This is a genomic window from bacterium (assembly GCA_018814885.1).
Lineage (GTDB): Bacteria > Krumholzibacteriota > Krumholzibacteriia > LZORAL124-64-63 > LZORAL124-64-63 > JAHIYU01.
The window spans coordinates 1-52,189 of record JAHIYU010000152.1; the positions used below are offsets into that span (position 1 = coordinate 1).

The following is a 52,189-nucleotide window of genomic DNA, read 5'->3' on the forward strand; positions in this document are numbered from 1 at the left end:
AGCGCGGCCGCGGCCTCCAGCAGGGTCATGCGCCCCGGCCCGGTCATCGGCCGCCTCCCCGGCGCAGCGGCGGCACCAGGACGTACGTGCCGTCGGACGCGGCGGCGCCGGACAACGCGTCCCGCCTGGCCAGGGACGGACGCGGCCGATCCTCCCGCAGACGCCCCCCATTTCCGCCGGGCGTCGCTGCGGCCGGCGCGCATCCGTCGACGAAAGCCTCTAGCCTGTCCACGTACGCCACCATGTCGCGCAGGTCCCGCGACAGCGCCGCGCGCTCCGCCGGATCGCAGGTCAACCCGGCCAGCTCTTCGAGTCTGCGTATCAGATCGTCATCCACGGTCCCTGCGGCGTCCTTCGCTTGGGAGAGCTCCGGTTCTGGGCTATCATGACTGGAGGATACCCGATCGCCTCCCCCCCTGGAAGGGACGAGTCCTTGCGCAAACCAGCGGTGACAGCATCGCTCTGCCTGCTGGCCGCCCATGCCGCGGTCCAGGCCGCGTCGATTCCCTACCCGGAACCGGCGGCCTGGGAACATCCCCTGCCCGCCGCCTGGCTGCTGGACGACGCCGACGGGCGGCCGCGCGCCGACGACAGGGGATTCGACGTCGGCCACTACGACCTGGACCTGCGCATCGACCCCGAGGCGGAGACCGTGGCCGGCGCCGTGTCCGCCCGCGTCGCTTTCACCGGCGCCGCACCGCCGGACAGCGTGGTGCTGGACCTGGTCCCGTCGCTCGCGGTGGACGAGGTGCTGTGGGACGGCGCGAGCGCCGAATTCCTGCGCCGGGGCGAGGAGTTGCTGATCGTCACGCCGGAGACGGCCGCTGACACGGCCACGGTCCTCGTCCGTTATCACGGCTCGCCCCAGCCGCACGGCAACTACCGCGCGGGCATGCTCTTCCGCGTGCAGGGCGATTCGCCGGACGAACCCCTCGGCAGGACGGTCTTCACGATGAGCGAACCGTGGTCCGCCCACAGCTGGTGGCCGTGCAAGGATCATCCCGCCGACAAGGCGACCGTCACGGTCGCCGTCACCGCGCCGGACACCATGCGCGTGGTCGCCAACGGCGCGCTGATCGCGGAGAGCGGCGCCGGACCGGGCTGGCGCCGTTTCGTGTGGGACGCGCTGCATCCCATGTCCACCTACCTGGTCTGCGTGAACGTCTCGCGGTACGTGGAATGGGAGGAGAGCTGCGCGGCCGCCGCCGGGGCCTTGCCGCTGACCTTCCACGTCTATCCCGTCGACGAGGAGGCCGCCGCGCTCGATTTCGCGCCGGTCTGCGAGATGATCAACTTCGTCGAGGCGCTCTGCGGCCCCTACCCCTTCCCCGGCGAACGCTACGGGCAGGTCGCCATCAAGTGGGGCGGCGCCATGGAACACCAGACCTGCACCAGCCTCGGCCGTTTCCTCTTCACGGGCGACGGGCGATACGCCAACGTCCTCGTGCACGAGCTGTCCCACCAGTGGTTCGGCGATCTTATCACTCCCGCGGACTGGCCCGACATCTGGCTGAACGAGGGCTTCGCCACCTACTTCGAGGCCCTGTGGCTGGAGCAGAAGGCGGGGCGGGAGGCCTATCTCGAGAAGATGCGGGCCATCGGACCAGAGCGTCATCCCGACCTGTTCACCGGCGACGGCCCGCTGACCGACCCGGATCCCATCCTGCCCAACCTGCTGGTCTACCACAAGGGCGCCTGGGTGCTGCACATGCTGCGGGGATTCATCGGCGACGAGGTCTTCTTCCGCTTCCTGCGCGGCTACGTCACGGATCCGACGCGCGCCTACGGACAGGTCACGACCGCGGACCTGCTCGACGCCGCGTCGGCGGCCGCCGGGTACGACGTCTCGCCGCTGCTGCGCCCGTGGCTCGAGACCGCGGCGGCGCCGCAGCTCGACTGGTGGGTCGACAGCGTCCCGCTGTCCGGCGGCCTGCAGCGTCACACCCTGCACCTGGAGCAGGTACAGCCGACGATCTTCACCCTGGTGCTGCCGGTGCGCCTCGAGGGCGCGGCGGGCCGGCTCGAGGACCGGATCGTGCTCGACGCCGCGCGGACCGATTTCCACTGGGACCTGGCCGGCGACCTCGACGACCTCCGGCTGGATCCCGAGGGGTGGGTGCTCTTCGCCGCCGCACGGATCCCGCCCCCGGCCGTGACGCTCGATCCCCCGCGGCCCAACCCGGCGGACGGCGACGGCGCTCGGCTCACCTACCGCGTCAACCGCGGCGGACCGGTGAGGATCACCCTGCACGACGTCCGCGGGCGCGAACTCGGCGGCTGGGACCTGGGCGTGATGACGGCTCGCGACGAGCCCTACCGGTGGCACTGGCAGGGGCGGGACGGGCGAGGCCGCCCCGTAGCGTCCGGGACGTACTGGCTGGCGGTCTGGACGCAGGGGCAGCGGGCCAGCCGGAAGATCGCTATCATCCGCTAGAAACGTCTGCAAGAGTTAGTTGTTTGTCCATATTCTGTTAGTATCGAGCGGATATATGCCCCTCGCCCAGGTCATTCGAGAGGGGAAACGATGAAACTCTCTATAGTCATCGTCTTGCTAGCCGGTTCGCTGTCGATCGCCCTCGGCGGCCAATGGGACGACCGTTTCTTCATGACCGGGTTCGATGGTCCCGCGCGGGCTATCTGTGCCTACGCCGACGGCTACGTCCTGGGCGGCGACTTCGCCTATGCGGGCGATGTCCACGTGGATCATATCGCCTACTTCGACGGCCAGGAGTGGCACCCCCTGGGCGACGGGTTGAACGGCAGTGTCCGTGACATCGTGGTCTGGAATGGAGATCTCATCGCCGCCGGGGTATTCACCGCGTCTGGCGATACGGAGGTCGCTTACGTTGCACGATGGGACGGGACCGCCTGGGAACCCGTCGGCAACGGTCCCGGCTACGGCATCAACGCCGTATGCGTCTATGCAGGAACACTCCATGCCGGGAGTTCCCGCTGGAACGGCTCGGCATGGGTGCAGCACTTTCATGCCAACTCCCACGTGAACGATCTGATGGAGAGCCACGGTTCGTTGGTGGCGACCGGTTCGTTCTCCGTGGCCGGCGGCCAGCCGTCGCACGGGATTGCCGTCTGGGACGGCGAGACGTTCACCAATCCCGACCTGCCCTATATCGACACGCTCCTGGATGCGACCGTCGCCGATGGACAGGCCTACGTTCTCTACAGGACCGACGACGGCAGCAATGATGTCATCAGCTGGGACGGCGCGCAGTGGTTCCACGTCTGCACGGCTCCGGAGCTTTACAGAGGTGTTTACACGCACATCACGGCGGGCGCCGACTGGATCGCCGTGGCGGGCCTTACCGGCAGTTGGGAGGGCACCAATCTATCCGCGCTTTTCACGCGTTGGGATGGGACGACATGGACAGGTCTCGGCCTGGGCTCATTCCGCTGCCCCGAGGCGGCCATGTCGCTCGGAGACGATATCTGGTTCGGCGGGTGGGATTTCAGAGCCGTGGGCGTCGCGAGTCGCGGTGCCATACACTTCGATGCTGGCAATTGGCACGCGCCCACGAGAATCGGCCAGGGCATGGACGGCGTCGCCCGCACCTTCGAAAACTACGAGGGCCGCATGTTCGTGGGCGGCACGTTCTCTGTTACGGGTGGCGTACCCGCCCTGAAGTGCAGCTCCTGGGACGGGGCTTCCTGGAGACCGGAAGACGACTACAGGATGACTTTCTTCCCGATGAACGGAGACAGCTACGTCACGCATCTGCTCGTGCGCGATTATTTCGAGATCATCGGCGAGTACGGCGGGGGGAACGGCACTTTCGCCGGCTTCAGGGGCGATGACGAGTGGTGGTTCGTGATGATCGAAGGAGACCCCAGAGACGTCTACTCGCCGGACATCCCTCATGATCTGAGAATCGACAACACCGGGTCCGCTTACCGCGTGATGTCTTGGGCCGACCAGCAGTGGCACGACATCTCGGGGTTCGGCAGCGGGACAGGCAAAGCGATCGTTCGTTTCGGGGACGAGATCTACATCGGCGGAGATTTCGACACCCTTGGCGAGTTGCCGGTGGATAATATCGCCTTCTGGAACGGTTCGGCCTGGCAAAACCCGGGCGGCGGCCTGCCGGGCAGGGTCAGGGCCTTGTGTGCTTACAACGGGATGGTGATCGCCGGCGGCGAGTTCGGATCGGACATCCCGCTCACTCCCGCCTATATCGCAGCCTGGGACGGCACCGGCTGGCTGGATCTGGAGGCTGACCTGGATGGCCCCGTCACCTGCCTGCTCGCCGCAGAAGACAGATTATATGTCGGTGGCGAGTTCACGCAGGCCGGCGGCCAGCAGGCTGAACATATCACCAGCTATGACGGTCATTGGTCGTCGCTGGATGGCGGCCTGTCGGGCACGCCGGACGCGCTGCATTGGTACGACGGTGCGCTGTACATCTCGGGGGACTTCGATCGCGCGGGAGGCGTGCCTGCGGCCGGGATCGCGCGCTGGGCCGAAGAAGTCGTCGCCAATGAGTTGGTATCTTTCACCATCACGCGGCGCGGAGCTGCGGCCGAGCTGGCCTGGGAGTTTCCTGCGTCGTCGATCACACCGACGGTGAAGATCCATCGTGCCGTGGCACAAGCTCCCCCGCTGTGCCTCGCGGAAATATGCTGTCAAGCGACGGTGAACACCTGGACCGACATTTCTCCTCCTTGCCGAGCAGCAATCTACACGATCAGCGCGACCAGCATAGATGGTATCGATCGTTGCATCGCCACCGCATGGCTGGCGCCCCTCCCCAACACGACGACATCGGCAATCCTGTACCCGGTTCGACCCAATCCCAGCAATCCGATCGTCACGGTCGCTTTCGAGGTGCTCCGGGGTGGCAAAACATGGCTTACCGTGCATGATCTAAGGGGTCGCTTCGTCGCGACTCTGAGCGAAGGCGTCTTACATCCTGGCAGGCATACGGCGATCTGGGACGGCGCAGACGACCAGGGGAAAGACGCACCCTCCTGCATCTATGTCCTGAGATTGCGCAACGGGGACGAGGTCGCATCCAGGAAGCTGATGCTGGCCCGCTGATGTGCATATCCCGGCCGCAAGGTCGAACGGGAAGCCCATCCAGGGCTTCCCGTCCACGGAGTTCCCGACAGTGGGGCGGCTGTCACGGCACCGCGCAGGTCGCAGGTCGCAGGTCCCCAGGGGGGGCGCCGGGCTGCGTCCAGGATTCCTCCGCCGAGTAGACCACTCGGTTGCGGCCACCCTCCTTCGCCGTGTACAGGGCGTCGTCCGCCTTCCTGACCAGGTCCTCCTCCAACCTGATGCGCTCGGGATGATAATTCGCCAGGCCGACGCTGACGGTGACGCGGATGCTCCGGTCGCCGTCCTCGACCGCGCAGGCTTCCACCTCGCTGCGGATCCGTTCGCCGACGGCTTTCGCATCCGACGCGGTGGCGCCGGGCAACACCACCAGGAACTCCTCGCCGCCGTAGCGGATGATCACGTCGCTCTCGCGCAGCACGCCGCGCGCGGCTTTCGTCACGGCGACGAGCACGCGGTCGCCGGCCAGGTGACCATACGTGTCGTTGACCTTCTTGAAGTGGTCGATATCGAACATGGCCACGCCGAGCTTCGTCCCGTCGCGCTCCGCGCGCAGGAACTCGTCGCGCAGCCGTTGCATGCCCAGGCGACGGTTGTAGACGCCCGTCAGGGGATCCAGGGCGGCGATCTTCTGCAGCGTGGTGTGGGTGATGGCGTTGTTGAGCGCCAGCCCCATGCCCTTGGTGAAGAGATCGAGGATCCACATGGAATCCTTGCCGAACATGGTGTCCGACGCGAGCACCACCGCGCCCAGGGCTTTCATCTCGTAAGTGATGGGCTGGACGATGACCTGTCGCGGCTTGAAGTCGCCCACCACGGCGTCGATGGAGATGCTCTTGGGCACGCGCACCGTCTGCATCTGCCCCGTCTCCATGGTGCGGAGCACGCGGTCGTTGCCCAGGATGCTGTCCGTGTCGCTGAACCCGAAGTTGGCGAGGGTCCGCAGTTCGCCTTCGATCATAGCGACCAGGCAGCCCGAGCCCGCTTCCGTCTGCCGCAGCAGCAGATCGACCGCCACCGACGCCAGCTCCCCCAGTTCGAGCTTGCTGGAAAGGGTCTCCGTCTGCTGGGTCGAGGCTTCCTCCAGCTTGTGCGCATGGGTCAGCTGCTTGACCAGCTCGTTGAAGGTCTCGGCCATCTGGCCGATCTCGTCGTCCGAAGCGATCGTCAGCGAGCATGTCTCGGGCGTGCACATGGACCAGTCCTTGGTGAAGGACGCCTCGCGAACGTCTTCGCAGACTTCGCGCATGCGTGTCACCACGCCGTGCAACTCGGGTCGGATCAGGCGCGCGGCCAGGCGGTGGCCGGCGTAACCCGCGGCCGCCCCGGCCGCCACGGTGGCCAGGAAAGTGGTCCAGCGCAGGGCGTGAACGGCGGGCACCCCCATCGCCAGCATCAGGATGGGGAAGACGGTGCCCATGGACAGGCCGGCGATGATCATCCAGACGGCGAGATCCCCGAAGATCGATTCCTTGAAGCGGCGCATGGATCGTCTTTCCTTTGCAGGAAGCCTGATGTCGAACCGAACGTGGTCCCGGTATCGTCTCGGGGTTTTCCCCACTTGAGAGGGGATTACCGGAAAACGCCTTATTTTTACGGTTGGTGAAATCCGACAGTCGGGAATACCCTTCGCAACTATCGGTCCAGGGGGCGGATCCTGGCGAACCTGGCCAGGAAATGACGGCGCTCGCCGTCGGGGAAGTCGATGCTGAGCTTGAGGTTGTCACCACCGCCCTCCACCCGGACCACGGTGCCGACACCCAGCGTCGGGTGGGTGACAAGCTGACCCGGGTGGAAGATCACCACCTCCTGGGATGCCTCCTGGTTCCAGTCGACCGGTGTCGCGCCGGCCCACATCGCGGGATGGCGTACACGGGCCGCCCCGTCCGGCGCTTGCGCGCGGCCGCCGAAGAGTTCGGCCAGCGAGGTACCAGCGACGGGCTCCTCTCCCACGCGCTCGATCAACGCGTCGGGGATCTCGCCGAGAAAACGCGAGGGCAGGCAGAGTTCGCGCTGACCGAAGCGGCGCCGCATGCGCGTGTGCAGCAGGTGGATCCGGCGCTGCGCCCGTGTCAGCGCCACGTAGAAGAGGCGCCGCTCCTCCTCCAGGGCGTCCTCGTCGTCCAGGTTAGAGGCGTGGGGCATGAGGCGCTCCTCCACGCCGGCCACGATGACCACGGGAAACTCCAGCCCCTTGGCCGCGTGGACGGTCATCAGGCGCACCACGCCCTCGTCGTCCCTGATGGTGTCCGCATCGGCCACCAGGGCGGTCTGTGCGAGGAACTGGCCCAGGTCGCCGCCGTCGCTGGCCTCGTGGAAGGCGTAGGCGCCGTTGACGAGCTCGGCGACGTTCTCGTTGCGGGCGGACGCCGTGAGGGGATCGTCGCGCTCCAGGTGGCGCACGAAATCGACGTCCTCGATCACGCGCTCCACCAGCTCCGGGACGGAGAGACCCGCGAGCATCGCCCGCCAGCCGGTGACCATCTCGAAAAAGGCCCGGATGCGTTCGCAGGCGGGACGGTTGAGATCCTGCTCCAGCAGATGAGGCCGGGCCGCCGCCTCGCCCAGGGTGCATCCCTCGCGTTCGGCCAGGGCGAGCAGCCGGGCGGCCGAGGCGTCGCCGATGCGCCGCCTGGGCACGTTGAGCACCCTCAGGGCGGCGAGCGCGTCGTGGGGATTGTTGACCAGCTTCAGGTAGGCGAGCACGTCGCGCACTTCGCGACGTTCGTAGAAGGCCGTGGCACCGACTATCTGGTAGGGGACATTCGCCAGACGCAGCGAATCCTCCAGGGCGCGGCTCTGCGCGTTGGTCCGGTAGAGCACCGTCACATCGCCGCGACGCCGCCCGCGCCCGATCTCCTCCCGCACGATCTCCACCAGGCGCGCCGCCTCGTCCTCCTCGTCCCCGAGCAGTTCCTCGCGCAGCGGGTCGCCGGCCGCGCCTGCGGTCCAGAGGTTCTTGCCCTTGCGGCGCAGGTTGTGGGCGATGGCGGCGTTGGCGGCGTCGAGGATCATGCCGGTGCTGCGGTAGTTCTGTTCGAGACGCACCAGCCGCGTGCCCGGGAAGTACTGCTCGAAATCGAGCATGTTCTCGATGCGGGCCCCGCGCCACGAGTAGATCGACTGGTCGTCGTCGCCCACGGCGAAAATGTTGCCGTGCACCGAGGACAGGGCCTTGACGAGGATGAGCTGCAGGGAGTTGGTGTCCTGGAACTCGTCCACCAGCACGTGACGGAAGCGGGACGCGTACTTCTCGCGCACCGCGTCGTGCTCCTCCAGCAGATGCACCGTCTTGAGGATCAGGTCGTCGAAATCGCAGGCGTTGCTGTCCCGCAGCCCCTGCTCGTAGGCGGCGTACACGGACGCCGCCTTCTCCTCGCGGAAGTCGGCGGCTTCGCGGCCGGCGCTCTCGGGTGGAAGGTCCTCGTTCTTCCAGCGGCTGATCACCGTGCGCAGCATGTTCGGGGCATACTGCTTGACGTCCACGCCCGCAGCGGCGGCCACCTTGCGGATCAGCCGCGTGCTGTCGTCGGTGTCGTAGATCGAAAACGACGGATCCAGGCCTATCGCGGCGCCGTCGCTGCGCAGGATGCGCACGCCGGTCGCGTGGAAGGTGCCGATCCACCCGGGCGCGCGGCCTTCTCCCACCAGCCCGTCCACGCGCTCGCGCATCTCGCGGGCGGCCTTGTTCGTGAAGGTGAACGCCAGGATCTCCCAGGGATCGCAGCGCCGCTGCGCCAGCAGCCAGGCGATCCGGGTGGTGAGCACGCGCGTCTTGCCGGTGCCCGCGCCGGCGACCACGAGCAACGGTCCGTCCGGCGCCGTCACGGCCTCGCATTGACGTTCGTTGAGGGTGGTCAGGTCCATCCGGTGTTCGTCCAAACGCAGCTCAGAATTCCGGGCCTATGCTGAAGTGGAACTCGGTCCGTCCCGCGTCGCGCAGGTCGGTGCGGCGGCCCCAGTCGAATTTCAGGGGGATGAAGCCGAGGCGGGTTCTTATACCAATTCCGTAGGCTCCACGCAAGTCCCTCATGCCCCAGCGTCCCGTCGCGTCGTCGCCGAAGGGCCGGAAGCGGTCGGTCCAGGCCGCGCCGGCGTCGAAGAACAGCGTGGCGCCGATGGGGCCGAAGCCCCATCGCGTCGGCCAGCCGAAGATGAGCGCGTCCAGCAGGGGCAGACGGTACTCGAGGTTCATCAGGGCGATCTTCGGGCCCGCCAGATGCGAGATGTCCTGGTAATCGTAGAAGTCGTAGCCGCGCAGCGTGAACGGGCCACCCAGGACGAAGGCGCGCGCGTCGTCGCCGAAGCTGCCGGCGCCCATCAGGCGCAGGGCGAAGCTGTTGCGTCGCCAGGGCAGCCAGTAGTGCCGGTAGTCGAAGACGGCCGTCCGGCGCGAGAGCGTGTTCCCTCCCACCGGGAGCGAGGGCGCGAACTGCACCAGCAGGCGACCGCCGGTCACCGGCCCGTAATCGCCGTAGAAGGCGCTGTCGTGCACGAAGGTCAGCATGGGTTGCAGCAGGCGGTACGTCCGCTTGTCGGCCTCGGCCAGGTAGATCCCGGTGGGATCGAGGCGGTAGCTGGTCTGCTCGGAGGCGAGGGCCTGCAATTCCAGGCTGACGCGCCGGAAGGTGCTGAAGGGGTAAGCGGCGAAGGCGTAGAGGCCGTAATTGCGCTCGCTGAAGAAGGTATCGTGGGGCAGGACCTCGCCCACGCTGGTCAGCACCGTGTTGTAGTAGTTCTTGTAGTGGAACAGTCCGGCGCCCAGATCGATCCGGCGCTTGAGGAAGGCGTAGGACGCGGCGAGATCGCTGTCGCTGAACGAGCCGTAGACGTTCACCAGGAAGGACATGCGGTGGTCGCCGAGCAGGTCGCTGAGATGGATCTCGTTGGCCATGGCCAGCCCGGCCTGGGGCGAGAAGAAGACGGCTCCTCCCTGCAGCGCGCCGCTCATGTCCACCGAGAAGCGCGGATGGTACTCTCGCACTTCCCCCACCACGTCCGGATCGCGTGTGGGCGGCGGTCCGCCGACACGCCCGGCCGACGCCGGCGGAGAGAGCGGGATCGGTGCGGGCCGGCTGCCGCCGGGCTCCCGCTGCGACCACTCACCGTAGACGTCGGCACAGTAGATGTCCCAGCCGCCCCGGTGGAAGGCCCCGAAGACGAGTCGGTCGGCACCCGGGGCGTAGCTGGGCTGTGAAACGCCGCCGGCGACGTTGGTCAAAACGCGCACCGAGTCGACGTGGGCACCGGACGGCGAGAGTTGCAGGGCCGCCAGGTTGTCTATGCCGCGTTCGTCGGCCACCACGCAGAGGGAACGCCCGCCGGTCCAGACCGGGTCGCGCCAGGAGCCGGCACCGGGACGCAGGCTGCGGCGCTCGCCGCCGAAGGGATCCAGGAAAACCAGGTCGGAGGGTTGTTCGTGCCAAGCGGCGAGCGTGTCGTCATCCCCGCGGTAGCGGGCCCAGAGCAGCCGGCGCTCGCCGTCCGGATCTATCTCGAACTCGTAGATCACCTCCGCGCATGGATTGTGCGAGAAGGCGAGCAGGGCGCCGTCCGGCGACCAGGCCGGCGAAGCCTCGTCGCCGGCGTCGTCGGTGACGCGGATCAGGGCCGCCCCGCCGTCCAGTGCGCGCACGGCCAGGGGGCGCGTCACTCCCGGCGTCTCGCCGCGGCGGAGGTCCAGGAGGTAGAGGTCGGTGCGCCCGGCGATCGTGCCTACCAGCGCGATCCAGCGGCCGTCCGGCGACCAGGCCGGCGACGTGGCGCCGTCGAGCCCGAGACGCAGCGAGCGGGTCACCCGGCCCGAAGCCACGTCGATGGTGTGCAACGTCTCGGCGTTCCCGCTGCGGGCGACGAAGACCACCTCGCGGCCGTCGGGCGAGAAGCTGATGTCGCTCTGGAAGGCGCGCAGGCTCTCGAAACGATCCGCACGGTAGCCCTGGGCGAGGCGACGCAGCACCTTGCCGTCGAGTGCCGACATCAGGTAGAGGCTGACCAGCCCGTCGCGGTCGGAGAAGAAGGCGATGTGTTCCCCGTCCGGCGAGATGGCGGGCCGGTGATTGAAGCCGATCTTCTCCTCGACGTGATCGGTGAGTCGCCTCGCGGCCGTGTCGGGAGCCTCCAGATCGCCGTAGGCGGGCCAGTAGCGGCGGCGCATCTCGAGCTGGAACTCGCGGTCCAGATCCTCGCGGTCCAGGCCGAGAGAGTAGCTGACCGTCCGGTCCATGCTGCGCGAGCGCGCCAGGGTGCGCCACATCTCCACCAGCTTCTGCTCGTCGTACTGTTCCGAGATCATGCGCGCAGCAGCCTGGCCCTGCTTGTAGACCATGAATCCGCCGACCTGCGAGAGGGGCCAGAGGTAGTCGTTGGTCGTGGCGTCGCGGATGTACATGTCCGCCTCGGCGTCCCAGCCGCTGCTGTACCACTCGGCCACTCCTTCGGCGAACCACAGCGGTATGTTGAAGAAGGGCGAGCGTGGCATGGTGCGACGCGAACTGCCGAACACCATGTCGAACATGAAGACATGCACCATCTCGTGACGGATCACGTGCACGAAATCGGCGTGCGACCCCGCGTAGGGCAGCACCATGCGGTTGCGCACCGGTTCGGTGAAACCGCCGGTGCCCTCCCCCAGCATCTCGTCGGAGATGTTGGTCTGGGCGAAGGCGGTGTGAGAGGCGTAGAGGATGAACGGAATCCGGGTCTCCAGCTCGTGGTCCAGACGGTCCGCATATTCCCGGTAGGTCCGTTCGGCGACGATGCTGGCGCGGACCGCGAGCTCCTCGGCGTCCGAGGCGTGCGTGATCTCGAAGTGGGGCGTGACCAGCACCCGCCAGTCCACGTTCCGGGTCTGGACCTTGTTGCGCCCGAAGTAGTAGGCGTCGGCGGCACCTGGCGCCAGGCAGACGGCTGCGGCGAGCATCGTCGCCGCCAGGATCCTGCGTAGGCGGTGTCGTCGATTCATGGGTCCCCTCAGTACTCGAAGCGGTACTTCATGTCGATGCTGTAGGTGGTGTTGCCGAGCGCCTCGTCCAGCCGCCGGCTGATCTCCGACTGCAACAGCAGGTGGTTGGTGATCTGGTACTCGACCAGCACCTCGCGGTCCTGGTCCGTCACGGCCTGGGCGAACTTGACGTACAGGTCGCGCCCGATGTACTTGCCGACCCCGATCAGGGTCTGGGTCGTGCCGTCCTCGCGCACGCGCCCGCTCTCGATGTCGAAGGTGTCCACGAGATCGAGTTCGGCGGCCACCTCGCGCTCGAGCAGGTTGAAGCCGGCCGCCATGGTGCCCTGGCGGATGGCGGAGTTGGTCTGGGTGTCGGTGGCATGGGGGGACAGGCCCAGCAGCATGCGTTCGATGTTCGAGCGCGCATAGCCGCTCTCGGAGCTGAAGTCCACGACGGGGGTCATGGCCGAGCCGGTGACCTCGACCCAGATCTTCTCCAGGCGGCGCGTACCGCCGTCGCTCGCCGGCAGGCGGACGCTGGTCTCCGCGGTCATGTCTATCGTGGGGATCACCCCCACCTCCTGGCTGAAGTCCAGGTTTCCGCGGGTCACCTTGAAATCGTTGTTGAAGACGGGCAGGTGACCCCTGTCGATGGCCATGGTCCCGCGCAGGTACATGCCGTCCAGATCGCGGACCAGTCTCACGTCGCCGCCCAGGTCCAGCTCCATGGTGCGGTTGACGATCCGGCCGCTGCTGCGCGGTGCGCGCAGGTTGAGATCCGCCAGCCAATCGGGCGCCACGGTGCCGACGCGGGGATCGCTCAGGGACGGCTGCTCGGAAAAATCGCCCACGTAGCGGGCCTCGATCACCTCGAGGTTACCCGTGAACCTGGGCACGATGAGGCTGTCCGGACCGACCTTCACGCTGGTCAGCGCCACCTCGTCGCTGCGCACCAGGGCCCGCAATTCCGGGATCGACGCCACCAGGAAGCGGTCGGCGGAGAGCCGTACGTCGAATCCCTCTAGTTCGAGGCCGGCGAAGGTCATGGTGCCGCTGCCGGCCAGGACGCCGCGCTCGCCCTCGTGCCCGCGAATGTCCGTGAGGGTGAGGACGTCGCCCTGCCAGCTGCCGTCGCAGGATATGTCCCGGTAGACCTCGCTCAGGCCCCGTATGACGCACGAGGCGCCGCGCGCCTCGACGCTGCCTGAATAATAGGGATGCTCGGCCTTTCCCGAAACGACGAGATCCAGACCGCCCCGCCCCCCCGTCTCCACGAAGGCATTGCAGATGCGCGCCAGGTCCGTGAGGTCGGAGTCGCGCGGGATGCTCACACGCATGTAGAAGGGTCCGTCGAGGGGCGAGACCGGCTCGGTGTGCAGGTCCAGCTCCAGGGGGACCTCGATACGGCCGGTCAGGGCGAGGTTCCCCCGGTGGCCGCGCAGGCCGCCCAGGGTGAGCTGGCCATCGGCATAGCCCAACGACCCCCGCAGCTCGTCCAGATGCAGCCAGTGCACGTCGAACGGCGTGCTGGTGATCCCGCCCGCGATCACGGGCCGGTAGGTGGTGCCGCCGAGATCCAGGCTGCCGTCGAAGGTGCCCGCGATGCGGTCCAGGGACGGGATGCCGAACTGGTCGATGAACGCCCAGTCGCCGTCGGTGATGTCGAGATGCAGGACCAGTTCCGCCCCCGGCCAGAACTCCTCGGGGTCGACGCCGGAATGCGAGACGAGACCGGAGACCTCGACCCGGCCGAAGTCGCTGTGCAGATCGAGACTGCGGATGTCGAGGTTGTCGTCGTAGAAGAGGGCCGCGACGGTGAGGCTGTCGATCGTGGCCAGCGGCAGGACGCAGTCGTCGAGCCGGGCCTCGAGACCCAGGAGCGGCTCGTAGGGCGTGCCGCCGAGGGACAGGGTGGCGGTCAACTCGCCGTTCAGCGATGCGCCCGCGGTCAGGAAGGAGTTCACCAGGTCGAGATCGACATGGTCGAGGACGACCTCGCCGTCAAGGTTGTCGCCGGGCTCGTCCCAGACCGCGAAACCGTGCAGCGCCCCCCAGTCTGAGACCAGGGAAGCCTGCTCCAGCCTGAAGAAGCCGTCCCCCGTGCGGAAGCGGACGGCATCCGCCAGCTGCCAGCTGTTCCCCTCGAGCATGAACTCCAGCCGCGGCAGGTAATAGCTGGCGCCGTCGGGGCCGTACTCGACCTGGCCGCGGAAGCTGAGGGTCGTGTCTCCGTGCTGGGAGCGGAAGTGGTGCAGGACGGCAGCCTGCGAGGTCGCCACGCCTCCCGTCGTGAACGAGCCCAGCTCCACGCCCGCGCAGCGCAGCGAGCGCCCGGCCAGTTCCGCGGAGACCTCGGGCGCGCCCAGTATGTTCTCGACGGAGAGATCCGCGCGGACGTCGTCGATGCGCACGGGGCCGATCTCGCAGGACGCGATGGCGGCCACGCCCTCGAAGTCGTAGACGGGATCCTGGCCGGACAAGGTGCCCGAGACCTGCAGGGCGCCCTGCAACGTCGGTACGGGCCACGCGCGGGGCAGGGTGGCGAGATCGCCGGCCAGGATCTCCAGGCGCCCCAGGAACGCGCCGCTGGTGTCCGCGTACCCGGTGAGATGGGCCGTCTGTGCGGCGTGCCGGAGTTCGAGGCTGTGGAACGTCACGCCGGCTCCGTCCCCCTCCAAGGAGACGTGCACCGAGTCGAAGGGGACCCCGGCCAGGTGCCCCTCGCGCAGCCAGCCGCTGACGCGCGTCTGGTCGGTCCCGTCGCGACGCCACAGGTTCAGCCAACCCCAGCCGTCCGTCTCGGGCAGTGCCAGGTCCGGCACCAGGCCGCGGGCGAGATCCACGTCGGAAACGTCCCCGCGCAGCTGGAAGGAGACGTCCCGCGCGTCGTGCAGATCGAACGTGCCGGAGCCGCTGAACCAGGCGCCGTTGATGCGTCCCTCGAGGCGATCCCACGCCAGCACGTCGTCCGCGAGCAGGCAGGTGCCCTGCATCCCTTCCAGATCATAACCCTCGAACTCGCCCTGGAAGGAGATGTCCAGCCACAGGGAATCCGCCCGGGTGGACAGCTGCATCCGCGTGCCGCCGGCGGCGCTGAAGCCGAGGGTCGTGTCGATGAGTTCCTCGATCTCGTAGGTGGAGATGCCATCGGCGGCGATTCTCAACGAGAGATCGCCGTCATGGGTGCGGTGGCCGGAGGCCGTCACGGCGTGGTCGTTGAGCACGAACGAGATGTGCCGGGCGTCGATGCGGCGGCTGTCCACGGTCAACAGGCCGCGCAGGTCGCGGATCATGCTGTCCCGGCTCTCCCAGCGGAGATCGCCCCGCTGGCAGACCAGCGTCAGGGACGTATCCGCCTTGACGGTGCCTCGCCACCGGACTCCGTCCAAGGTCTCCTCGATGCGTCCTTGGGGTCCCGAAACCGTCATGGACGAGCCGTACACGTCGAGATCGTCGATGCGGAACCGCGGCAAGGTGAAGGGGCTTCCGGGCCTTATCTTCGCGGCGGGCTCGGGAGCGCCGCCACGTCGGGCCCGGCAGTCGGCACCGCTCACGACGACGCGGCGCAGGCGGAGCGGGCTCTGCAGGAGTTCGGAGAAACGGTAGTCCACCGACAGGGTGTCGATGCCGACATCGACGGCGGCCCCCCGCTCGCCCTGCAGGGAGAGGGTGACGTCGTAGAGCTGCAGCCCGGTGAGCACGTTGCCGGAGAAGCTGCCGATCCTGAGGTCGCCTTCGCTGTCCCGCAGGAGATGGCGTGTGGCCAGGCGGGCGAAGTAGGGCGTGAGCAGTTCGGGGTGGGCCGCGATCCAAAAGACCGCGCCGGTCACCAGCCCCAGGGCCAGCAGCAGCGTCCATCTCTTCCTGCTCATGCGCAGTCGCATCAGAACGGGAACCCCAGCGAAAAATGATAGATGGCCTTGTCCTCGATCTTGAAGTCCGATGCGTCATCGAACTCCGTGTTCGTGAGCCTCGCCCGTTTCAGGGGAAAGCCCACATCCAGGCGCACCGGCCCCACGGGTGTGTGGATGCGCACGCCGCAACCGACGCTGTATCGGTAGTCCCAGGTCCTGGTCGCGGAATCGTCGGCGGGATCGCGCGGGTGCGAGCGCCAGCGGAAACCGCGCAGCCGGATGTCCGACGCCCGCTCCCATACGTTGCCGCCGTCGACGAAGGCCACGCCGTCGACGCGCCACTGGCTGAATAGCGGCATGGGGAAGCGCCACTCCACGTTGGTAAGCAGCAGATAGTTTCCGCCGCGCGCCGGCTGATCGGACAGGGGGACGTCGCTGGCCAGCCGCAGGGAGTCGCGCACCGCCTGGTCCGTGATCTGGGGGCCCAGGCTGCGCTCCAGGTAGCCGCGCACGGTGGAGGCGCCCCCGGCGAAGAACCGCTCCTGGTAGGGCACGCCGTCGGCGCCCCGGTCCCGCGAACCGCCGTAGGGACGCACGGCGCCGGCGCTGACGCGCCAGGCCAGCACGCCGCCCAGCGGTGTCCCGTGGTAGGCGTGCAGGCCGGCGGCGATCTTCACGAAGGAATTGTCTCCGCCCAGGGGACCGCCGCCCACCTCCATCTGCATCGTGCGCAGAGTGCCGCGGTCCGGCCGCAGCGGGTTGTTGCGCCCCTCCTCGTAGAACGCCCAGCCGACCGACCGGGTGTCCGACGAGCGCAGTTCGCTGGCCTCGTAGGCTTCCCGCAGGGACTGCTTGGCGTCGGGGTGCAGGTTCGGATCGACTTCTTCCACACGCAGCTCGACGGTATTGATGACGTGGGGACCGCCCTGGAAACGCGTCCCGAACGAGAAGCCCTGCGACTCCAGATTGAGGCCCGATTCCCCGCGCGTCTCCTTGGCCAGGAACAGGTTCGTGTCGAGCAGGAATCTGCCGAACAGGCGTGGGTAGGTGTGCAGGATGTCGTACCTGTAGTTCAGTTCGGGGTCGACGCGGTTTGCGGACAGGCGCTGGACGTCCTCGTAGTTGAGATAGTTGCGCGTGCGCAGGCGCAGACGCTGGCCTGTCCCGAACAGGTTGTTGTGGCCCCAGGCGGCCAGCAGTCGGATCCGCTCCCGGCTGCCCACGCCCAGGCCGAACTCGAAGAACGCGGGGCTGCGTTCGACGACCTGCACGAGCAGATCCGCCGTGGCGGCCGTGGTATCGGTATTGGCCGGTATGAAGCTCACGTCGCGGAAGAGCGCGGTCTCGAGCAACTGGCGCTGCGACCGTTCCACCGCGCTCCAGCGGAAGATGTCGCCCTCGCGCACCCGCAGCTCCCTGGTGATCAACTCCAGGCGGCTACGTCTCTGCCCCTCGACGGTGATCTGGCCGATGGTGTAGGCCGATCCCGCGTCGATGCTGTAGACGAGCAGGGCGTCCCGGCGCTCCTGCGTCGCGGCGTCCCGGACGGTCAGCGACGGCAGGATGGACACGTCGAGGTGGCCATGCTCCCAGAAGCGGGTCCGCATGAGATAGATGTCCGCCCCCAGGGCGTTGAGATCCGCGGGCGCCGGCACGCCGGGCCTGTAGCGGAGCCCTTTGGCCAGCTCGCCGTGGGCGAGGGAGAAACCGCCCTCGAAACGGACGTCGCTCAGGTAGGTGCGCGGGCCCTCCACGATGGAGATGTGGATCACGTCGCCGCGCCCCTCGGGATCGACGCCTACGGAATCCAGCCCCACCGAGACCTGATGGAAACCCTGATGGCGGTAGTATCGCGAGAGCTGTTTCAGCTCCGCTTCGAGCAGGTGCGGCTGGTAGCGGGCCTTGCGGTCGGACAAGCCGATGATCATCAGCGGATGGAACCAGCGGGGCTCGCGGATCTTCATGAGGGCCTTGAGATCGTCGCCGGAGAAGGTCGTGTTGCCCCGTATGACGATCCTGTGGAGCAGGTGCTGCCCGAGGCCGTAGTCGAGTTCGCTGACGGCGCCGGCGGTGCGCGGCACCCCGCCGAGGCAGCAGAAAGCCGCGAGACCCACGAGGATCGCGCGTGCACCGAAGAGCTTCCGCTGTAGTTGTATCTTGTCCATCTCGCGACTAGAGTGTAGGAACTACTTGTGATCCGATCCGTTCCCTGCCTCGTTCCCGGCAGCATATCACGGAGAAGCAGATGTCCGTCAGCATGAAAACCCCGTTGCGTCGCACCCTGACCTTGACGGCCTGGCTCGTGCCCGCGCTCCTGCTCGTCGGCTGCCGTGATGCGCAGCACCCCCTGCGCCTGGCCGATCTCACGCCGGCGGAGGAAATGTACATCACGCGTTTCGTGACCCTGGAGCGGGCCAGAGCGGTCGCGCTCGTCGATCGTGAGGCGGGCGACGCCCTGCTGGACTCGCTGGCGGCGTCCTGGGGAGACAGCTCGCTGGTCGAGACCCGGGCGGCCCTGCCCGTCGACGCGAGCCGCCTGGAGAAGATCCACACGCTGCTGGCGACGATCCTGGACGCGGAGGAGGACTCCCTGCTCGCGGCGCCCGAGGCTCGGCGCCTGCACGTACCCGTGCCCGACCCGCCGCCCGCGGCGCTCCCTGCGGACGCGTCCGCAGGGGAGTGAGGATCGCACCCGGGTCAATGGCCCGGTATCACCTTCAGCACATCGACGACGATCACGAAGGTCATGAACAGCAGCAGCATGATCAGGCCCACCTGGGTGGCGATGGCCTGCACGCGTTCGTGCACCTGGCGACGGAAGACCATCTCGAGCAGGATGAAGACCGCGTGGCCCCCGTCGAGCACGGGGATGGGCAGCAGATTCAGCAGGAAGAGATTCACCGAGAAGAAGGCTATGAACTGCATCAGGTGGCCGAAGCTCCAGCGCAACATCTCCCCGGCCACCTGGCCGATGCGGATGGGGCCGCCCACGGCATCCAGGCCCAGGCGCCCCAGGAAGAAGTTGCCGAGCACGTTGACGGTCGACAGGATGGTGCCCGTGGTCGCCCGGTAGCCGATGCGCAGCCCCTCGGCAAAGCTCACGGAACGCGACCGGTAGAGCCTGTCGAAGAAGATGCGGCCGATGGTCGAATCGGGCAGGATCTCGGCCGGTTCCGGCACGACCGACGCCTCCTGTATCCGCCCGTCGCGCTCCCAGCGCACCTCGACCGTCTCGCCGGCCTTGCCGTTGATCACCCTGGCGATGGCGCCGAAGGAATGGACTTCCTGCCCGTCCAGCGCGAGGATGCGGTCGCCGCTGCGCAAGCCGATCCGCTCGGCCGGCCCGCCCTTCTGCACGAGCCCGACGATGTTGTCCATGGGTTCGAGGCCGAGGTACCAGCCGTTCTCCTCGCGGCGGGGCGTGAGGCTGAGTTCCAGGACGCGGCCCGCGCGCTCGACCGTGAACGGGACGCTGCGGGGATCGGGAGCGTCCGGCGTCCCGACAGCGGTCAGGCCCAGGGTCACGTCGCTCCAGATCTCGACGTCCCGGCCCGCGACGGTGAGGATCCTGTCGCCGAGCTGCAGGCCGGCGGCGGCGGCGGGAGACCCCTCCTCCACGCCGCCGATCGTGGTGACCGGTATGACCAGCATGCCGGAGGTCCAGACTATGGACGTGTAGATCAGGAAGGCCAGCAGCAGGTTGGCCACGGGACCGGCCATCACGACGGCCAGACGTTGCCAGGCCGGACGGCTGCGGAAATGCCTTTCGGGCGGGATGGGATCGTCGCGCAGGGCGGCGGCCCGGTCGCCCTCGGCGGTGCCGATGGGGTACTGGTGGCCCTCGCCCGTGCCCGTGTCCTGTATCTCCTCGAGCACCCCCTCGCCGGCCATCTTCACGTAGCCGCCGAAGGGGACCACCGACAGGGCGTATTCGGTCTCGCCGTAACGCTTGTGCAGGATCTTGGGTCCGAAGCCGATGGAGAAGGTCTTGACGTAGATGCCGGTCCACTTGCAGACGGAGAAATGTCCCAGCTCGTGGATGATGATCACGATGCCCAGGGTCAGCACGAAGGCGACGACAGTCGATATCACGTTTCTGCTCCGTCTGGATGAGGCCTGGTGTCAATCGCCGAAGAGATCGGCGATCAGCCGGACCGCCACGCGCCGGGCCGCCCGGTCCGCGGCGAGCACGCTCTCGAGATCGGCGACGGGACCCGCCGGCAAGGCTGCCAGGGCGCCCTCGATCACGCTGGCAATATCGGCATAGGCGAGCCGATCGTCCAGCAGGGCCGCCACGGCTTCCTCATTGGCGGCGTTGAGCGTGATGGTCGCGCTGCCCCCCGCTTCCCCCGCCTCGCGTGCCAGTCCGAGACACGGGAAGCGCGCCAGGTCCGGGGTGGCGAAATCCAAGCGCCCCAGTCCCGCCAGGTCGATGCGAGCGGTCTCGAGATCGAGGTGCCGCTCGCCGGCCAGGGCGTAGAGCAGGGGCACGCGCATGTCCGGCGCACCCAGCTGGGCCATGACCGCCCCATCCCGGAAGACCGCAAGCGAATGGACGATGGAACCGGGATGAACCAAGACATCGAGACGCGGATAAGGCAGACCGAAGAGCACGTGCGCCTCGATGACCTCCAGCCCCTTGTTCATCAGGGTGGCCGAATCCACCGTGATCTTGGGACCCATGGCCCAGGTCGGATGATTCAGGACCTGGTCGCGCGTCACGCGCGCCATGTCGTCGAGGGACATGTCGCGGAACGGGCCGCCCGAGGCGGTGAGGATCAGTTTCTCGATCTCCGCGGCCTCGCGGCCGACCAGGCACTGGGCCAGGGCCGAATGCTCCGAGTCGACCGGGACGATCTCCGCCCCGCCCGCCTCCGCGGCCTCGCGAACCAGCGGCCCGCCGACCACCAGGGATTCCTTGTTGGCCAGGGCGATGCGACGGCCCGCGCGCGCCGCCGCCAGGGTCGGTTCGAGCCCCACCGCGCCCACCAGGCCGTTCACCACGCAATGCGCGTCGGGCAACGTGGCGAGGACCTGCAACCCCTCCCCGCCGGGCGGCGCCAAGCGTCGGCCCAGAAGCGGATCGTCGCCGGCCAGACGGTGGGCCGCCTCGCCGGCGACCGCCACGACCGGTGCGGACGCAGCGCCCGCACGCTCCAGCCTCTCCACCAGGCGGCCCAGTTCCGCCACGCGTCCGCCGGCCGACAGACCGAGCACCCGGAACCTGTCGGGGTGACGTTCCACCAGTTCGACGACCTGGGTGCCGATGGAACCGGTGGCGCCGAGCAGCACGAGACCCACGGGTTCGGGCAATCGCCGCGGCACGCCTCCCAGGCGGTACAGGGGTTCGCAGGCCTGGACTGGACTGGTCACAGACGATCCTCCGGGGACTATCCTCGGTACTCGGTCAGACGAACGATCACGAAGTAGACGAAGGGAGCGGTGAAAAGCACAGAATCCATGCGGTCGAGCACGCCGCCGTGACCGGGCAGAAGCCCCGCCGTGTCCTTGATGCCCGCATCCCTCTTCAGCAGCGACTCCACGAGATCCCCGGCCTGGGCCAGCACCGACCCGGCCAGGCCGATGAGCGCCCCCTGCGCCAGGGAGATGAACGGCGCGAAGGTCGCTGAAGCCGTGACGCCCGCCGCGACGGCTCCCAGCACGCCTCCGAGGGCGCCCTCCAGGGATTTCCGGGGACTGACCCGCTCGAGCAGCGGGCGGGAACCCACGGCGACCCCCACCAGGTAGGCGAAGGTGTCGCATGCCCAGGTGATCGCGGCCATGAGCCCCAGGGCCCGCAAGCCCAGGTCGTAACCCGCTCCCGGGGGTGACGGCAATTCGCGCAGCTGCACGATGAAACTGCCCAGCCACCCCACATACAAAGCTCCGAGTATCGTATTCCCCGTTATTACAATAGGATGGCGAATTTCCCTACGAAACAACTCGACGATCATGACGAGCACGATCGCCACCGCCAGGACCAGCGGCAGATGGGAGCCGCTGCTCGCGCCGGCCCAGGCACACGCCAGGCCGACGGCCAGGCTCAACGGCTTGCAGGGTCCGTAGCCCTTCGCGGCGGTCATCGCGGTGAATTCGCGCAAACCCTGCAGGATCAGCACGCCGATCAGCATGCGGAAGACGAGGCCGCCCCGGAGCGCCGCCAGGACCAGCAGGGGGACGCCGACGAGAATCACCAGCACGCGCGGCACGATGTTGGCGCGCACGAAGCGCCGCCACGGCGTCTCTCGATCCGCTTGTCCGGGATCCTGTCGCAGGGAGTTCACGACCTGACCTTCAACATCTTCTTCCAGCGGGCGGGATCGAAGATGGAGCGACCGCCACCTTCCCCCTCGCCGCCGCCCTCGCCGTTCACGTCTCCGAAGCGCCGCTCCCGGCCCTGGAAATCCGCGATCGCCTCGAGCAGATCCTTTTCGCCGAAGTCAGGCCAGTAAACGGGAGTGAAGTAGATCTCGGAATAAGCCGTCTGCCAGATGAGAAAATTGCTGAGCCGGTACTCGCCGCTGGTGCGGATTACAAGGTCCGGGTCGGGAATGTCCGGGGCGTATAGTCCGCTGCGGAACACGTCTTCGTCGATGGCGGCGGGGTCCAGCTCCCCCGCGGCGACGCGGCGGGCCAGGATCGCGCAGGCCCGCAGGATCTCGGTGCGCCCGCCATAGGCCAGCGCCAGGTTCAGGGTCAGGCCGGTGTTGCCGGACAGGGCGACGATCGTGCTTGCCAGGGCTTCGCGCGCGCGTTCCGGGATGATGTCCAACTCGCCGCTGGCGACCAGGCGAACGTTCTTGCGGGCCAGCTCATCGCGCTCGGCCGCGAGGGCTTCCTCGAGAAAGCCCCAGAGGGCGCCGACCTCGGCCTGGGGACGCTTCCAGTTTTCCTGCGAGAACGTGTAGAGTGTGAGATAATCGACGCCGAGGCGTCCGCAGGCTTCGAGGGTCTGGCGCACCGCATGGCGGCCCGCGCGATGCCCGGCGATGCGGGGCAAGCGCCGACGCCTGGCCCAGCGGCCGTTGCCGTCCATGATCACGGCCACGTGACGAGGAACGCCGCCGCGGCGTTTCACCTCATCCCGCAGTCCGTCCAGCGGGGCGGCGTCGGTATTGTCCGTTCCGGAGGACATCCTAGATCTCCATGATCTCCGCTTCCTTGCGCTTGATGATCGTATCGATCTCGTCGCAGAAGCGGTCGGTCAGTTTCTGGATCTCGTCGCGCGAGTCATGCTGCTCGTCCTCGGTGAGATCGTCGTCCTTCTTGATCTGATCGTTCACCTGCTGGCGGGCCTTGCGGACGGCTATCTTGCCCTGCTCGCCGTACTCGCGGACGGTCTTGCTGAGGTCGCGGCGCCGATCCTCGGTCAGCTCGGGGATGGGCACGCGGATCAGCACGCCGTCACTGTTGGGGTTGAGACCCAGATCGGCGGCGCGGATCGACTTCTCGATGTCCCTGAGCACGCTGCGGTCGAAAGGCGCGATGGTCAGCAGTCGGGGCTCTGGCGCGCCCACGTTGGCCAGTTGCTTCAGTGGTGTCATCGTGCCGTAGTATTCGACGCGAACCGAGTCCAGCAGGGCGGGAGACGCCTTGCCCGTGCGTATGGTCGTCAGCCGGAGAGCAAGCTTCTCGACGGCTTCGGCCATTTCCAGCTCGGCTTCCTGGGTGTGATCGTTCGTCATGGCTTCGGCTCCTTGGCTACCCGGGTGCCGGCTATTTCACCGTTCAACAGGCGCATGATGTTGCGGGGATCGGAGATATCGAAGACCTCTATGGGAACGCCATTCTCCTTGCAGAGGGTGATGGCGGTCAGGTCCATCACGCCCAGTCGCCGGTCGAGGACCTCGTCGTAGGTGAGAAAATCGAACCGCACGGCGTCCGTGTGCTGCAGCGGATCCTTGTCGTAGACGCCGTCTACCTGGGTCCCCTTGAGCAGCACGTCGGCCTCGATCTCCACGGCGCGCAGGGCGGCGGCGGTGTCGGTGGTGAAGAAGGGATTGCCGGTGCCGCCGCCGAAGATCAGCACGGTGCCGGACTTGAACAGCGGCAGGGCCAGGTCGAGGGAGAAAGAGCGCGACAGCGGGGGGACCTCGCGCGGCGACAGGATGACCGAGCGGGCGCCTTCCGCGCGCAGGTAATCGCGGAGCACGGTGGCGTTCATCAAAGTGGCCAGCATGCCCACGTGGTCTGCCGTGACGCGGTTGAGCACGTCCAGGTTGGCGGAACGGGCGCGGAAGAGATTGCCGCCGCCGACCACGATCCCGATCTCGATACCCTCGCCCGCGATCCGGCTGATGTGCTGCGCCAGGCCGCTCAGGCGCTGGTGATCGAAAGGGCCCTCGTCGGAGCCGAGGCTCTCGCCGCTGAGCTTGAGCAGGATACGTGAATAGCGCGTGGCCACGCCGGCTCCCTTCACGGGCATTGCAAACCTGACAAAAAAAGGGCCCGGACCCCAGCGGCCCGGGCCCCTTGCAAATCGTTATCCGCCGATCTCGAAACGGACGAATCGCTTGATCTCCATGTTCTCACCGAGAGACCCGATCTTCGACTTGACGAGATCCATTATCGTCATGTCCGGATCCTTCACGAACTTCTGTTCCAGCAGACAGACCTCAGCGTAGAACTTGTCTATCTTACCCTGAACGATCTTGTCAATGATATTGTCGGGCTTGCCCTCTTCCCTCATCTGGGCGCGGTAGATCTCGGTCTCCTTCTCCACGACGGCGGCGTCGATCGACGCGCGGTCGAGGCCCTGCGGCCCGGTCGCCGCGATGTGCATGGCGACGTCGTGCACGAAGGCCTTGAACTCGTCGGTGCGTGCCACGAAGTCCGTCTCGCAGTTGATCTCGACCAGGACGCCGATCTGTCCGCCGGGATGGATGTAGGATTCCACGAGACCGTTGGCGGTGGTGCGGCCGGACTTGCCGGCGGCCTTGGCGATGCCCTTCTTGCGGAGATGGTCCGTGGCCTGCTCTATATCGCCCTCGCATTCGATCAGGGCCTTCTTGCAGTCCATCATGCCCGCGTTGGTCTGCTTGCGCAGATCCGCGACCATCTTGGCGGTGATATCCATGTTCGCCTCCCGTACCAGCCGGCGATCCGGCGACGTCAGGTGTTTGGGGGAAAGTCGACCTTCGGGCCGGCCCGTCCGTCGGGGCGGACGGGTCGCTGTCGGCTCACTGGCCGATGGCCTCTTCGCTCTTGCCGCTGTCCACGTCGTCGAGTGTCACCTTGGTGGGTTTGGCCACCTCGGGAGCGTCCGGCTGCACCTCGACCGCGACCTCCTCGCCCTCGGTGCGGGCGGAGCGGCCTTCGGCAATCGCATCGGCGACGACCCGAGCGTAGAGCGATATGGCGCGGATCGCGTCGTCGTTACCGGGAATCGGAAAATGCACGATGTCGGGATCGCTGTTGGTGTCCACGATGCCGATCACGGGTATGCCCAGCTTGTTGGCCTCGCGGACCGCGGTTTCCTCCTCGACCGTATCGATCACGAAGACCGCGGACGGCAATCCCTTCATGGTACGGATGCCGCCGAGGTTCTTGTTGAGCTTCTCGAAGCTGCGGTTGATCTCGAGCTGTTCCTTCTTGGAGAACTGTTCGATCTTGCCCGTGTTGCGCAGGCTCTCGATCTCGTCGAGCTTGGCCACGCGCTTGCTGATGGTCTGCCAGTTGGTGAGCATGCCGCCTAGCCAGCGCTCGGTCACGTAGGGCATGCCGCACCGCTCGGCCATGTCGCGCACGGCGACCTTGGCCTGCTTCTTGGTGCCCACGAAGAGCACGGTGCCGCCCTTGCTGGCGACTTTCTGCAGGAAATTGCTGGCGTTCCTGATTGCCCGGAGCGTCTTCTGCAGGTCGATGATATAGATGCCGTTGCGGGCGATGAAGATGTAGGGACGCATCTTCGGGTTCCACTTGCGCGTCTGATGACCGAAGTGGACACCGGCTTCGAGCAGATCCCTCAAGCCGATTTCTGCCATGGTATCCTCCAGAGTGTGGTTGGACCTCCCCGGTCTTCGACGAACGTGACGAACGCTCCAGGAGCGCCACCGGCCCCGTTCTCCAACCGGGTGCGTGATCGGGGGTGCAGCCCCCCGTGTTGACCAGGCTTTCCTTGAAAACCGGACGCGGTCCCGCCTCGCATCCGGCCGCGCAGCGGCCGGCACGGGACCCGATCCAGCTCCAGGCAGTGCCTAGCGCTTCGAGAACTGGAAACGCTTGCGGGCGCCGGGCTGACCGTACTTCTTGCGTTCCACCATGCGGGCGTCGCGCGTGAGGAGTCCGGCCTTGCGCATCGCGACGCGGTACTCCTCGTCGGCGGCGACCAGGGCGCGCGCGATGCCGTGGCGCAGGGCGCCGGCCTGTCCCGTGACGCCCCCCCCCTTGACGGTGGCCCAGATGTCGAAGGCCAGGTCCTCCGCGAGGGCGTCGAGGGGCTCGTTGATGGCCTGGATGCGCGTCGCGTCGAAGTACTCCTCCGCCGGCTTGCTGTTCACCGTGATCTTGCCGTTGCCGCCGGGCGTCACCCAGACACGGGCGACGGAGGTCTTGCGGCGGCCGGTCGCATAGAATCTCTCAGACAAACTCTCTACCTCCTCCCGCCGGGGGCCGGCGGGACCGGATGTGCGTTCAGGACACCTCGGGCAATTCGTAGACACGCGGCTGCTGCGCCTCGTGCGGGTGCTCGGCTCCTTGATAGACGCGCAGGTGCTTGAGCTGCTGGCGCGCCAGTCGGTTCTTGGGCAGCATGCCGCGCACCGCGTTGGTCACCACGAAGTCGGGGTGCTTTTCCATCATCTTCTTGATCGGGATATCCTTGAGACCGCCGACGAAGCCGCTGAAACGATGATAGGACTTCTGATCCGCTTTCTGTCCTGTCAGCTGGACCTTCTCGGCGTTGATGATGATCACGCTGTCGCCCATATCCAGGTGCGGCGTGAACGTGGGCTTGTGCTTGCCGCGCAGCAGGATCGCGATCTGCGTGGCCAGACGGCCGAGGGAAACGCCCGCGGCATCGATCACGAGCCACTCCTTGGCGATCTCCGCCTTCTTCATGCTGTAGGTCTTCAAGACACTGCCTCCAAGCTTGCCGGCTTCGCCCGGGTCGAGCGACGGGATACGGTCTGCCGCATACACCGGCGAACCGTCTCTTCACATGGCGCGGGAAAACGACTCCGGGCCGTTGTGCGACCGCCCGGCTTCCCCGGGATATACGCAGAAAACGCACGGATACGACTATTTGCAGTATCCGCAAGCGTAAGGGAGGAAATCTAGCAAATGGAGCGTCAGATGTCAAGTTGCCGAGTCGACCCTCAGGACGGATAGCGACGCCTCGCAGGGAGGCGTCAAGACCCCGTGCTCGGTGATCAGCGCGGTCACCAGAGCGGCCGGGGTGACGTCGAAGGCCGGATTCCACGCCTCCACGCCTTCGGGCGCCGTGCGCTCCGACCCGCAGGAGGTTATTTCCGCGCCGTCGCGCATTTCCACGACGATGCCCTCGCCGTCCGGCGTGCCGTGGTCGTAGGTGGAATAGGGCGCGGCCACGTAGAACGGCACGCCGTGCGCGCGGGCCATGACCGCCAGGGGATAGGTGCCGACCTTGTTGGCCACGTCGCCGTTGCGGGCGATGCGGTCGGCGCCGACGATGACGGCATCGATCCGTCCGGACCGCAGCAGCCCGCCAGCGGCGCCCTCGCAGAGCAGCGTCACGGGAATGCCCCGGACCTGCAGTTCCCAGGCGGTCAGGCGCGCGCCCTGGAGCAGGGGGCGCGTCTCGTCCGCGAACACGCGCACATGCTTGCCGGCCTCTACGGCGGCGTACACGACGCCGAGGGCGGTGCCGTAACCTCCGGTGGCGAGACCCCCGGCGTTGCAATGCGTGAGCACGCACGCCTCGGCGGGCAGGAGTGCCGCCCCGGCCTCTCCCATCCTGCGGCACAACGCCACGTCCTCGTCGCGGATCGACCGTGCCTCGCGCTGCAGCGCCTCGCCGATCGTCGCCACGTCCGCTCCGCCGGCGGCGAGGTTGTGCGCCAGGGCGGACTGCCTGTCCAGGGCCCAGAAGAGATTCACGGCGGTGGGACGCGTCGCCGCGAGACGGTCGCGGTCTCGTGCCAGGTTCGCTAGCGCCGCGGCCGTATCGCCCCCCCCCTTGCGGGACAGGTCCCACGACAGGGCCGCGCCCCAGGCCGCCGCGATGCCGATGGCCGGCGCGCCGCGCACGACCAGCCCGGCCACGGCGCCGCAGAGCGTCGACACGTCGCCGCAGACGTATTCCGCCAGTTGCGCGGGCAGACGGGTCTGATCGATGAGCACGACCGCTCCGCCGCGCCAGACGACCGTCGGGAAGGGAAAGGGCGGTCCCGGGTCTTCGCCGCTCATCCGTCCTCCTGAACGGCCGTGGTGCCCGCGGCGGCCCGCAGGGCGTCGCCCAGACGGGCCAGGGGCAGGCCCATCACGTTGAAGTAGCAGCCTTCGATGCGCCGCACCATCATGGCGCCGTAGCCCTGGATGCCGTAGGCCCCTGCCTTGTCCATGGGCTCGCCGGTCGCCACGTAGCGTCGGATCGTTTCCGGCTGCAGGGGCAGGAATTCCACCGCGGTGCTCTCGGCGCAGGTCTGGGGTCCGCCGGCACCGCCGAGCAGCGCCAGGGCCGTGATGACGGTATGACGCCTTCCCTGCAGCAGCCCCAGCATGCGCGCGGCGTCGTCCGGGGAGATGGGTTTCTCCAGCACGTTCCCGTCGAGCACGACGATGGTATCCGCGCCGAGCACGAGCCGTCCGGGGTGCGCGACGGCCACGGCCTCGGCCTTGGCCAGGGCCAGGGCGATGGCGTAACGCTCCGGATCTTCGCTCCCGACGCGTTCGGCGATCCCGGCCTCGGCGCCGCCGGCGACGCGCACTTCGCAGGGGATGCCGGCGATCCGCAGCAGCTCGGCGCGACGCGGTGATGCCGAAGCCAGCACCAGCGGGGGACCATCCTGCCACGCGATGAAGGGAGATACGATCACGGCGGGATCCTTCACGATGGGACGGGTTCGGCGTCGCGGTCCACGATCAGCGTGACCGGGCCCGTGTTGACCAGGGAGACTTCCATGCGGGCGCCGAACCGGCCTTCGGCCACATCGGGCCAGCACGCCCGCAGGATCCCGCCGAAACGCGCATAGAGTTCGGCCGCGACCTCGGGCGGCGCCGAACCGATGAAGCTGGGCCGGTTGCCCTTGCGGCAATCGCCGTAGAGCGTGAACTGGGGGACGAGCAGTATCCCCCCGCCGACTTCTGCCAGAGACAGGTTTATCCGCCCCTGCGCGTCGTTGAACAGGCGCAGGTTGACGAGCTTGCGCGCCATCCAGGCGAGTTCGGCTTCGCCGTCGCCGGCTGCGAAGGCGGCCAGGACAAGCAGGCCGCGGCCGATACGGCCCGTCACTTCGCCGTCTACCCTCACCTCGGCGCTGGCGACCCTCTGCACCACGCATTTCACCGTCGCGCCTCCCTGCAGCCCGGTTTCATCAGTCCACCTGGTACCTTTCGACCTGCTGTACGTTGGGTACGCGGCGTACGGCCTTGAGCACCTTGTCCAGGTTGTTCAGGTTGCGCACCTCGATGAGCAGGGTGGCGCGGGCCAGTTCCGCGTCGGTCTGGAAGTCGCCGCTGCGGATGTTCACGCCCACCTTGTGGATGGCCTCGCTGAGATCCGCCAGCAGGCCCTTGCGGTCTAGACCCGTGATGGTGAGCTTGACCATGAAGATCTGATCGGCATCTACATCCCAGGTGACCTCGATCAGGCGCTCCTGGTCCGCATCCTGGAGATTCGAGCAGCCCATGCGGTGCACGGACACGCCCCGGCCGCGCGTCACCACGCCGACGATCTCGTCGCCGGGAATCGGTTCGCAGCAGCGCGCATACCGCACCATGAGATTGTCCAGCCCCTGGATGCGCACGCCCGACACCCGGCGTCGCATGAAGGTGGCGTAGATATCCTTGCCCATGTCCACGAGCTTCTGGGGCGACTTCTTCTCGCTGGGATCGAGCCGGTTGAGGATCTTCGCGTGCGTGAGGTCCCCGGCGCCGACGGCCGCCAGCAGCTTGTCCAGTTCGGAATAGCCCAGCTGTTGCCCGAGTTCCTCGAGGTCGCGGTCGATGTCGACATCGAGCTTGCGCTTGCGTATCTCGCGCACCAGGATCTCGCGTCCCAGCTTCACGCTGTCCAGGAACTGGGTGGATCTGATCCAACGCCGCACGTGATGCCGCGCCTTGGCGGTCTTGACGATCTCCAGCCATGACGTGCTGGGGTGTGAATTCCTGCTGGTCAGGATCTCCACGCTGTCGCGGCTCTGCAGCGGCGTGGCCAAGCTGACGATCCTGCCGTTGACCTTGGCGCCCGCGCAGTGCAGGCCCACCTCCGAATGGACCTCGAAGGCGAAATCGAGCGGCGTGGCGCCCTTGGGCAGCTGGAAGAGATCGCCGCGCGGGCTGAACACGAAGACCTCGTCCTGGAAGAGGTCGATCTTCATGTTCTCCATGAACTCGCGCGGGTCGGCCACGTCCTCCTCCCACTCCATCATCTGCCGGAGCCAGTTGACCATGCGGGAGAAATCGATCGACTCGTTGGCGCCGCCCTCCTTGTAGCGCCAGTGGGCGGCGATGCCGATCTCGCTGCGCTCGTGCATCTCGTGGGTGCGGATCTGGATCTCGAGGAACTTGCCGCCGGTCACCTGCACCGTGGTGTGCAGCGACTGGTACATGTTGGCCTTGGGGTTGGCGATGTAGTCCTTGATCCGGTCCTGCAGGGGCGTGAACATGCTGTGCACGATGCCAAGGGCGTGATAACAGTCCACCTTGGTCTCGACCAGGATGCGCAGGGCGTAGAGGTCGTAGACGCGCTCCAGGGGCACGTTCTGGGACTTCATCTTGTTGTAGATGGAGTAGAAGTGCTTGGGACGCCCTGATATCTCGGTCTTGATGCCGGCTTCCGACAGGGCGTCCACCAGCGGGCGCCCGATCTGCTCGATGACCCTCTCGCGCACGGTGCGGCTCTGCTTGACGCCCCGTTCGACCTCGAAGTAGGCGCTGGGATCTAGTACCTTGAAGGCCCGGTCCTCGAGTTCCCACTTGACCTTGGCCAGGCCGAAGCGGTGGGCCAGCGGCGCGTAGACATCCAGCGTCTCGCGCGACATCCCCTGCTGGCGATCGGGGGACAGGAACTCCACGGTCCGCATGTTGTGCAGGCGATCGGCGAGCTTGATGAGCACGGTGCGCGGATCCTGCGCGATCGAGAACACCAGCTTGCGGTAGTTCTCCGCCTGGCGGGTATCGGGACTGTGGGAGCGGATGTCGCTGATCTTGGTGACGCCGTCGACCATATGCACGACCTCTTCACCGAATCTCTCGCGCAGCTCATCCAGGGTGACCCCGGTGTCCTCGACCACGTCGTGCAAAAGGCCGGCGACGAGGGTGTCCACGTCCAGACGCAGGTCCGCGAGAATGCCGGCCACGGTCAGGGCGTGGGTGAAGTAGGGCTCGCCGCTCTTGCGCAGTTGACCGGCGTGGGCCTCGTTGCCGAACCGGAAAGCCTGCCAGAGACGGTCGCGGTCCCCATGCGGATTGTACACGCCCACCTTGCGCACCACGGCGCGCATCATGGCGTCGAGATCGACCTCGCCGACGCGGTGTGAGATTCCTTCGCTCATGACGCATCCGCCGGTGTGATGTCGATCAGCTGCTGCTGGACGGGGTCCACCGCGGTGCCGCGGCGCGGGCGCCAGGTATTCGGCTCGAGCCTGAATAGGATGTCCCAGCGCCGGTCGATCAGGTCGCGGGCCCTCCCCTGCTCGCTGTTGACCATTTCCGCCCATGCCTGGCCGCTGCCGAAGCTGATGAATTCGCGGGACAGGGACGGCGTACCGCCTCCGCTCGGCCTGTCGGGACCCCGGAAGGTGAAGCGCAGGTGTTCGCCGGCGCGCCCGAGCATGTACGGCAGCCGCGCCAACCGGAGGCCGTTGCAACGGAACACGGGGGAACGGTTGCCCTCGCCGAAGGGGGCCAGCAGTGCGATTTCGCATGTCAGCCGGGCTATCTCGTCCGTGTCCATCTCTGTCAGCGACAGCATCAGATCGTAGACCTCGGGTATGCCGCCGTTGCCCGGATCCGCACGCAACGTGCCCAGGAAGGCCTCGCGGAACGCGTCAAGGTCGGACGTGCGCAGGGTCATGCCGGCCGCCTGGGGGTGGCCGCCGAACCTGATCAGCAGGTCCGCGCAACGGTCGAGCGCGGCCTTGATGTCGATGTCCGGCACGCTGCGGGCGGAACCCCTGGCCTCCCGGCCTTCGAGGGAGAAGAGGATCGTCGGCACGTTGAATATCTCGACCAGACGCGCCGCGCTGATGCCGATGATGCCGCGGTGCCAGTCCGCCGAGCCCAGGACCAGGCCCGGGTCGCCGCGTTCCGCGTAGGGACGCGCCTGCGCCACGGCGTCCACCTTGACCTGCATGTCGGCCTGTTTGCGCCTCTCGTTGGTGTCGTCCGCTTCCTTGGCCAGGCGGCGGGCCTCCTCGACATCATGGGTCAGCAGGAGATCGAGTGCCGTCTGGACGCGGCCGATGCGCCCGCAGGCGTTGAGCCGCGGCGCGACCTGATAGGCGATGTTCGTGGCGGATACGGGGAAGCCGCCGTCGAGGCCGGCGATCGACAGCAGGGCCGCCACGCCGGGGCGGACGGACGAGTGGTCGCGGATACGTTCCAGACCGCGCAGGACCAGGACGCGATTCTCGCCCACCAGGGACATCTGGTCGGCGATGGTGCCGAGGGCGGCGAGGTCGATCACGGTGAGCGGGAAATCGGGAGGCAGGCAGCCGGGAACGGCGGCGACCAGGGCCTGCACCAGCTTGAAGGCGACCGCGGCTCCACATAGCTCGGGATTGGGATACCGGTTGCCCTCGCGACGCGGATTGACCAGCGCCACGGCCGCCGCCGGCCGCTGGTCGAAGAGGTGATGATCCAGGACGACGACGTCCATGCCCAGATCGCGCGCCAGGCCCAGCTCCGCGTGCGCCGCCGAGCCGGTGTCCACGGCCACCAGGAGATCCACCCCCTGCGCGCCCCACTCCGCGAGCTTGTGCCTGGCGATACCGTACCCGTCGCCGATCCGATCCGGCACGAAGGGCGGGGTCGGCCGTGCGCGATTCCCATCGACGACGAGATTGACGAAGAGCTCGGCGAGGATGGCGGTGCCGGTCAGGCCATCGACGTCGAAGTCCCCGTGGATGGCTACCTTTTCCCGGCGCGAGGCGGCACCGAGCAGGCGCGCGACGGCCGTGTCCATCTCGTCGAGCAGCAATGGATCGTGCAGATGGTCCAGGGTCGGGTAGAAGAACTGTTCCAGCTGTTCGGTACTGGTCTGCCCGCGCGCTGCGATCAACGCCACCAGGTGCTCCGAGGCGGGGCCGGGCAAGGGCAGGGCACGTCTGACGGACTCGAGCACAGCCGCCGTGGGCACGGCGGTCGACGCCCAGGCGCGGCGCGTGAACAGGCCGGCGGGAGCGGCCTTCTCGACGCGTCGCGCCGAAGTCGCACGGCTCGGGCCGGATCCGTCGTCGAAGTGCATCTCGAACTGCAACTCATCCTCCGTCGGATACAACCCGGCGACACCGGAGGGGGTGTCGCGCATCCCTCCCGTTGCCGGGTTTGTCGCGTTCGGGAAGCCGGTCGTAAGCCGGGTCCTGTTGCCGCGCGGGCGGCGACGACCATGTATCTGGGATCGACGTTGCCGCCGACCTCAAGCGACCTACCCGGGAGTCGAGCGAGGCGGGCCACCTCATCCTCCCCTATATGGTCTTGCTCCAGGTGGGGTTTACCATGCGGCGCCTGTCGCCAGGCGCCCGGTGAGCTCTTACCTCACCTTTTCACCCTTACCGCGGCGCGAGGCCGAGGCGGTATGTTTTCTGTGGCACTTTCCGTAGGATCACTCCCCCTGGGCGTTACCCAGCACCCTGCCCTGTGGAGCCCGGACTTTCCTCGAACCCGGTCGGGTCCGCGGTCGTCTCTCCGACTTCCCGTCTCCATGATAGACCTTCCCGGCGCCCATGTCACGTCTGCGGATATGCCCCGAATGGGATGTGTCGAAGATCCTGGATGATGGGCCGGGAGCCCTGGTTCGACATGCTTCTGGGGGGACGCTCGTCGCCGCCCTCCTGGCTGCGCGGCCCTCCAGACGACCCCGCAGAAGCGTGTCGAACCAGGGGTCCCTCCCTCACCAGGATATCGAACACCCCTGCCAGGGTATATCCCGAGACGTGGGGTGAGAGGGATACCGGACGGGGCGTCTGGAGGGGGTCGGAGCCAGGAGGGCGGAGATCCCCGGAAGCCGAGCGAGGAGCCGACAGGAGGTCGGCGACGATCGCCCCCGGCCGGTGTCCCTCTCACCCCACGTCTCTTCATGGACATATCCTGGTCAGGAGTTTCAGATCTTGTTGTCGAGGGCGAGGTTGGCCAGCCGGTCGGCGAGCTTGTTGTGGTCGCGCCGGACGTGCCGGATGGTCACCTTGTCGAGGGAGCGCATCAGGCTGATGACCTGGCGGTAGAAGGGCAACAGATCCTGGCTCTTGACCCGGTACTGCCCGGACAGCTGGCGCGCCACGAGTTCGCTGTCGAGGTTCAACAGCACGCGCCGCACGCCCCAATCGCGCACGAAGAGCAGGGCGCGGAGCACCGCCTGGTATTCGGCGGCGTTGTTGGTCGCCCGGCCGATCTTCTCCGCGTGGCAGCAGAGCTTCTCGCCGCCGTGCTGCCCGAAGACGATGCCGATGGACGCGGGGCCGGGGTTGCCGCGGCTCGCGCCATCGGTCCAGATCTCCAGCACCTGTTCTCCCCGAGCGGGCAGCGGGCTCTCCCCGAGTCCGGCCGCGGGGAGGAGCGACGCCGCCTCTTCGCTGAGTGTCTCTTCCGCGGCCGCCCGCCTCACGGGCGCGGAGGATGGCGCGGCGTCCGTCTCCAGGTCGCGTCGCCACTGCTTGAGGCGTTTCTTGAGATCACCGGGCGTGAGACCGCATTCACGCGCGAGTTGACGGAGGTTATCGCTCTTCTCCAGCGTCCGCAGGAGTTCGCCGAGGGTCGCAGGCTGTTGTTGATCCGACATCTCAGCGCCCTCCCGGGGCGGGTTGCGAGCCACGCCGGACGTTAAGAAAGGGTGCTGTGGCACCCTCTCGACGGCATGGGAAATGGTGGGCGATACTGGACTCGAACCAGTGACCTCTCGCGTGTGAGGCGAGCGCTCTAGCCAGCTGAGCTAATCGCCCTACCCTTCCGCTCGAGTCCGGTAGTGGTGGGCCCACCAGGACTTGAACCTGGGACCGACCACTTATGAGGCGGTTGCTCTAACCGACTGAGCTATGGGCCCTCCGAACTCGGCGCAGAACGATAAGGGCTGCCCTGCACCCGGTCAAACCAATTATGACCGGATCAGACTATCTCGGTATAGCCCTTCAGCTTCCGGCAACGGCTGGGATGCCGCAGCTTGCGCAGGGCCTTGGCCTCGATCTGCCGGACCCGTTCGCGCGTGACCTTGAAGATGGTGCCCACCTCCTCGAGCGTGCGCGGCGTGCCGTCGCCCAGCCCGAAACGCAGGCGGATCACCTTTTCCTCCCGGCGGGACAGCGTGCTCAGGACCCGGTGCAGCTGATCCTTGAGCATCGCGTGGGCCGCAACGTGCGAGGGCGAGAGCGCGCCGGTGTCCTCGATGAAATCGCCGAGGCTGCTGTCCTCGTCCTCGCCGATGGGACGGTCGAGCGAGACCGGCTCCATGCTGGCCTTGAGCACCCCGCTGACCTTTTCCATGGGCATTTCGAGGCAATGGGCGATCTCCTCCGGGGACGGGTCCCGCCCGAGTTCCTGGACCAGCTGCCGCTGGGCGCGGTTGACCTTGTTGATGGCCTCGATCATGTGCACCGGCACCCTGATGGTACGCGCCTGGTCCGCGATGGCGCGCGTGATGGCCTGACGTATCCACCAGGTGGCGTAGGTCGAGAACTTGTACCCCTTGCGGTAATCGAACTTCTCGACCGCACGCATCAGACCGGAGTTGCCCTCCTGGATCAGGTCCAGGAATTCCAGGCCGCGGTTGGTGTACCGCTTGGCGATGCTGATCACCAGCCGGACGTTGGCTTCGATCATCTCGCGCTGGGCGGTGTCGACCTCGCAACGACCGTTCTCGATTTCCTGCGCCAGCCCGGCGAGGCGGGCGGTGGGCAGGCCGACCTCCCGCTCCACCTCCGTGATCTGCTTCTTGTAGCCGCGCGTGGAAGCACCCGATTTCTCGCCGGCGCTCTCCTTCTCGATCCGGGTCTTGAGATCGCGGACCTTGTTGTCCACGAGCAGCAGCCGGTTCGACAGGTGGTCGATCTGCTGAGGCGAGAGATGCAGGCCGACGAAAGTGTCGATTATCTTGCGCTCGCGGGACTGGACCATGCGGGTGAGCGTGGCGGATCGCGTGGGGTTCTTGCACTTGTGGAGCTCCGCCTTCTGGCTGACGAGCTCGGCCTGCCATTTCTCGATGCGGTCCACGGCCCGCAAGATGCGCTGGCCCTCCTTGCGGGGAGAGTAGTGCACGTTCCAGGTGCTGCTGTCGTGCTGGACCACCTCGTCCACGAGGATGTGCTCCTGGCAGAGCTGTTCGGCGATGCGGCGCAGCTCCAGCAGGGTGAGCTTGGTCCGCACGGTGGCCCGCAACACCGAGAGCAGACCCTCCTCCATGCGCTTGGCGAGATCGACCTCGCCCTGCCTCGTCAGCAGCGGCACGCGTCCCATCTCCCGCAGGTACATCCTCACGGGATCGTCGTACTTCATGCTGCTGCGTTGGGCCTTGCGCTGGGCGGCCGTCCGGCGCTTCAGCCTCTCGGTTTCCTTGCGCCGCTTGCGCTTCGCTTCGGCTTCGTTCTCGTAGACGTCGATCTTCACCTCGAGCAGCTTATCCAGCACCAGCTCGTAGAGATCGACGATCTGCTCCTCCTCGCCGATCAGTTCGTTGACCTGATCCAGGAGAATGTATCCGCCGTTCTCGCTGGCCTGCTTGCGCACTCTGTCGACGATGGTCTCGAGCTTCGCATTGACCTTGGACAATCTAATCCCCCTCGCCGACGGTGCGCGTCCGCAGGGCCTCGCTCAGGCGTCTGCGCTCCTGGTCGGATTCAAGTCGATCGAGGCAATCCCGGACGACCCGTTCGTGGTCGACCTCGTCGATCACCTCCAGCCCGGTGAGCAAATCGGTCACGAAGCGACGATAGCGGTCGTCGCGATCGTGCCAGCGGGCCTGTACGAAAGCGGCCGGTGCGACGGCTTCGCCGCCCGCGCGCGCCTTGCGCCAGGACTCCAGATCACCGCGCAGCGCTTCGCCCGTCTCGCTCGCCAGCCGTACCCCTTCCAGCCGTGCCAGCATCGTCTCCACGGCGCGTCCGCTGGCATCGCACAAGGCATGGGCCAGCATCTGGGCCGCTATGGCCTCGGCGTTGAGGTCGGATCTCCTGCGCGCGGCCGTCGCCGCGGGCCCGTCGATCCCGCCGACCGGCACCGCGGGTTGCTGTTCCACGTCGGTGTAGCGCCGCGTGTTGTTGAGACGATCGATCTCGGCACGCAGGATGTTCCCGTCAAGATGGAAAAGATCCGACGCCTCCGCCACCAGATAAGCCTGTCGAATCGGATCGTTGATCTGGGCGATGGCCTGCAGCCCCGTCTTGACGGCTCTTTCCATGCCGGCCCGCCCGAGGCCACTGCCGGCGGCCAGGTCATGCAACAGCGGCAGGTATCCGGGCGCCGCCTCCAGCAGCCCGGCCAGGGCCTGCGCGGTGTTCTCCTGCAGGAAAGAGGCAGGATCCTCCCCTTCCGGCATCCTCGCGATACGGACTTCCAGTCCCTCGGCGACACCCATGCCCGCCGTCTTCACGGCGGCCTTCAAACCGGCGGCGTCACCGTCGAACAGCACGTAGACCGTGCGGCAGCCGCGCCGCAACGCCCGGGCCTGCTGGGTCGTGAACGCCGTACCGCAGGTGGCGACGCTGTTGCTGAAACCCGCCTGGGCCAGCGCGATCTGGTCGAGGTAGCCTTCGACCAGGATGGCCGTCTTGCTGCGGGCGATGGGAATCCTGGACAGGGAAAAGCCGTAAAGCAGCTCCCGTTTGTTGAAATAGTCGCTCTCTGCGGAGTTCAGGTATTTCGGCTCCCCGTCGCCCAGGATGCGGCCGCCGAACCCGGCGATCCGCTGGGCTATATTCCTGATGGGAAAGATAATCCGGTTGCGGTAATAAGCAAAAAGCTCGTCTCGACGCCCCTTGCGCAAAAGACCGGCGCGCCGGGCCAGGTCGGTGTCCACGCCCTGGCGCTGGAGCCCGGACCGGAGCCAGGAGGTGGCGCCGGGAGCGAAGCCCACGTCGTAGCGACGCAGGATCTCCTCGCTGAAGCCGCGGTCGGACAGGTATGTCCGGGCTCCGGCTCCGGACGCGTCCCAGAGGGCGTCCGACCAGAGCGCGGCGGCGGTCTCCTGCGCCCGGAAGAAAGCCTGGCGCTCCCCCTCCGTCTCGTCGTTGTCGACCAGAAAGCGGGACAGGTCGATGTTGAGCGGGCGCGCCAGCACTTCCAGCGCTTCGGGAAAGGACAGCCCCTGCAGCTTCATCAGGAACGAGATGGCATCGCCTCCCTCGCCGCAGCCGAAGCACTTGTATATCTGGCGCTGGGGATTGATGTGGAAGCTGGGTGTCTTCTCGCGATGGAACGGACAGAGCCCCTTGAAGGAGGTTCCGCTCGCCTTGAGCGTGACGTATTCGCGAACCAAGCCGACGATATCGGTCTCTTCCTTGATGCGTGATACCACATCCTTGGGCAAGACCGGTGTCATCGGCACGGCACCCCCCGGCTGGCGACAGCGTGGTTCTGGCAACTATCGTGGGACCGTATAACTTAGCTACAAACCCTCGAAATGTCCACCAGGCAGGGGCTTTTCGGATGCTTCCGTCCAATATCGACCCGGATCGCCCTGCCGCGCGTCAGATCGACCCGGGTCAAGCCAGCATCACGATGGTGCGCCCCTCGCCGCCCTGATCGGCCGGCGCGGTGGCGAAGGAGGCGACCCGCGCATCGGCGGCGAGCCGCTCGTGCAGATGGGCGCGCAGGCGCCCGGTGCCGAAACCGTGTATGACGCCGATCTCGTTGATCCCGGCGGGGATCGCCCGGTCGATGAGGCGGTCCAGAGCCTCCCACCCCTCCTCGGCGCGGACACCGCGCAGATCGATCTCGTGGACGGCGGGCGCGCCCGCGGTGCTCCAGCGCCAATCGCCGGTACCGGCGGTCTCGCGGTTATCGTCCGCCTCCGGTGCGGATTCCACGAGTTCCGGTGTCAAGGTCAACCTCATGCCAGCGGCGTTGACGGTGATCCTGCCGCCTCTGATCTCGGCGACGCGTCCCGTCAGTCCGAGGTGCGGCACGCGCACCCAGTCGCCGCAGGCGGGCTCCGTCGCGGGAGGGGACTCGGCGCCGCCGCCGGGCAGGCGCTCACGGAGCCTGGTCAGGGCGTCACGCCCGTAGCGGATCGCCTTGCCGTCGGCGCCGCCGACGCGCAGCTCACGCACGACGCGTTCCAGGGTGCGGCGGGCTTCCGCCAGGAATCGCTCTGCCTCCCCGCGGGCGGCCTCGAGCAGGTCCGCGCGCTCCTGGTCGATCCCGGCCAGGCGGCGGGTAAGCTCGCGTCTGGTGTGGGTAGCCGCATCGGCGTCCAGCCGCGCGGCGCGCTCCGCCTCGCGCAGGCGCCGCGCGCGGGCGCCGAGTTCGACCAGCAGCCGCTCGATCTGGAAACGCGCCTCTCCCACGCGCTTCCGGGCGCGTTCCAGGAGGTCCCCGGGAAAGTCCAGGCGTGCGGCGATATCGAACGCGTGGCTCGCACCGGGCACGCCGAGGCGCAGGTTGAACAGGGGGCGCAGGCTCCGTTCGTCGAACTCCATGGCGGCGTTGGTCATCTCGGGATGATCGCCCACGGCGGCCTTGAGCAGGCTGTAATGGGTCGAAGCGACGATCGTCGCGCCCCGATCCGCCAGTTCCTCCAGGACCGTATAGGCCAGGGCGCTGCCTTCCTCCGGGTCGGTGCCGCTGCCGATCTCGTCGCAGAGGATCAGGGTATGAGCGTCGGCGGCCGCCAGGAAGCCGGCCAGATGTCCCAGGTGCGCTGAAAAGCTGCTGAGCGAGAGGGCGATCGACTGGTCGTCACCGAGATCGACGAATACCTTGCTCATCAGCGGCAGGGTGCTGTCGGCCCGCACCGGCAAGTCCCAGCCGCTCTGGGCCAGCAGGACCATCAGGCCGACGCATTTCAAGGCCACCGACTTGCCGCCGGCGTTGGGGCCGCTGACCAGCAGGACGTGCGTCTCGCCGGGCAGCCGCAGATCGAGGGGAACGCAGCCCTGTTCATCCGCTGTCGCCCGGGACAAGAGCAGCGGGTGGCGGGCTCTGCGCAGATCCAGCCGTGCGCCCGCGGCGGGAACGACGACCGCGCCGTCGACGGCGAAACTCCAGCGCAGGGCTGCGCAGATCTCGTCGACGCGCAGGGCGAAATCGCACGACAGGGCCAAGTCCGCGGCATTGGCCTCGACGAGACTGTTCAACTCCAGGACGATCCGTTCCTCTTCGGCCGCCGCGTCCAGCCTGCGCTCGGCCAGTTCGTTCTGCCGCTGGACCACCGCGGCAGGTTCGATGAAGAGGGTGCCGCCGCTGGCCGAGCGGTCGTGCACGATACCGTCGACAAGACTCTTCGCCCCGGCGCGCACCGGCAGGCAAAACCGTTCGCCCCGCAGGGTGGGTTCGGGGGCGGTCAGTGCGTTGCGCTCGCGTGCGGCGGCCATGGCGCGGGCCACCTCGGCGCGGACGCCCCTCTCCCCGTCGCGAATCACGCGGCGCAAGCGGGACAGCTCGGGCGTCGCGTCGGCGCGGACGCATCCGTCGCGATCCAGGTAACGGCCGATCGTCGCGGTCATCCCTTCCTGGCCGGCCAGCTGCCTGGCGCCGTCGCACCAGCGGGGGCTGACCGCCTCGCGCGCCAGGAAATGAACGCGCAAGCGGTCCAGTTCGGCCGCGATGCATGCCAGGTGGATCAGTTCGCCGCCGTCGAGTCGCCGGGGCCGGTCCCGCTCGAGCAGGGCCACGGCCTCGGTGACGTCGCACAGCGGCGGCCAGACGTCGCGCTCGCTCTCCGGACGCAGTTCCGCGGCCAGCAGGTGGCGCAGCAGGATCGGTGCCGTGTCGACGTAGGGACGCCGCGCCCTGACGCGCATTGCCGCCAGGCCGTTGCGGCAGTGGCGGGCCACCAGCGCGGTCACGCGTGCCCATTCGAGAAGCCGCAGGCTTCGCTCGTGCTCCGGCGTCGCAGGCAGCACCAGGTCACGGTCGGCGGCGGCTATTTCGTGAAGGAGGGAGTTCAAGCGTCACTCCCGGTCTTCGTCGAGCCTATCGGAGACTGCCTCGCGCAAGGAGGAGGCGGCCTCGCCGGGGTCGGGCAGCTCCTCGAACCCGTCGCGTGCCCGTTGCCAGAGGCGTTCCAGGTCTTCGTGATCGCCGCGCACCACGAAAGCGTAGAGCGTCGGCGCCGCGCCGTGGACGATCCTGGTCACGGGATCGCTCCGCACCTGCTTTGCCAGGTCGTCGTCGCCCGTGATACGACAGGCGAGCATCAACAGGACGCTGCACACCAGCACGCCGATCAGCATGCCGAGCAGGGCTCCGCCCCAGCGGTCCACCCAGCCCAGGACAGATACGCGCAGGGCCTTGGCCAGGCTCCACGCGGCCAGTTTTGCCACGAGCAGCAAGGCCGCGAATACCAGGAGCCAGCCCAGGGGCCGGGCCCATCGGTCCTCGAGGCCGGCGGTGTCCTGCAGCCAGTCTGCGGCCAGGAAACAGTAGCGGGAGGCCAGGAGCACCGAGGCCACCATGCCGACGAACTCCAGGACACGGCGGATCAGGCCCGCGCGCCAGCCCGCGACGGCGAAGACGAGCAGCAGGGCCAGGGTCGCGATGGTCAGCCAATGCATGTGGCACTCCTTGCGCGTTAGCCGGCGAGCAGGGACTTGACGAGGGCGCTGACCCGGTTGCCGTCGGCGCGGCCGCCCGTCCTGGCCATGGCGGCTTTCATCACCTGTCCCATGTCCTTCAAGGACGAGGCGCCGGTGCCGGCGATGGCCTCGCGGACGATGGCCTCCAGCACTTCGTCGTCCAGTTCGGCCGGGAGGTAGGACTCGACGATCGCCAGCTCGGCCTCGGCCCGGGCCACAAGATCCTCGCGGCCGCCGTCACGTGCTCCCGCGAGGCTGTCCTTGACCTTCTTCAGGTAGGCGCGCAGCACCTTGACGACGCCCTCGTCGTCCAGCTCCTCGCGGGTGTCGATCTCCACCTGCTTGATGGCGGCCTGCAGCATGCGCATCACGGTCAGACGGTCCTTGTCCTTGGCCCTCATGGTCGTGATGGTGTCCTGCTGGATCCGCTTCGCCAGTTCCGAATTCGCCATCTCGATCATCCTTCGTTCTGTCGAGCGTCCGAGCGTGCCCGAACGACTATGCACCGGGCGCGGGTTCGGCGTCGAGCAGCATCTCGCGGACCGCGGCAAGCAGGGCCAGTCCCGCGCAGGCGGCCGTCTCGGTGCGCAGGCGGTGGGGCCCCAGCCGGACTGGCGTCCCCGCGCCGGCGAGCGCGGCGAGTTCCCGCTCGTCCCAACCGCCTTCCGGGCCGACCACCCATGCCAGGTCGCCGGCGACGGCGATCGCCCCCCCTGCCGATGCGAAGAGCCTTCCGGGCGACAGCAGGCCCGCCTCGTCATCCCGCCAGTTCCGGTCCCGGGCGCGCGCCACACCGTAGTACAGGCCGCCGCCGCGCCAGACGGAGAGCCAGTCGCTCAGGTTCGCGGGCGGCGACAGGTCGGGCAGCCACGCGCGACCCGACTGCTTGGCTGCGCCGGCCAGGATCGCGCCCCAGCGCTCGAGTTTGCCCTCGCGCGGCGCGATCTCGCCCCGGGCGGTCAGCAGGGGCTGGATCGCGTGAGCGCCCAGCTCCACGGCCTTCTCCAGGGCCCACTCGAAATGGCGGCCCTTGACCACGCTGCAGGCCAGCCACAGGCGCGGGCGCAGCAGTTCGGCCCGGTCGAGTTCGCTCGCCTCGATGCGGAGTCTGGCCGCGGGGCCATGGGCCCGGAGCAAGGTGGCGGTCAGGCGGCGGCCGCGGCCGTCGGTGAGCAGGACCTCGTCGCCGGCGCGGGCGCGCATCACCTTGAGCAGGTGCCGGCTCTCGCCGGCGGGCAGAGCGACCTCGTCGCCGACGGTCGGCGGTTCCTTCTCGGCGGCGGGCGGCAGATGGTAGTACCGCATGACGATCTCCCGCGTCAGTCGAAGAGGTGCCGGCTCGGCGCGGGCGTGCGGGCGGCCAGCACATCGCGCAGCTCCTCCAGGCGGCGCTTCTCGTCCGCCGAGAGCCCGTCGGGCGTCCAGGCGATGACGCGCACGAGCTGATCGCCGACACCGTTGCGGTTGAGCCGCGGCATGCCCTTGCCGCGCAGACGGAAGATCTTGTGGGATTGCGTCCCGGCGGGAATCTTCAGGGCGACGCGGCCGTCCAGGGTCGGCACTTCGGCCTTGACCCCGAGCATGAGGTCCACCGGCGACACCGGCAGGTCTATCAGCAGGTCGTCGCCGTGACGCTCGAAGAGCTCGTGCTCGGCCAGCTCGATCATGACGCGCAGATTGCCCGTGGGCCCCCCGCGCTCGCCGTCGTCTCCGTGGCCGGGTATTTCCATGTAGTTGCCGGAGGCCACGCCCAAGGGGACACGGACCTCCACCGTCTCCTCGCCGCGCACCGTGCCGGTGCCGTGACACGAGCCGCAGGGATCGGAGATGAGGCTCCCGCGTCCCCCGCACCGCGGGCAGATGCCCTCGGTGACCATCTGGCCGAGCAGCGAGCGACGGACCTGGCGCACGCGGCCGAGCCCATTGCATTCGGTGCAACTCTGGGGTTGGCTGCCCGGCGCCGCGCCGCTGCCATCGCAGTCGTGGCAGGCGACCTGCTTGCGCAACTTGATCTTCTTGCGCACGCCTTGCGCCGCCTCCTCGAGGGTGAGCTTGACCCTGACCTGAAGATCGTGGCCGCGGTTGGAGGCCGGTCCGTTCCCCGGCCCGCCGCCGGCGCCGAAGATGTCGCCGAAGCCGCCGAAGTTGCGCAGGAACGACTCGAGAGCGTCGTTGATGTCGAAACCGCCCGCGAAGCCCCCCGCGCCGCCGAAACCGGCCGTCTGGTCGAAGGCGGCGTGGCCTAACTGATCGTACTTGGCGCGTTGCTGGGGATCCTTGAGGATCTCGTAGGCCTCGGTGGCCTCGCGGAACTTCTCGCCCGCCTGCGGATCGTCGGGGTTGCGATCGGGATGGTGCTTGATCGCGAGCTTGCGGTAGGCCTTCTTGATCTCCGACGCGGTGGCACTCCGCTTGACGTCCAGTACTTCGTAATAGTCTCGCTTGGAGGGCATGCCGTTCCTTCTCAGGGCTATTGAGCCACGACCACGCGGGCCGGTCGCAGTACGAGGTCGTTGAGCCTGTATCCCGCCTGGGCCACATCCACGATTTCTCCCGAGGCTACATCGTCGCTCTCGATGCGCAGGACCGCTTCGTGGATGGAGGGGTCGAACGACTGCCCCTTATCCGCCGGCACGGCTTCCAGCCCGCGCCCCTCGAGGATCTCGCGGAAACGCACGTGGATCAGCTCGAAACCGCTGCGCAGGCCTCTCGGCTCCTCGCCGCTCTCGCCGCCGGCGGCGGCGCTCGCCGCGGCGCGCTCGAAGTTGTCGAGCACTTCGAGCAACTCGCGCACCAGGTCGGCCACGGCGAAGCGATACGCGTCGCCGACCTCGCGCCGGGTCCGCTTGCGCACGTTGTCCTGCTCGGCCACGGCGCGCAGCCACTTGTCCTTGAGATCGTCCCGTTCGCGGGTCAGCAGCTCCTCGGCGCTGGACTCATCCCCGGGCGCGGCGGCCCCGTTCGCGGGATGGACGACCGCGGCGTCATCGGTATCGACCTCCGCCTCGGCCGCGACCCTTTGCTCCGGCGCCTCGGCCTTCTGCTCCGCTTTCTTCTTCTTGGTCATCGTCAGACGATCCTCCGGCGGCCCCGGGCGATCCGGCCCAGTCAGGGCAGCCTGTTCAATGTTTGCAGGAACGAATGTATGCCTTGTATGGCCTTGTCGTAGGGCATGCGACGCAGGCCGAGCACGGCCAGGATGCCCTGCCGACCGGCCAGGTGGAACGGCGAAGCGATCATCCCGAAAGACTGCAGGTCGTCCACCGGATTCTCCGAGCCGATCCAGACGGCCAGGCCCTCCTCGTTCTCCGGACTGAGCCGCTGCAGCGTCTCGCGAATCGCACTCGGCGACTCGAGGAATCGCACCAGCTTTTTCAGGCGGTCCGGATCGGAGAATTCCGGCTCGTCGAGCACGTTGGCCACACCCATCAGCTCCAGCTCCGCAGTCTCCACGTCGCCGAACAGCTCGGAGCCGAGGTGCGCCATCTCGTGGGCACAACGTCCGGCGGGTGACGTCTCCGGCGCCAGCGAAGCGAGCACACCGCCGCGTATCTCGGAAACGGTGCGGCCGGAAACGCGCTCCGTGAGCATCCGTGCGGCGTCATCCAGGATCTCGGGAGAATAGTCGCTGTCGACGGCGAAGGTGCCGGTGCGCACCAGGGCGTTCTCGAGCACGAGCACCATCAGGATGCGCCGTCCCTCCTTGGGGTAGAGATCGAGCCGGAGGGCGCGAACCGAATCCCAGGCCGGTCCCATGATGATGCTGATGCTGTCGGTCAGACGACAGAGCAGCGAAGCCAGGGCCTTGACCATGGCGTGGGTGCCGGCGGAGCGCTCCAGTTCCAGTTCGACCTGCGGACGCAGCACCGCGGCCGGCGCGGGAACCAACGCGCCGACACCGGCCAACAGACGGTTGACGAAGGCGCGGAACCCGGCGTCGGTCGGGATGCGCCCGGCGGAGGTGTGGGGTTTGACCAGCAGGCCGTCTTCCTCCAGGCGAGCCATGACGGCGCGCACGGTGGCCGACGATACCGGGCCGCCCAGCCAACGGGAGACGAGCGAGGAGCTGACCGGCTGTCCGGAACCGCTGTAGAGCCGGACGACCGCGTCGAGAATCGCGTCTCTTCTGTCTTCCGTAGGGGACATGCGCTTCCTCTGCCTGAGTGATCCCGGCGAAACGACCTCACAAGTTAGTGGGTTCCGGTCCGGAGTGTCAACAAGACGGCCGCGAACCCCGATACCGCATCGAGCGGGAATCGAGATTGCGGCTGAACGCCGCCTCCACCTCGTCGATGTGCAGCAGGCCCTTGCCCGACAGCCTCAGCCGGCCCCTGTCCAGGCGCCAGAGGCCCTCCCGGGCGCCGCGCGCCAGCCACTCCCGCGCCACCGGCAGGTCGGCGAGAGGCACACCCGCGCGCGTGCGCAGCGGCAGGATGATCTTCTCCAGGAGCCGGGCACGCCGGTCGAGGGTTTCGCACGAGGCCTCGGGCAGTCGCCCGCGCTCGATCTCGCTCGTGTATCGCTCGAGATCCCCGTGATTGGCATAGCGGCGGCGGCCCCAGAATCCGTGCGCGCCCGGCCCCAGCCCCAGGTAGGGCGCACGGCGCCAGTACGCCGCGTTGTGACGCGACTCCTCCCCCGGCAGGCAGAAATTCGATACCTCGTACTGCGCATAGCCGAGCCCGGCCAGGTCGGCGCGGGCTTCCAGGTAGATCCGCTCGGTCTCTTCACGGGGCGGCAGGCGCAGCCTGCCCGCCGCCACCGCCTCAGCCAGGGGCGTGCCCTCGTGCACTTCAAGGATGTACAAGGAGACGTGACCGACGCCGAGATCGCGGGCTTCGGCGAATTCCGCGCGCAGGCGCTCCGGGCGGCAACCCGGGGCCAGGATCCAGTCCGCCGACACCCGCCCGAAAGTGCGGGATGCGAGCCGCAGGGCTTCGCGGGCGGCGCCCGGTCCGCAGGAGCGGCCCAGCAGGGCGAGCACGCCCGGGTCGAGGCTCTGCACGCCCAGGCTGATGCGGTTCACGCCGGCGCCGCGCCAGGCCGCCGCCAGCGGCGCGGTGAAAGTCTCGGGATTGGCCTCGGCGGTGACCTCCGCGTCGGACGCGCGGCTCAGCCGGTCCCAGGTGCCGGCGAGCAGCGCCGCGAAGAGATCCGGCTCCAGGCAGGACGGCGTGCCGCCCCCCACGTAACAGGTCGCGGCGAGGCGGGCACCGGATCCCGCCAGCAGGCCGCAGCCCGTGGCGCGCAGCGCGAACTCGCGCCGCACGGCGTCCACGTAGCGGCGCCTGCGGGATGGATCGTGGCGGTCGGTCCGGCAGAAATGGCAATAGGAGCACGATCGAGCGCAGAAGGGCACGTGCAGGTAGAGTCCGCCGCCCCCGTGGGGCGGCGCGGTCCGCCCCGTAGCGCTCACCGGATCAGGTCCCCGATGCGGTTGAGCCGGGGGAGCTTCTTCGCCTTGTCCCACGACCAGTAGATGAAGAGGGCCTTGCCCCGGATCAGGTCGATGTCCAGCGGTCCCCAGTAGCGGCTGTCCTGACTGTTGAAGCGGTTGTCGCCCATCATGAAGATCATGCCCGCGGGCACCACGTAGGGCGCGCCGGTTTCGCGGGCGAGGGCGCGCAGGGCGTCCACATGGCGGTGCATGTCCACGGACGTGAGCGTGAGCGTACCGTCGACATGGTCGCGCAGGGGATCGAGGTGCGGCCGGACGGTCTCCGCATCGAGCCCGACGTCTGCGGTCAGGGCCGCCTCGATGGACTCCACGAACCGCCGTGTCGAGATGAAACGGGTGCTCAGCGCGTCGGCGAGGCGGAAGTTCCGGTTGAAGGGCTTCGATATCTGAGACATGTCGCGATTGGTGTGCGGCTCGACGCGCGCGCCCGCGGAACGCAGCGAGGTGTCGTCCCGGGGGTGGCTGAGGTCGTCCTCGTAGACCTTGTCGTTGACGAAGAGCTTGCCGTCGCGCACTTCCACGCGATCGCCGGCCCCGGCGACGCAGCGCTTGATGTAGTCCAGGTCCCTGTCGAGCGGAAACTCGAAGACGATGATGTCGCCCTGGCGCGGCTGGCGAATGGCCGGCAGCTTCAACACGGGGAGCCCGTCGATCAGTGTCCAGTTAACCAGGGGGATGCGGATGCGCGATGGAGTCTTGGCGCCGTAGAGGAACTTGTTGACGAACAGGAAGTCGCCGATCAGCAGGGTGCGCTCCATCGAACCGGTGGGGATGCGGAAGGCCTGGATGACGAACTGCCGGATGAGCAGGGCGATGAGAATCGCCGTGCCGATGGGCTTCACGTAGTCGGTCCACAAGCGGCGCCTGAAACTACGCTCCAGTCGCGCGGAGCCCCGCTCGGTCCTGTTCGCCTTGTCAGCGGCCATATCCGTTCTCCTCCGGTCTCATCGCTCGACCTTCAACACGGCCATGAAGGCTTCCTAGGGGATTTCCACCGCCCCCACCAGCTTCATGCGCTTCTTGCCTTCCTTCTGCTTCTCGAGCAGCTTGCGCTTGCGCGTGATGTCTCCGCCGTAGCACTTGGCCGTCACGTTCTTGCGGAACGCCTTGACCGTGGTCCGGGCGATCACTCGCGTGCCGATCGCCGCCTGGATGGCCACCTGGAACATCTGGCGCGGGATCAGCTCATTGAGCTTGCGGCAGAGCTCCACGCCCCACTCGTAGGCGCTCTCGCGGTGAACGATACAGGCCAGCGCGTCCAGGGGATCGCCGTTGATCAGTATGTCCAGGCGGATCAGGTCGCCAGGGCGGTGCTCCGTGTACTCGTAGTCCAGCGAGGCGTACCCCTTGGACACGGACTTGAGCTTGTCGTAATAATCGACCACGAGCTCGCTCAAGGGTAGGTCGAATTCCAGATTCACCCGTTCGGTGTCGACGTATTCCATGTTCTTCTGAATACCGCGGCGGTCCAGGGTGATCTGGATCACGCTGCCGATGTAGGCCTTGGGCGTGATGACCGATGCCCGCACGAAAGGCTCGCGCACCTCGACGATCTCCTGGGGTGGCGGCATCCGGGCGGGATTCTCCACCACGATGATGTCGCCTCCCCTGGTGGCCACCTCGTACTCCACGTTGGGCAACGTGGCGATGAGGCTCAGGTCGTATTCCCGCTCCAGCCGCTCCTGGACGATCTCCATGTGCAGGAGCCCCAGGAAACCGCAGCGGAACCCGAAACCGAGCGCCGCGCTCTTCTCCGGTTCCCAGGCCAGAGACGCGTCGTTGAGCTGCAGCTTCTGGAGGGCGTCCTTGAGATTGTCGTAGTCGTCGTTGTCGGTGGGATAGAAGCCGCTGAAGACCATGGGCTTGGCCTCCACGTAGCCGGGCAGCGGTTCCTGACAGGGAGCGGCGGCCAGTGTCACCGTGTCGCCGACGCGGATGTGGCGCACGTCCTTCGCCCCGGTGGCGATGTAACCCACCTCGCCCGCCGTCAGGCCCGGTCGCGGCACGCGTTCCAGGCGGAACCAGCCGATCTCCCCCACATCGTGCTCGCGCTCCTGGCGCAGGAGCAGGATGCGCTGCCCCTTGGCGATGGAACCGTGGAACATGCGCACGTACGCGACCGCGCCCATGTATGGGTCGAAGATCGAGTCGAAGATCAGCGCCTGCGTCGGCGCATCCACGTCGCCCCGGGGCGGCGGGACCCGCGCCACGATGGCGGCGAGCAACTCGTCCACGCCCGCACCGGTCTTGGCGCTGACGCGGAGCACCTCCTCGGGCTCGCAACCGAGCAGCTCGACCAGGTCGGTGATCAAAGCCCCGGTGCGGGCCGCCGGCAGATCTATCTTGTTGATCACCGGCATGATCACCAGGTCATGCTCCAGCGCCAGGTAGAGGTTGTTGATGGTCTGCGCCTGGATGCCCTGCACGGCGTCCACAACCAGCAACGCGCCTTCGCAGGCCGCGAGGCTGCGCGAGACCTCGTAGTGGAAGTCCACGTGCCCGGGCGTGTCGATCAGGTTCAGGACGTATTCCACGCCGTCGTGCGACGCGTGGACCATCCTGATGGGGTGGCTCTTGATGGTGATGCCGTGTTCCTGCTCCAGGTCCATGGAATCGAGGACCTGCGCGCGCAGGTCGCGACCACACACGGTCCCGGTAACCTCCAGCATGCGATCGGCCAGGGTCGACTTGCCGTGGTCGATGTGGGCGATGATGCAGAAGTTGCGGGTGTTTGTCATGACGGACATCGCGACGATCCCTGGGGTTGGGGACGGGTCAGAACTCCGCGGTCCAGCCGAGCGTCATCGCCGCGACGGGAGCGGCGCGGTGGGGCAGCTCGATGGGTTGGGGCTGTGCGCCGGGATCCCAGTCGTCCGGGACCGGCACCGGGTCCTGGTCGAACCGGTGCAGGTGCGCATCCACGTACGCGTCGACCGCAATGATAAGCAAGGCGCCCCCCGACCACCAAGCGTTGTCCCGCATCAACTCCCAGTATTCCACGATCTGATCGTGGTAGAAGGCACGCGAAATGTCGTTGGCGGCCGCAGCCTCGTAGAGCTTCAAGCGGACCGCCTTGCGGTCGTACATCAGCATGCGGCTCCAGAACCACATCTCGGCCCCGAAGGCCAGCACGGCGCGCCACCCGTTGTCGCTGTAGAGTTGCCCCCAGCCGGGAAAGACGGGCGTCATGTACACGGCCGCGGTGGCGTTGACCGGCGTGGGCGCGCGGTAGAGAGCGCTGTAAGCCGGCGTGAGCGAAGACAACGGCACGAAGGACGGTCCCGCCGACGAGGAATCCGCCGCGGCGGCCGACGCTCCCCCGCCCGCCGCGACGGGCGTCGCCACGGACAGGACCAGCATCAGGGTCGCCGCAATCGCACGCATCATCCCGCTCCGTTCTTCACCGCCACCCGCAGGCTCCCGGGGTCCACCCGGAAACGATACGTCCCCGGCGGGATCCGTGCCGCTTCGCCGTCCCAGTGCACCGCCAGGGTCCGTCGCACTTCGACCTCGGCCGAGGCGGCGCGCGGATAGAGCACCTCCGGATCGGACAGATGCGTTCCCTTGATGCCCCGCGGGAGGATCAGCACCCTCTGCCAGGTCTTCAGGTCGCGCACCAGGCAGAAATCCAGCAGACCGTCGGCGGGATCGGCCCGCGGCGTCAACCGGAAACCGCCGCCGCAACGCGTCCCGTTGCCGATCTCGGCCAGGAGCCAGCGGCCGCCGAGGACGGTCTCGCCCGCACCGCCGGGATCGATGCGCCAGGTGGCCGCCGGCGCCTTGTAACCGGTCAGCAGACCCAGCGTCGCCACCGGATAACGCAGCCTCCCCCAGCGTCGCGAGACGTCGGCCGCCCGCAGGGACACCTCGCCGTTGAAGAAGAGCCCGCACGAGTTGATGAAGAAGCGTTCGGCGAAAGAGCACGCGTCGATCTCGGCGACGCGTCCCGAGACCGCCGCCGCCACGCCTTCCCGCGGCGACATGATGCCGAGTCCGTTGGCGAAATCGTTGCCGCTCCCGCACGGCAACAGCACCAGCGTGGCATCGGTTCCCGTCAGGCCGCAGGCTGCTTCGCTGACGGTCCCGTCGCCGCCGGCGACGGCCACCAGCGGATGACGAGCCGCCGCCCGGGCCGCCAGCTCCGGAGTACCGCCGGCCCGGCGCGTCACCAGGATCTCGCAATCGATCCCGTGGGCGCCGAGCAATCCGGCGGCGTCGCGCGGCGTCAGGCGTCCCCTCGCGGCGCCCGCAATGGGATTGATGATCACCGCCGCGGATGTCATCGGATGACCTCGTTCGCCGATTGCCAGGTTCGGAGCGGAAGGAAAGCCCTTGGCGGGAATGTGTGGGAATCGAACCCACCTCGGACGGTTGTACGCGCCCGACACAAGGATTTGAAGTCCCGGGGGGCCACCAGACCCCATCCACTCCCGCGAACCATCATGGGAGGATAATACAGCAGTGCTCAGGATGCCACGACGATCAGATCGATCATGACCTGCGCGCCCAGCGGCAGCGACGCGACCTGTACGGCGGCGCGGGCCGGGGGGGCCTCCCCGAAGAATTCCGCGTAGACCTCGTTCACCGCCGCGAAGTCGGCCAGGTCGGCCAGATAGAGCGTCGCCCTCGCGGTGTCGGTCATGGACAGGCCCGCCGCCGCGACGACGGCCGCCAGGTTGGTCAGCGCCCGGCGTGCCTGCGCGGCCGCGCCTCCCTGGACCAGGTCGCCCGTGGCGGGGTCGAGCCCGATCTGCCCGGCCGTGTAGAGCGCGCCGCCGGCCAGCA

The 52,189-nt window shown here is 67.7% G+C and carries 40 protein-coding genes, 3 tRNA genes, 1 other RNA gene and 1 pseudogene; 3 read left to right on the forward strand and 42 right to left on the reverse strand.

Features of this window, described 5'->3' with window-relative positions:
• Positions 1-43 precede the first annotated feature (43 nt).
• Positions 44-337, reverse strand: a complete 294-nt coding sequence (locus KJ554_11645; GenBank protein ID MBU0742988.1) for an aspartyl/glutamyl-tRNA amidotransferase subunit C — start codon at positions 335-337, stop codon at positions 44-46.
• Positions 338-433: 96 nt separating this feature from the next.
• On the opposite strand from KJ554_11645, the gene KJ554_11650 reads away from it, so the two are divergent.
• Both KJ554_11650 and KJ554_11655 read left to right on the forward strand, forming a co-directional pair.
• Positions 434-2,434, forward strand: a complete 2,001-nt coding sequence (locus KJ554_11650) for a M1 family metallopeptidase (GenBank protein MBU0742989.1) — start codon at positions 434-436, stop codon at positions 2,432-2,434.
• Between the two features lie 90 nt (positions 2,435-2,524).
• On the forward strand, positions 2,525-5,050 hold the full coding sequence (locus KJ554_11655; protein ID MBU0742990.1) for a DUF2271 domain-containing protein: 2,526 nt from the start codon (positions 2,525-2,527) through the stop codon (positions 5,048-5,050).
• Between the two features lie 82 nt (positions 5,051-5,132).
• On the opposite strand, the gene KJ554_11660 is transcribed toward KJ554_11655, so the two are convergent.
• The 5 genes from KJ554_11660 to KJ554_11680 form a co-directional block, all read right to left on the reverse strand.
• Entirely contained in the window at positions 5,133-6,554 is a 1,422-nt protein-coding gene (locus tag KJ554_11660; GenBank protein ID MBU0742991.1) for a diguanylate cyclase, read from the reverse strand.
• Positions 6,555-6,703: 149 nt separating this feature from the next.
• Positions 6,704-8,935 carry a UvrD-helicase domain-containing protein gene (locus tag KJ554_11665; GenBank protein MBU0742992.1) on the reverse strand — a complete coding sequence of 744 codons (2,232 nt, stop codon included), beginning with the start codon at positions 8,933-8,935 and terminating at the stop codon, positions 6,704-6,706.
• 22 nt (positions 8,936-8,957) lie between these two features.
• Positions 8,958-12,032, reverse strand: coding sequence for a BamA/TamA family outer membrane protein (locus tag KJ554_11670; protein ID MBU0742993.1), 3,075 nt, complete (start codon positions 12,030-12,032; stop codon positions 8,958-8,960).
• Positions 12,033-12,040: 8 nt separating this feature from the next.
• Positions 12,041-15,886, reverse strand: a complete 3,846-nt coding sequence (locus tag KJ554_11675) for a translocation/assembly module TamB (GenBank protein ID MBU0742994.1) — start codon at positions 15,884-15,886, stop codon at positions 12,041-12,043.
• An 11-nt stretch (positions 15,887-15,897) separates the two neighbouring features.
• Positions 15,898-18,033, reverse strand: coding sequence for a BamA/TamA family outer membrane protein (locus KJ554_11680; GenBank protein ID MBU0742995.1), 2,136 nt, complete (start codon positions 18,031-18,033; stop codon positions 15,898-15,900).
• 80 nt (positions 18,034-18,113) lie between these two features.
• Here KJ554_11680 and KJ554_11685 point away from each other — a divergent pair, with 80 nt between their 5' ends.
• Positions 18,114-18,551, forward strand: coding sequence for a hypothetical protein (locus KJ554_11685; protein MBU0742996.1), 438 nt, complete (start codon positions 18,114-18,116; stop codon positions 18,549-18,551).
• A gap of 14 nt (positions 18,552-18,565) precedes the next feature.
• Here KJ554_11685 and rseP read toward each other — a convergent pair whose 3' ends face one another.
• The 36 genes and pseudogenes from rseP to KJ554_11865 all read right to left on the reverse strand — a co-directional run.
• Entirely contained in the window at positions 18,566-19,960 is a 1,395-nt protein-coding gene (gene rseP, locus KJ554_11690) for an RIP metalloprotease RseP (GenBank protein MBU0742997.1), read from the reverse strand.
• Positions 19,961-19,990: 30 nt separating this feature from the next.
• On the reverse strand, positions 19,991-21,181 hold the full coding sequence (dxr, locus tag KJ554_11695; GenBank protein ID MBU0742998.1) for a 1-deoxy-D-xylulose-5-phosphate reductoisomerase: 1,191 nt from the start codon (positions 21,179-21,181) through the stop codon (positions 19,991-19,993).
• 77 nt (positions 21,182-21,258) lie between these two features.
• Positions 21,259-22,152, reverse strand: coding sequence for a phosphatidate cytidylyltransferase (locus KJ554_11700; GenBank protein MBU0742999.1), 894 nt, complete (start codon positions 22,150-22,152; stop codon positions 21,259-21,261).
• Positions 22,149-23,003 carry a di-trans,poly-cis-decaprenylcistransferase gene (gene uppS, locus KJ554_11705; protein ID MBU0743000.1) on the reverse strand — a complete coding sequence of 285 codons (855 nt, stop codon included), beginning with the start codon at positions 23,001-23,003 and terminating at the stop codon, positions 22,149-22,151. Before uppS ends, KJ554_11700 begins: the two co-directional genes overlap by 4 nt.
• A 1-nt stretch (position 23,004) precedes the next feature.
• Positions 23,005-23,553: a ribosome recycling factor gene (gene frr / locus KJ554_11710; GenBank protein ID MBU0743001.1), complete on the reverse strand. Its 549-nt coding sequence runs from the start codon at positions 23,551-23,553 to the stop codon at positions 23,005-23,007.
• On the reverse strand, positions 23,550-24,293 hold the full coding sequence (pyrH, locus tag KJ554_11715; GenBank protein MBU0743002.1) for a UMP kinase: 744 nt from the start codon (positions 24,291-24,293) through the stop codon (positions 23,550-23,552). The genes frr and pyrH overlap by 4 nt, the downstream gene beginning before the upstream one ends.
• Positions 24,294-24,350: 57 nt before the next feature.
• Positions 24,351-24,944 carry a translation elongation factor Ts gene (gene tsf / locus KJ554_11720; GenBank protein ID MBU0743003.1) on the reverse strand — a complete coding sequence of 198 codons (594 nt, stop codon included), beginning with the start codon at positions 24,942-24,944 and terminating at the stop codon, positions 24,351-24,353.
• Between the two features lie 103 nt (positions 24,945-25,047).
• A complete protein-coding gene (gene rpsB, locus KJ554_11725) occupies positions 25,048-25,851 on the reverse strand; it encodes a 30S ribosomal protein S2 (GenBank protein ID MBU0743004.1) in 804 nt (267 codons plus the stop codon).
• A gap of 213 nt (positions 25,852-26,064) precedes the next feature.
• The gene (gene rpsI, locus KJ554_11730; protein ID MBU0743005.1) at positions 26,065-26,454 is read right to left on the reverse strand and encodes a 30S ribosomal protein S9; all 390 of its coding nucleotides are present in this window, start codon (positions 26,452-26,454) and stop codon (positions 26,065-26,067) included.
• Between the two features lie 46 nt (positions 26,455-26,500).
• On the reverse strand, positions 26,501-26,941 hold the full coding sequence (gene rplM / locus KJ554_11735; protein ID MBU0743006.1) for a 50S ribosomal protein L13: 441 nt from the start codon (positions 26,939-26,941) through the stop codon (positions 26,501-26,503).
• Positions 26,942-27,163: 222 nt separating this feature from the next.
• Positions 27,164-28,252 (reverse strand): S-methyl-5-thioribose-1-phosphate isomerase, encoded by a 1,089-nt coding sequence (mtnA, locus tag KJ554_11740; protein ID MBU0743007.1) that lies wholly within the window; start codon positions 28,250-28,252, stop codon positions 27,164-27,166.
• Positions 28,249-28,839, reverse strand: coding sequence for a septum formation protein Maf (gene maf / locus KJ554_11745; GenBank protein ID MBU0743008.1), 591 nt, complete (start codon positions 28,837-28,839; stop codon positions 28,249-28,251). The genes mtnA and maf overlap by 4 nt, the downstream gene beginning before the upstream one ends.
• A 53-nt stretch (positions 28,840-28,892) precedes the next feature.
• On the reverse strand, positions 28,893-29,351 hold the full coding sequence (dtd, locus tag KJ554_11750; protein ID MBU0743009.1) for a D-tyrosyl-tRNA(Tyr) deacylase: 459 nt from the start codon (positions 29,349-29,351) through the stop codon (positions 28,893-28,895).
• Between the two features lie 28 nt (positions 29,352-29,379).
• Positions 29,380-31,560, reverse strand: coding sequence for a bifunctional (p)ppGpp synthetase/guanosine-3',5'-bis(diphosphate) 3'-pyrophosphohydrolase (locus tag KJ554_11755; GenBank protein ID MBU0743010.1), 2,181 nt, complete (start codon positions 31,558-31,560; stop codon positions 29,380-29,382).
• Positions 31,557-33,536 (reverse strand): single-stranded-DNA-specific exonuclease RecJ, encoded by a 1,980-nt coding sequence (recJ, locus tag KJ554_11760; protein MBU0743011.1) that lies wholly within the window; start codon positions 33,534-33,536, stop codon positions 31,557-31,559. Before recJ ends, KJ554_11755 begins: the two co-directional genes overlap by 4 nt.
• Before the next feature lie 25 nt (positions 33,537-33,561).
• An RNA gene (rnpB, locus tag KJ554_11765) (RNase P RNA component class A) lies at positions 33,562-33,922 on the reverse strand.
• Positions 33,923-34,328: 406 nt separating this feature from the next.
• Positions 34,329-35,003, reverse strand: coding sequence for a ribonuclease HI family protein (locus KJ554_11770; protein MBU0743012.1), 675 nt, complete (start codon positions 35,001-35,003; stop codon positions 34,329-34,331).
• Between the two features lie 83 nt (positions 35,004-35,086).
• Positions 35,087-35,163, reverse strand: a tRNA-Val gene (locus KJ554_11775).
• A 24-nt stretch (positions 35,164-35,187) separates the two neighbouring features.
• Positions 35,188-35,264, reverse strand: a tRNA-Ile gene (locus tag KJ554_11780).
• 62 nt (positions 35,265-35,326) lie between these two features.
• On the reverse strand, positions 35,327-36,982 hold the full coding sequence (gene rpoD / locus KJ554_11785) for an RNA polymerase sigma factor RpoD (GenBank protein MBU0743013.1): 1,656 nt from the start codon (positions 36,980-36,982) through the stop codon (positions 35,327-35,329).
• A gap of 1 nt (position 36,983) precedes the next feature.
• The gene (gene dnaG / locus KJ554_11790) at positions 36,984-38,750 is read right to left on the reverse strand and encodes a DNA primase (protein MBU0743014.1); all 1,767 of its coding nucleotides are present in this window, start codon (positions 38,748-38,750) and stop codon (positions 36,984-36,986) included.
• A 163-nt stretch (positions 38,751-38,913) separates the two neighbouring features.
• The gene (locus KJ554_11795) at positions 38,914-41,319 is read right to left on the reverse strand and encodes a Smr/MutS family protein (protein ID MBU0743015.1); all 2,406 of its coding nucleotides are present in this window, start codon (positions 41,317-41,319) and stop codon (positions 38,914-38,916) included.
• Between the two features lie 3 nt (positions 41,320-41,322).
• Complete coding sequence (locus tag KJ554_11800; GenBank protein MBU0743016.1) at positions 41,323-41,925, reverse strand: CvpA family protein; 603 nt, start codon at positions 41,923-41,925, stop codon at positions 41,323-41,325.
• A 17-nt stretch (positions 41,926-41,942) separates the two neighbouring features.
• The gene (locus KJ554_11805; protein ID MBU0743017.1) at positions 41,943-42,398 is read right to left on the reverse strand and encodes a GatB/YqeY domain-containing protein; all 456 of its coding nucleotides are present in this window, start codon (positions 42,396-42,398) and stop codon (positions 41,943-41,945) included.
• Between the two features lie 46 nt (positions 42,399-42,444).
• Positions 42,445-43,251, reverse strand: a complete 807-nt coding sequence (locus tag KJ554_11810; protein MBU0743018.1) for a 16S rRNA (uracil(1498)-N(3))-methyltransferase — start codon at positions 43,249-43,251, stop codon at positions 42,445-42,447.
• A 14-nt stretch (positions 43,252-43,265) separates the two neighbouring features.
• Positions 43,266-44,399 (reverse strand): molecular chaperone DnaJ, encoded by a 1,134-nt coding sequence (dnaJ, locus tag KJ554_11815; protein MBU0743019.1) that lies wholly within the window; start codon positions 44,397-44,399, stop codon positions 43,266-43,268.
• A 17-nt stretch (positions 44,400-44,416) separates the two neighbouring features.
• Entirely contained in the window at positions 44,417-45,013 is a 597-nt protein-coding gene (locus tag KJ554_11820) for a nucleotide exchange factor GrpE (protein MBU0743020.1), read from the reverse strand.
• A gap of 41 nt (positions 45,014-45,054) precedes the next feature.
• Positions 45,055-46,092, reverse strand: coding sequence for a heat-inducible transcriptional repressor HrcA (hrcA, locus tag KJ554_11825; GenBank protein ID MBU0743021.1), 1,038 nt, complete (start codon positions 46,090-46,092; stop codon positions 45,055-45,057).
• 67 nt (positions 46,093-46,159) lie between these two features.
• On the reverse strand, positions 46,160-47,362 hold the full coding sequence (locus tag KJ554_11830; protein MBU0743022.1) for a coproporphyrinogen III oxidase family protein: 1,203 nt from the start codon (positions 47,360-47,362) through the stop codon (positions 46,160-46,162).
• A complete protein-coding gene (gene lepB / locus KJ554_11835; GenBank protein ID MBU0743023.1) occupies positions 47,359-47,799 on the reverse strand; it encodes a signal peptidase I in 441 nt (146 codons plus the stop codon). Before lepB (KJ554_11835) ends, KJ554_11830 begins: the two co-directional genes overlap by 4 nt.
• Positions 47,800-47,886: 87 nt before the next feature.
• Positions 47,887-48,330, reverse strand: a pseudogene (gene lepB / locus KJ554_11840) (signal peptidase I).
• 54 nt (positions 48,331-48,384) lie between these two features.
• On the reverse strand, positions 48,385-50,142 hold the full coding sequence (gene lepA / locus KJ554_11845; protein MBU0743024.1) for a translation elongation factor 4: 1,758 nt from the start codon (positions 50,140-50,142) through the stop codon (positions 48,385-48,387).
• Positions 50,143-50,179: 37 nt separating this feature from the next.
• On the reverse strand, positions 50,180-50,788 hold the full coding sequence (locus tag KJ554_11850; GenBank protein MBU0743025.1) for a hypothetical protein: 609 nt from the start codon (positions 50,786-50,788) through the stop codon (positions 50,180-50,182).
• Positions 50,788-51,687 carry a hypothetical protein gene (locus KJ554_11855; protein ID MBU0743026.1) on the reverse strand — a complete coding sequence of 300 codons (900 nt, stop codon included), beginning with the start codon at positions 51,685-51,687 and terminating at the stop codon, positions 50,788-50,790. The genes KJ554_11850 and KJ554_11855 overlap by 1 nt, the downstream gene beginning before the upstream one ends.
• A gap of 50 nt (positions 51,688-51,737) precedes the next feature.
• Positions 51,738-51,836: transfer RNA gene (locus KJ554_11860), tRNA-Sec, on the reverse strand.
• Positions 51,837-51,869: 33 nt separating this feature from the next.
• The coding region (locus KJ554_11865) for a Rid family detoxifying hydrolase (GenBank protein MBU0743027.1) at positions 51,870-52,189 on the reverse strand (320 nt) is incomplete at its 5' end.

Coding starts and splice junctions, on each gene's coding strand:
- KJ554_11655 (MBU0742990.1), top strand. CDS start 2,525: ATGAAACTCTCTATAGTCATCGTCTTGCTAGCCGGTTCGCTGTCGATC.
- KJ554_11660 (MBU0742991.1), bottom strand. CDS start 6,554: ATGCGCCGCTTCAAGGAATCGATCTTCGGGGATCTCGCCGTCTGGATG.
- KJ554_11665 (MBU0742992.1), bottom strand. CDS start 8,935: ATGGACCTGACCACCCTCAACGAACGTCAATGCGAGGCCGTGACGGCG.
- KJ554_11670 (MBU0742993.1), bottom strand. CDS start 12,032: ATGAATCGACGACACCGCCTACGCAGGATCCTGGCGGCGACGATGCTC.
- KJ554_11675 (MBU0742994.1), bottom strand. CDS start 15,886: ATGAGCAGGAAGAGATGGACGCTGCTGCTGGCCCTGGGGCTGGTGACC.
- KJ554_11680 (MBU0742995.1), bottom strand. CDS start 18,033: ATGGACAAGATACAACTACAGCGGAAGCTCTTCGGTGCACGCGCGATC.
- KJ554_11685 (MBU0742996.1), top strand. CDS start 18,114: ATGTCCGTCAGCATGAAAACCCCGTTGCGTCGCACCCTGACCTTGACG.
- uppS (MBU0743000.1), bottom strand. CDS start 23,003: ATGTCCTCCGGAACGGACAATACCGACGCCGCCCCGCTGGACGGACTG.
- frr (MBU0743001.1), bottom strand. CDS start 23,553: ATGACGAACGATCACACCCAGGAAGCCGAGCTGGAAATGGCCGAAGCC.
- pyrH (MBU0743002.1), bottom strand. CDS start 24,293: ATGCCCGTGAAGGGAGCCGGCGTGGCCACGCGCTATTCACGTATCCTG.
- tsf (MBU0743003.1), bottom strand. CDS start 24,944: ATGGATATCACCGCCAAGATGGTCGCGGATCTGCGCAAGCAGACCAAC.
- rpsB (MBU0743004.1), bottom strand. CDS start 25,851: ATGGCAGAAATCGGCTTGAGGGATCTGCTCGAAGCCGGTGTCCACTTC.
- mtnA (MBU0743007.1), bottom strand. CDS start 28,252: ATGAGCGGCGAAGACCCGGGACCGCCCTTTCCCTTCCCGACGGTCGTC.
- KJ554_11755 (MBU0743010.1), bottom strand. CDS start 31,560: ATGAGCGAAGGAATCTCACACCGCGTCGGCGAGGTCGATCTCGACGCC.
- recJ (MBU0743011.1), bottom strand. CDS start 33,536: ATGCGCGACACCCCCTCCGGTGTCGCCGGGTTGTATCCGACGGAGGAT.
- KJ554_11770 (MBU0743012.1), bottom strand. CDS start 35,003: ATGTCGGATCAACAACAGCCTGCGACCCTCGGCGAACTCCTGCGGACG.
- dnaG (MBU0743014.1), bottom strand. CDS start 38,750: ATGACACCGGTCTTGCCCAAGGATGTGGTATCACGCATCAAGGAAGAG.
- KJ554_11800 (MBU0743016.1), bottom strand. CDS start 41,925: ATGCATTGGCTGACCATCGCGACCCTGGCCCTGCTGCTCGTCTTCGCC.
- KJ554_11805 (MBU0743017.1), bottom strand. CDS start 42,398: ATGGCGAATTCGGAACTGGCGAAGCGGATCCAGCAGGACACCATCACG.
- KJ554_11810 (MBU0743018.1), bottom strand. CDS start 43,251: ATGCGGTACTACCATCTGCCGCCCGCCGCCGAGAAGGAACCGCCGACC.
- dnaJ (MBU0743019.1), bottom strand. CDS start 44,399: ATGCCCTCCAAGCGAGACTATTACGAAGTACTGGACGTCAAGCGGAGT.
- KJ554_11820 (MBU0743020.1), bottom strand. CDS start 45,013: ATGACCAAGAAGAAGAAAGCGGAGCAGAAGGCCGAGGCGCCGGAGCAA.
- hrcA (MBU0743021.1), bottom strand. CDS start 46,092: ATGTCCCCTACGGAAGACAGAAGAGACGCGATTCTCGACGCGGTCGTC.
- lepB (MBU0743023.1), bottom strand. CDS start 47,799: ATGTCTCAGATATCGAAGCCCTTCAACCGGAACTTCCGCCTCGCCGAC.
- lepA (MBU0743024.1), bottom strand. CDS start 50,142: ATGACAAACACCCGCAACTTCTGCATCATCGCCCACATCGACCACGGC.
- KJ554_11850 (MBU0743025.1), bottom strand. CDS start 50,788: ATGCGTGCGATTGCGGCGACCCTGATGCTGGTCCTGTCCGTGGCGACG.
- KJ554_11855 (MBU0743026.1), bottom strand. CDS start 51,687: ATGACATCCGCGGCGGTGATCATCAATCCCATTGCGGGCGCCGCGAGG.